61 protein-coding genes (1 of these 61 cut by a window edge) are annotated in these 56326 nt (G+C 51.2%); 42 read left to right on the top strand and 19 right to left on the bottom strand.

Annotation, left to right across the window (positions count from 1 at the left end; translation table 11 throughout):
* The 8 genes from ACE99V_RS07105 to ACE99V_RS07070 all read left to right on the top strand — a co-directional run.
* Positions 1–762, top strand: partial view of a TOMM precursor leader peptide-binding protein gene (locus ACE99V_RS07105; protein WP_400490368.1) — the 3' portion only. It extends 1182 nt beyond the left edge of the window; 762 of the gene's 1944 nt are visible here — the last part of the coding sequence; its start codon lies off the left edge, out of view; the stop codon is at positions 760–762.
* Between the two features lie 22 nt (positions 763–784).
* A complete protein-coding gene (locus ACE99V_RS07100; RefSeq protein ID WP_400490367.1) occupies positions 785–2365 on the top strand; it encodes a SagB family peptide dehydrogenase in 1581 nt (526 codons plus the stop codon).
* A gap of 120 nt (positions 2366–2485) precedes the next feature.
* Entirely contained in the window at positions 2486–2857 is a 372-nt protein-coding gene (locus tag ACE99V_RS07095) for a hypothetical protein (protein ID WP_400490366.1), read from the top strand.
* 270 nt (positions 2858–3127) lie between these two features.
* Positions 3128–4168: a TRAP transporter substrate-binding protein gene (locus ACE99V_RS07090; RefSeq protein ID WP_400490365.1), complete on the top strand. Its 1041-nt coding sequence runs from the start codon at positions 3128–3130 to the stop codon at positions 4166–4168.
* Positions 4169–4189: 21 nt separating this feature from the next.
* Positions 4190–4669: a TRAP transporter small permease gene (locus ACE99V_RS07085; RefSeq protein WP_400490364.1), complete on the top strand. Its 480-nt coding sequence runs from the start codon at positions 4190–4192 to the stop codon at positions 4667–4669.
* Positions 4666–5952 (top strand): TRAP transporter large permease, encoded by a 1287-nt coding sequence (locus ACE99V_RS07080; protein WP_400490363.1) that lies wholly within the window; start codon positions 4666–4668, stop codon positions 5950–5952. Before ACE99V_RS07085 ends, ACE99V_RS07080 begins: the two co-directional genes overlap by 4 nt.
* 147 nt (positions 5953–6099) lie before the next feature.
* A complete protein-coding gene (locus tag ACE99V_RS07075; RefSeq protein WP_400490362.1) occupies positions 6100–6846 on the top strand; it encodes an IclR family transcriptional regulator in 747 nt (248 codons plus the stop codon).
* A 316-nt stretch (positions 6847–7162) separates the two neighbouring features.
* Positions 7163–7993: a prohibitin family protein gene (locus ACE99V_RS07070; RefSeq protein WP_400490361.1), complete on the top strand. Its 831-nt coding sequence runs from the start codon at positions 7163–7165 to the stop codon at positions 7991–7993.
* Positions 7994–8093: 100 nt separating this feature from the next.
* Here the strand turns inward: ACE99V_RS07070 and ACE99V_RS07065 are convergent, their stop codons facing one another.
* From ACE99V_RS07065 to ACE99V_RS07050, 4 genes are all read right to left on the bottom strand, one after another.
* Positions 8094–9368 carry a tetratricopeptide repeat protein gene (locus ACE99V_RS07065; RefSeq protein WP_400490400.1) on the bottom strand — a complete coding sequence of 425 codons (1275 nt, stop codon included), beginning with the start codon at positions 9366–9368 and terminating at the stop codon, positions 8094–8096.
* A 123-nt stretch (positions 9369–9491) separates the two neighbouring features.
* Positions 9492–10130: a Crp/Fnr family transcriptional regulator gene (locus ACE99V_RS07060; RefSeq protein ID WP_400490360.1), complete on the bottom strand. Its 639-nt coding sequence runs from the start codon at positions 10128–10130 to the stop codon at positions 9492–9494.
* A gap of 57 nt (positions 10131–10187) precedes the next feature.
* A complete protein-coding gene (locus ACE99V_RS07055; RefSeq protein WP_400490359.1) occupies positions 10188–10820 on the bottom strand; it encodes a Crp/Fnr family transcriptional regulator in 633 nt (210 codons plus the stop codon).
* Between the two features lie 43 nt (positions 10821–10863).
* On the bottom strand, positions 10864–11694 hold the full coding sequence (locus ACE99V_RS07050; RefSeq protein ID WP_400490358.1) for a methyl-accepting chemotaxis protein: 831 nt from the start codon (positions 11692–11694) through the stop codon (positions 10864–10866).
* A 284-nt stretch (positions 11695–11978) separates the two neighbouring features.
* On the opposite strand from ACE99V_RS07050, the gene ACE99V_RS07045 reads away from it, so the two are divergent.
* The 11 genes from ACE99V_RS07045 to ACE99V_RS06995 all read left to right on the top strand — a co-directional run bounded on the left by ACE99V_RS07045 (position 11979) and on the right by ACE99V_RS06995 (position 21335).
* Positions 11979–13466, top strand: a complete 1488-nt coding sequence (locus ACE99V_RS07045; protein WP_400490357.1) for a 4-hydroxyphenylacetate 3-hydroxylase family protein — start codon at positions 11979–11981, stop codon at positions 13464–13466.
* Positions 13467–13483: 17 nt separating this feature from the next.
* Positions 13484–14044: an NADPH-dependent FMN reductase gene (locus tag ACE99V_RS07040; protein ID WP_400490356.1), complete on the top strand. Its 561-nt coding sequence runs from the start codon at positions 13484–13486 to the stop codon at positions 14042–14044.
* Positions 14031–14222 carry a tautomerase family protein gene (locus ACE99V_RS07035; protein ID WP_400490355.1) on the top strand — a complete coding sequence of 64 codons (192 nt, stop codon included), beginning with the start codon at positions 14031–14033 and terminating at the stop codon, positions 14220–14222. Before ACE99V_RS07040 ends, ACE99V_RS07035 begins: the two co-directional genes overlap by 14 nt.
* A gap of 14 nt (positions 14223–14236) precedes the next feature.
* Positions 14237–14782, top strand: coding sequence for a 3-hydroxyanthranilate 3,4-dioxygenase (locus ACE99V_RS07030; RefSeq protein WP_400490354.1), 546 nt, complete (start codon positions 14237–14239; stop codon positions 14780–14782).
* Complete coding sequence (locus ACE99V_RS07025) at positions 14773–15777, top strand: amidohydrolase family protein (protein WP_400490353.1); 1005 nt, start codon at positions 14773–14775, stop codon at positions 15775–15777. The genes ACE99V_RS07030 and ACE99V_RS07025 overlap by 10 nt, the downstream gene beginning before the upstream one ends.
* A gap of 2 nt (positions 15778–15779) precedes the next feature.
* On the top strand, positions 15780–16241 hold the full coding sequence (locus ACE99V_RS07020) for a RidA family protein (protein ID WP_400490352.1): 462 nt from the start codon (positions 15780–15782) through the stop codon (positions 16239–16241).
* 10 nt (positions 16242–16251) lie between these two features.
* The gene (locus tag ACE99V_RS07015) at positions 16252–17721 is read left to right on the top strand and encodes an aldehyde dehydrogenase (protein ID WP_400490351.1); all 1470 of its coding nucleotides are present in this window, start codon (positions 16252–16254) and stop codon (positions 17719–17721) included.
* Between the two features lie 90 nt (positions 17722–17811).
* On the top strand, positions 17812–18597 hold the full coding sequence (locus ACE99V_RS07010; RefSeq protein WP_400490350.1) for a 2-keto-4-pentenoate hydratase: 786 nt from the start codon (positions 17812–17814) through the stop codon (positions 18595–18597).
* A 25-nt stretch (positions 18598–18622) separates the two neighbouring features.
* Positions 18623–19507 carry an acetaldehyde dehydrogenase (acetylating) gene (locus tag ACE99V_RS07005; protein WP_400490349.1) on the top strand — a complete coding sequence of 295 codons (885 nt, stop codon included), beginning with the start codon at positions 18623–18625 and terminating at the stop codon, positions 19505–19507.
* A gap of 21 nt (positions 19508–19528) precedes the next feature.
* Entirely contained in the window at positions 19529–20572 is a 1044-nt protein-coding gene (dmpG, locus tag ACE99V_RS07000; RefSeq protein WP_400490348.1) for a 4-hydroxy-2-oxovalerate aldolase, read from the top strand.
* Positions 20550–21335: a 2-keto-4-pentenoate hydratase gene (locus ACE99V_RS06995; RefSeq protein ID WP_400490347.1), complete on the top strand. Its 786-nt coding sequence runs from the start codon at positions 20550–20552 to the stop codon at positions 21333–21335. Before dmpG ends, ACE99V_RS06995 begins: the two co-directional genes overlap by 23 nt.
* A gap of 20 nt (positions 21336–21355) precedes the next feature.
* On the opposite strand, the gene ACE99V_RS06990 is transcribed toward ACE99V_RS06995, so the two are convergent.
* Both ACE99V_RS06990 and ACE99V_RS06985 read right to left on the bottom strand, forming a co-directional pair.
* Positions 21356–22279, bottom strand: coding sequence for a YheC/YheD family protein (locus tag ACE99V_RS06990; RefSeq protein ID WP_400490346.1), 924 nt, complete (start codon positions 22277–22279; stop codon positions 21356–21358).
* A 216-nt stretch (positions 22280–22495) separates the two neighbouring features.
* Complete coding sequence (locus ACE99V_RS06985; RefSeq protein WP_400490345.1) at positions 22496–23410, bottom strand: LVIVD repeat-containing protein; 915 nt, start codon at positions 23408–23410, stop codon at positions 22496–22498.
* A gap of 282 nt (positions 23411–23692) precedes the next feature.
* Between ACE99V_RS06985 and ACE99V_RS06980 the strand changes: the two genes are divergently transcribed.
* The 3 genes from ACE99V_RS06980 to ACE99V_RS06970 all read left to right on the top strand — a co-directional run bounded on the left by ACE99V_RS06980 (position 23693) and on the right by ACE99V_RS06970 (position 27069).
* Positions 23693–24928 (top strand): CotS family spore coat protein, encoded by a 1236-nt coding sequence (locus ACE99V_RS06980; RefSeq protein ID WP_400490344.1) that lies wholly within the window; start codon positions 23693–23695, stop codon positions 24926–24928.
* A 1-nt stretch (position 24929) separates the two neighbouring features.
* Positions 24930–26126, top strand: coding sequence for a glycosyltransferase family 4 protein (locus ACE99V_RS06975; protein WP_400490343.1), 1197 nt, complete (start codon positions 24930–24932; stop codon positions 26124–26126).
* Between the two features lie 109 nt (positions 26127–26235).
* Positions 26236–27069: a transporter substrate-binding domain-containing protein gene (locus ACE99V_RS06970; RefSeq protein WP_400490342.1), complete on the top strand. Its 834-nt coding sequence runs from the start codon at positions 26236–26238 to the stop codon at positions 27067–27069.
* A gap of 74 nt (positions 27070–27143) precedes the next feature.
* Here ACE99V_RS06970 and ACE99V_RS06965 read toward each other — a convergent pair whose 3' ends face one another.
* From ACE99V_RS06965 to ACE99V_RS06950, 4 genes are read right to left on the bottom strand one after another with little or no spacing between them, the layout of a single operon-like run.
* A complete protein-coding gene (locus tag ACE99V_RS06965) occupies positions 27144–27872 on the bottom strand; it encodes a fumarate reductase iron-sulfur subunit (protein WP_400490341.1) in 729 nt (242 codons plus the stop codon).
* A gap of 16 nt (positions 27873–27888) precedes the next feature.
* Positions 27889–29712: a fumarate reductase flavoprotein subunit gene (locus ACE99V_RS06960; protein WP_400490340.1), complete on the bottom strand. Its 1824-nt coding sequence runs from the start codon at positions 29710–29712 to the stop codon at positions 27889–27891.
* A complete protein-coding gene (locus ACE99V_RS06955; RefSeq protein ID WP_400490339.1) occupies positions 29709–30344 on the bottom strand; it encodes a succinate dehydrogenase/fumarate reductase transmembrane subunit in 636 nt (211 codons plus the stop codon). Before ACE99V_RS06955 ends, ACE99V_RS06960 begins: the two co-directional genes overlap by 4 nt.
* A gap of 24 nt (positions 30345–30368) precedes the next feature.
* Positions 30369–30530, bottom strand: coding sequence for a hypothetical protein (locus ACE99V_RS06950; protein ID WP_400490338.1), 162 nt, complete (start codon positions 30528–30530; stop codon positions 30369–30371).
* A 229-nt stretch (positions 30531–30759) separates the two neighbouring features.
* Here ACE99V_RS06950 and ACE99V_RS06945 point away from each other — a divergent pair, with 229 nt between their 5' ends.
* The 3 genes from ACE99V_RS06945 (at position 30760) to ACE99V_RS06935 (ending at position 33544) form a co-directional block, all read left to right on the top strand.
* The gene (locus ACE99V_RS06945; RefSeq protein ID WP_400490337.1) at positions 30760–30900 is read left to right on the top strand and encodes a hypothetical protein; all 141 of its coding nucleotides are present in this window, start codon (positions 30760–30762) and stop codon (positions 30898–30900) included.
* Between the two features lie 327 nt (positions 30901–31227).
* Positions 31228–32928, top strand: a complete 1701-nt coding sequence (locus ACE99V_RS06940; RefSeq protein ID WP_400490336.1) for a phospho-sugar mutase — start codon at positions 31228–31230, stop codon at positions 32926–32928.
* Between the two features lie 193 nt (positions 32929–33121).
* A complete protein-coding gene (locus tag ACE99V_RS06935; protein WP_400490335.1) occupies positions 33122–33544 on the top strand; it encodes a DUF2935 domain-containing protein in 423 nt (140 codons plus the stop codon).
* Between the two features lie 51 nt (positions 33545–33595).
* Here the strand turns inward: ACE99V_RS06935 and solA are convergent, their stop codons facing one another.
* Entirely contained in the window at positions 33596–34741 is a 1146-nt protein-coding gene (gene solA, locus ACE99V_RS06930; RefSeq protein ID WP_400490334.1) for an N-methyl-L-tryptophan oxidase, read from the bottom strand.
* Positions 34742–34861: 120 nt separating this feature from the next.
* On the opposite strand from solA, the gene ACE99V_RS06925 reads away from it, so the two are divergent.
* Positions 34862–35692 carry a protein-glutamine gamma-glutamyltransferase gene (locus ACE99V_RS06925; RefSeq protein WP_400490333.1) on the top strand — a complete coding sequence of 277 codons (831 nt, stop codon included), beginning with the start codon at positions 34862–34864 and terminating at the stop codon, positions 35690–35692.
* A 36-nt stretch (positions 35693–35728) separates the two neighbouring features.
* On the opposite strand, the gene ACE99V_RS06920 is transcribed toward ACE99V_RS06925, so the two are convergent.
* Positions 35729–36409 (bottom strand): ArsR/SmtB family transcription factor, encoded by a 681-nt coding sequence (locus tag ACE99V_RS06920; protein ID WP_400490332.1) that lies wholly within the window; start codon positions 36407–36409, stop codon positions 35729–35731.
* Positions 36410–36509: 100 nt separating this feature from the next.
* Here ACE99V_RS06920 and ACE99V_RS06915 point away from each other — a divergent pair, with 100 nt between their 5' ends.
* The 6 genes from ACE99V_RS06915 to motB all read left to right on the top strand — a co-directional run bounded on the left by ACE99V_RS06915 (position 36510) and on the right by motB (position 40863).
* The gene (locus tag ACE99V_RS06915) at positions 36510–37112 is read left to right on the top strand and encodes a flavin reductase family protein (protein WP_400490331.1); all 603 of its coding nucleotides are present in this window, start codon (positions 36510–36512) and stop codon (positions 37110–37112) included.
* Positions 37113–37238: 126 nt separating this feature from the next.
* The gene (locus tag ACE99V_RS06910) at positions 37239–38021 is read left to right on the top strand and encodes an IucA/IucC family C-terminal-domain containing protein (protein ID WP_400490330.1); all 783 of its coding nucleotides are present in this window, start codon (positions 37239–37241) and stop codon (positions 38019–38021) included.
* 95 nt (positions 38022–38116) lie between these two features.
* Positions 38117–38437, top strand: coding sequence for a DUF962 domain-containing protein (locus ACE99V_RS06905; RefSeq protein ID WP_400490329.1), 321 nt, complete (start codon positions 38117–38119; stop codon positions 38435–38437).
* The gene (locus tag ACE99V_RS06900) at positions 38438–39169 is read left to right on the top strand and encodes a ZIP family metal transporter (RefSeq protein WP_400490328.1); all 732 of its coding nucleotides are present in this window, start codon (positions 38438–38440) and stop codon (positions 39167–39169) included. It abuts the gene before it with no gap.
* 109 nt (positions 39170–39278) lie between these two features.
* The gene (gene motA / locus ACE99V_RS06895; protein WP_400490327.1) at positions 39279–40082 is read left to right on the top strand and encodes a flagellar motor stator protein MotA; all 804 of its coding nucleotides are present in this window, start codon (positions 39279–39281) and stop codon (positions 40080–40082) included.
* A complete protein-coding gene (gene motB / locus ACE99V_RS06890; protein WP_400490326.1) occupies positions 40075–40863 on the top strand; it encodes a flagellar motor protein MotB in 789 nt (262 codons plus the stop codon). The genes motA and motB overlap by 8 nt, the downstream gene beginning before the upstream one ends.
* A 36-nt stretch (positions 40864–40899) precedes the next feature.
* On the opposite strand, the gene ACE99V_RS06885 is transcribed toward motB, so the two are convergent.
* The gene (locus tag ACE99V_RS06885; RefSeq protein WP_400490325.1) at positions 40900–41361 is read right to left on the bottom strand and encodes a low molecular weight protein-tyrosine-phosphatase; all 462 of its coding nucleotides are present in this window, start codon (positions 41359–41361) and stop codon (positions 40900–40902) included.
* A gap of 84 nt (positions 41362–41445) precedes the next feature.
* On the opposite strand from ACE99V_RS06885, the gene atoS reads away from it, so the two are divergent.
* The 3 genes from atoS to ACE99V_RS06870 all read left to right on the top strand — a co-directional run bounded on the left by atoS (position 41446) and on the right by ACE99V_RS06870 (position 46112).
* Complete coding sequence (atoS, locus tag ACE99V_RS06880; RefSeq protein WP_400490324.1) at positions 41446–43263, top strand: two-component system sensor histidine kinase AtoS; 1818 nt, start codon at positions 41446–41448, stop codon at positions 43261–43263.
* Positions 43264–43266: 3 nt separating this feature from the next.
* Positions 43267–44646: a sigma-54-dependent transcriptional regulator gene (locus tag ACE99V_RS06875; protein WP_400490323.1), complete on the top strand. Its 1380-nt coding sequence runs from the start codon at positions 43267–43269 to the stop codon at positions 44644–44646.
* A 146-nt stretch (positions 44647–44792) separates the two neighbouring features.
* A complete protein-coding gene (locus tag ACE99V_RS06870) occupies positions 44793–46112 on the top strand; it encodes a short-chain fatty acid transporter (protein WP_400490322.1) in 1320 nt (439 codons plus the stop codon).
* Positions 46113–46178: 66 nt separating this feature from the next.
* On the opposite strand, the gene ACE99V_RS06865 is transcribed toward ACE99V_RS06870, so the two are convergent.
* The gene (locus ACE99V_RS06865; RefSeq protein ID WP_400490399.1) at positions 46179–47039 is read right to left on the bottom strand and encodes a YitT family protein; all 861 of its coding nucleotides are present in this window, start codon (positions 47037–47039) and stop codon (positions 46179–46181) included.
* Positions 47040–47276: 237 nt separating this feature from the next.
* On the opposite strand from ACE99V_RS06865, the gene ACE99V_RS06860 reads away from it, so the two are divergent.
* Positions 47277–48230, top strand: coding sequence for a sporulation protein (locus ACE99V_RS06860; protein ID WP_400490321.1), 954 nt, complete (start codon positions 47277–47279; stop codon positions 48228–48230).
* Positions 48231–48316: 86 nt separating this feature from the next.
* Here ACE99V_RS06860 and ACE99V_RS06855 read toward each other — a convergent pair whose 3' ends face one another.
* The 4 genes from ACE99V_RS06855 to ACE99V_RS06840 all read right to left on the bottom strand — a co-directional run bounded on the left by ACE99V_RS06855 (position 48317) and on the right by ACE99V_RS06840 (position 52139).
* Positions 48317–49660 carry a hemolysin family protein gene (locus ACE99V_RS06855; RefSeq protein WP_400490320.1) on the bottom strand — a complete coding sequence of 448 codons (1344 nt, stop codon included), beginning with the start codon at positions 49658–49660 and terminating at the stop codon, positions 48317–48319.
* Between the two features lie 364 nt (positions 49661–50024).
* On the bottom strand, positions 50025–51143 hold the full coding sequence (locus tag ACE99V_RS06850; protein ID WP_400490319.1) for a site-2 protease family protein: 1119 nt from the start codon (positions 51141–51143) through the stop codon (positions 50025–50027).
* 73 nt (positions 51144–51216) lie between these two features.
* Positions 51217–51516, bottom strand: coding sequence for an iron-sulfur cluster biosynthesis family protein (locus ACE99V_RS06845; RefSeq protein ID WP_400490318.1), 300 nt, complete (start codon positions 51514–51516; stop codon positions 51217–51219).
* 269 nt (positions 51517–51785) lie between these two features.
* On the bottom strand, positions 51786–52139 hold the full coding sequence (locus tag ACE99V_RS06840; RefSeq protein WP_400490317.1) for a DUF3905 domain-containing protein: 354 nt from the start codon (positions 52137–52139) through the stop codon (positions 51786–51788).
* 510 nt (positions 52140–52649) lie between these two features.
* Between ACE99V_RS06840 and ACE99V_RS06835 the strand changes: the two genes are divergently transcribed.
* On the top strand, positions 52650–53465 hold the full coding sequence (locus ACE99V_RS06835) for a glycosyltransferase family A protein (protein WP_400490316.1): 816 nt from the start codon (positions 52650–52652) through the stop codon (positions 53463–53465).
* Positions 53466–53505: 40 nt separating this feature from the next.
* Here ACE99V_RS06835 and sspK read toward each other — a convergent pair whose 3' ends face one another.
* The gene (sspK, locus tag ACE99V_RS06830; RefSeq protein WP_400490315.1) at positions 53506–53634 is read right to left on the bottom strand and encodes a small acid-soluble spore protein K; all 129 of its coding nucleotides are present in this window, start codon (positions 53632–53634) and stop codon (positions 53506–53508) included.
* 89 nt (positions 53635–53723) lie between these two features.
* On the opposite strand from sspK, the gene ACE99V_RS06825 reads away from it, so the two are divergent.
* The 5 genes from ACE99V_RS06825 to ACE99V_RS06805 all read left to right on the top strand — a co-directional run bounded on the left by ACE99V_RS06825 (position 53724) and on the right by ACE99V_RS06805 (position 56142).
* On the top strand, positions 53724–53999 hold the full coding sequence (locus tag ACE99V_RS06825) for a YqkE family protein (protein WP_400490314.1): 276 nt from the start codon (positions 53724–53726) through the stop codon (positions 53997–53999).
* Positions 53999–54157 carry a hypothetical protein gene (locus tag ACE99V_RS06820; RefSeq protein WP_400490313.1) on the top strand — a complete coding sequence of 53 codons (159 nt, stop codon included), beginning with the start codon at positions 53999–54001 and terminating at the stop codon, positions 54155–54157. The genes ACE99V_RS06825 and ACE99V_RS06820 overlap by 1 nt, the downstream gene beginning before the upstream one ends.
* Positions 54158–54218: 61 nt before the next feature.
* Positions 54219–54395, top strand: coding sequence for a hypothetical protein (locus ACE99V_RS06815; protein WP_400490312.1), 177 nt, complete (start codon positions 54219–54221; stop codon positions 54393–54395).
* A 153-nt stretch (positions 54396–54548) separates the two neighbouring features.
* Positions 54549–55928 carry a glucose-6-phosphate isomerase gene (locus ACE99V_RS06810; protein WP_400490311.1) on the top strand — a complete coding sequence of 460 codons (1380 nt, stop codon included), beginning with the start codon at positions 54549–54551 and terminating at the stop codon, positions 55926–55928.
* Positions 55897–56142 carry an excisionase family DNA-binding protein gene (locus tag ACE99V_RS06805; RefSeq protein WP_400490310.1) on the top strand — a complete coding sequence of 82 codons (246 nt, stop codon included), beginning with the start codon at positions 55897–55899 and terminating at the stop codon, positions 56140–56142. Before ACE99V_RS06810 ends, ACE99V_RS06805 begins: the two co-directional genes overlap by 32 nt.
* Positions 56143–56326: the final 184 nt, after the last annotated feature.

Raw genomic sequence — 56326 nt, 5'->3', positions numbered from 1 at the left:
GAGCGCGATTCGTTTTTGATGACTTGGTACGCGAGACTGCCTCTCCCCCGTCTTGACCCTTATTCCGCCAACGACCAGGAATTGCGCTTGATGATCGAACGCTTGCGGGCGGTGGCGGGATATGATCTGCATTTGTTTAACGCAACGATGGAAAATGGGATTCCGAGCGTGTGGACAATCGCGAAAAACAGGAAGCAAAAGGGAGTGAATCTCATCTGTGCGGGCGGAGCTCATCCGGATCCGGTTCGGGCGGTGAAAAGCTCGATACACGAGGTGGCCGCCATGCTGCTGACGCTTGACGAGAAATTCGAGGGAAACCGGGAAGAGTATGTGCGAATGTTCCACGATCCGTCCCTCGTGCAGAAGATGGAGGACCATTCCATGCTGTACAGTTTGCCGGAAGCGGAAGAGCGGCTGCAATTTTTGCTGGATGAAAATCGTCCGTTGCGAACGTTTGACGAGGAATACAAACCAAAGAAGAGGCATGCGGACCTGACCGACGATCTGAAGGACATTCTCCAGGCGTTTCGCCTATTGAACCTCGATGTGATCGTCGTGGACCAGACGACACCGGAAATCCAGCGTAACGGACTGCGCTGTGTGAGAGTGCTGATTCCGGGGATGCTGCCGATGACGTTCGGGCATCATTTTACCCGCTTGACAGGGCTTGGAAGGGTGCTTCATGTGCCGGTGGAACTCGGCTATGCGAAACAACCGCTGACGCTTGAACAGCTCAATCCGCATCCGCATCCGTTTCCATAAGCCGAGACTGGGAGGGGCAAGTATGAGTCTGGAGACGTTTCTCTACAATCTGCATTTCGACACTGACAAGGCTAGACCGCCGGACTTGGAGGTGGATTGGGAAGACGCACCGCTTGCGTATAAGCTCTACCGTGGCTTGCCTGTCGTTCCGTTGTCTTCGGAAGTACCGCTTAGACTGGACGGACGGGATGATCCCGCGAAGCCCGGCCTTCGCGGAATCGGCCATTTTCTCTGGTACGTATTCGGACTCACTCAATTCAGCCAGTCCGTCCCTGTTTCGGATTCCACGGAACAAGCGGCGGGTCCCATGCAGTCGTTTCGGCGATTTGTTCCCTCCGGCGGGGCGCTGTATCCAAACGAATTATACGTCTATCTGAAGGGGGAGGATGTACCAGCCGGGATATACCATTATGATGTGGCCCACCACTGCTTGGTTTTACTGCGCGAAGGCAATTTCGATTCCTATCTTGCCCGGGCTCTTGGCAATCGCTGTGACCTGTCGAATTGTTTTGGTACCGTTTTTGTCTCGACCCTGTTCTGGAAAAATTTCTTTAAGTACCACAATTTTGCCTACCGCCTGCAAGGGCTGGATGCTGGCGTGCTGATCGGGCAGCTGCTGGAAGTGGCGAAGCGGTTTGGTTTCGAAACGGGGGTGTACTTCCAGTTTCTTGATCGTGCCGTCAACCATCTGCTCGGGCTAACCGAACAGGAGGAGAGCGTGTATGCGGTAATTCCGCTGTGGGTGGAGCCTTCGCTCACTTGGTTTGCCAAAGAAAATGACGGGGGCGGGTTTGTCTCTGCCACCGAATTGTGCCGGGAGTTGACAGCCATTCAGCACGATCGCTACGTCCGGTCGCGCAGGGTCTTGGAGTATCCGATGCTGATCAAGATGAACGAAGCGTCCCTGCTGGAGTCGCCGCGATCGTTTCGGCAGATCAGGAGGAAGAAGCGCGTGAGCGGCGAGGGCCAGACGGTGGCTCTGCCCCACGTGAAGCGGTTGTCGTTTGATCTGGCCTTGGTCTGCCGAAAGCGGCATTCACCTGAGATGGGTTTCGTTTTGGGCAAGGTAAGCCAAACGCAGCTGGCCGCTTTGTTTCAAGAGGTGACAGCTTCCTTCCCGTATCGAAATGATTTGGACGGTGCACGGGAGAACCCCGAGTCCCGCGTCTTGTTGTATGGCTGTTTGTATAACGTAGAAGACATTCCGGATGGTGCTTACCGCTATGACAGCGCGGCTCATGCGTTGCGGCGGGTACGTCCCGGAGATCATCGGCTTCGGCTGCAGCAGGGATTGTCTTTGGACAATGTAAATCTGTTTCAAGTACCGCTCTGCCTGCACGTGGCAGGGGACAGGGATCACCTCATCACGGATCTGGGGTACAGAGGATATCGCATCCAACAGATGGAAGCGGGTATGCTCGTTCAGCGGTTGCTGTTGGCGGCGTCCGCCATCGGGATGGGCGGGCACCCGCTCCTCGGATTTGATTCAAACGCGTGTGATGAGATTTACAGGATAGCTACGCAAGGGAAAACCAGTCTGATCCAAATCCCGGTCGGTCCCTATCGCCATCGGCCCCGGTTGGAGGGAGGTTTGCATGGCTAGGATAAGAATCCTCACATCAAAATTTGGACGTTTGTCTGATGGATCGTTTTACACGCGTACATATACTGTAGGGTACCTGATGGCTTAATCCTCAAGTCTTGCGATAAGGAGAGGTCAACCATGGCAGTTGGACAGGTGACGACGGTTAGTATCCCGTCCCCATCGCAGTGGAATATGTACGCGAGTATAGGCGGCAGACCGGCATCATTAGGAACACTCATGATTCACTTGGTCAAAAATAACCGTATAAGTGGAGCGGTTAATTTTCGCGGCACCTTTATTCCCATTCAAGGATATTGGAATGAAACCACCAAAGAAATCCGGTTTGAATCCCCTTATGCAACCTTTGTTGGAACCTTGACCATTGTTGATGAGCCACAGATTAACATGCGGCATTATGTTTTAAGGGGAAGCGTTATGATGAAACCTCCCTCTATTCGAGCAGGCGAGTATGGAACCTGGGTGGCGACAACGGATATCCCTTTGAGCTAATGGAGGCGTTCGATTTGCTATGGCATGGAGTTGTTCATCCATGTCTTTTTTTGCTTGGCGGAACCAGGCTTTCACATGGTTTTTTTAGTTCAGATAATCTTCACATTTCAAAAATTATTCTAAATTTCAAATTATGAAATAACCGGATTGTTCAAAATTGTCGATATTTATATAGTAAGAATAGATTTTTTCGAATGGAGGAGACGGTAACCGATAGATGGGCGCCAATCAGCAAATAAATCCAAAACTTTACTGATGGAGGACAATCGTATGAAAAAGGTAAAAAAATGGGGAGTTTCTCTATTAGCCGCTTCTCTGGCGATTTTCATGACAGCCTGTGGCAGCGGAGAAGTGAAGACGGGCGGTACATCTACTCCGTCCACTGCACCAAGCGGGGAAGCCAAGCCAAGCTATACGTTGAAATTGGCTCACATCACGCCGCCAACGCATATGTGGCACTTGGCAGCCGAAAAATTTAAGGAAGAACTGGACAAGCGCTCCGGCGGACGAATGAAATTGGAGATTTACCCCTCCAGTCAACTGGGCACGGAAGCTGACATGGTACAGCAAATCGGAGCCGGCTCTGTCGATTTCGGATTCATCACAGCTGCCTATCTGAGCTCCAGATCGCCTTCTTTTGCGGCCTGGTTTACACCTTATGCCTTTAAAGATCTGCAAGCGGCGAATGAAGCGCGTAAAACCGAGATCGCCAAAAAAATTCTTGGTACGTTGGAACAGCAGGGACTGGTGGGTCTGGACTACTTGTTTGCCGGACAGCGTGTCATGCTGTTTAAAGACAAGGAAGTGCTAAAGCCGGAAGACATGGCTGGATTAAAGCTTCGTGTAACTCCAAGCCCTCCGCTGCAGGATTTCTATAAGTCCACAGGTGCGTCCACCGAGGGGCTTCCGCTTCCTGAAGTGTATTCAGCCGTACAGACCGGCGTAATCGATGGGATGGATATGGACCTGGATGCCACCATTACGAATAAATATTATGAAGTCGTCAAGTACGGGGCTGTGACAAATCATATGGTTTGGCCTGCAGTCGCTATGGTAAGCAAGGTCACCTTCGACAAGATGCCGGACGAGGATAAGCAGATTATCCGGGAAGCCATTGATGCTGCCGCGAACTTTTCCGCAACAACAAGAGCAGGACAGGAAGAGGAGTTTAAAAAGACGTTGAGTGACAAAGGCATGAAGATCTATGAAATAGATCCTGCCCTGTTTGATCCCTACAAGAAACAATTTGATGAGAAATACGGTCCGACCGACCCCCTCATTCAAGAGTTTATCGACACGTTCCGCAAATAGTCACATGAAGGGGAAAGATACATGAAAGCATTGAGCAACGGCATTTCCACGATAGAAAAATATCTTGCCATTGTACTCATGTTTGCGATGGCTGTCATTGTTGCATTGGCTGTTGTATTTCGCTACTTGCTTAATTCCCCCTTGTCATGGGCGGGGGAGGTATCCGTATTCTTGCTGATTTGGATCAGCTTTATCGGCGGCAGCCTGGGACTGAAATACAAGTCCCAGGCCGCTGTTACCATTCTGCTTGAATATGTGCCCGCGAAAGTAAAGAAAATCATCGGAATCATCGGGCATATATTCATGCTGCTGTTTCTCGTTTTCTTGCTTTATTACAGCTATACATGGGTGCTTTCACCGGGCGTCGCCTTTCAAAAATCGAGCGCCATTCTATTGCCCATGTGGATTCCGTTTTCTGCGGTGCCGATCGGCTTAACGTTTGCTGTGATTCACCTCATATCCAATCTTCTTGAACTGTTTCGAGAGGAGGAAGTCCAATGACAACATTGGTTATTTTGCTGTTTTTCCTCTTTTTGTTAATGGGCATCCCGATCTCTCTGGTTCTCGGCATGATTACCATTGTCTATTTCTTGCTCGGTGGAAACACGACTCTGCTCGCATCTACTCCCATGCGGTTGTATTCCGGATTGGAGAATTTCGGCCTGCTGGCGATCCCGCTGTTTATGCTTGCCGGTGAGTTAATGAACGGAGGCGGCATTACAACCCGTCTGGTCCAATTCGCGAAAGTTTTTGTGGGACATGTTCGCGGGGGATTGGCCTATGTGACCATTGTGTCGAATATGTTTCTTGCCTCCATTTTAGGGTCAGCCAACGCGCAGGCTGCGATGATGAGCAAGGTAATGGTTCCTGAAATGGAAAAGGAAGGCTATGACAAAGAATTTTCATCTGCTTTGACACTTGCTTCCTCCATCGTGGCTCCGATCATTCCGCCAAGCATGATCTTTATTATTTATGGAACGCTTTCCGGCACATCCATCGGCGGATTGTTCATGGCGGGGATTATTCCAGGAATTATCTATGGGATCGGGTTTGTATCGCTGATCGCATATTTAGGGTATAAGCATAACTTCCCGAAAAGCGAACGTGCGACAGGAAAAGAAATTTTTAGGAGTACGGTAAATGTTTTTCCCGCACTGCTTGTCCCGTTCATTATTATTTTCGGGATATTAAGCGGAGCATTCACCGCGACCGAATCAGCCGCCATTGCCTGTGTTGTCGCGTTCTTTGTAGGCGCATTTCTGTACCGGGAATTACATATGAAAAAGATTCCGGAGATTCTTGTCAATACTGTAATCAGCACGGCGACCGTAACCTTTCTGATCGCCATGGCCAACATTTTCGGGTGGATGATTGCCTTTGAGCAAATTCCTCAAGTGATTGCCAATACGATGCTTTCATTGTCCGAAAATCCGTTCATTTTCCTGTTGCTGGTCAATCTATTATTATTGTTGCTTGGCATGATACTAGACGGAATTGCTGCGCTGATTATTTTAGTGCCGGTGCTGATGCCGCTCGTAACAGCGTTTCAAATTGATCCGATTCATTTTGGGGTCATCATCTGCATCAATTTAACGATCGGTCTCTTGACACCGCCAGTGGGAACAGGACTTTTTATCGTCTCATCCATCGCACAAGTAAAATTTGAAAGACTGGTCAAGGCTACGATGCCGTTCTTGGTGGTAGCGATTGTGATTTTATTCGTTCTCACGTATTGGGAAGATGCCGTCTTGTTCGTTCCGAAAGTTTTAGGGTTGTCACAATGAAAAACTTCATTGCCACAAGTAAGCGCTTTCAATTATAGTAAAGGTAGAACAGGAGAAAACGACTTTAGCTATCGATACAGAAAATTTTGGCTGAAACGGGAACCATTCATTCCCATGTAAAGATAGTTAATGGAGGGAGATACAATAATGATTGGTTCTGTACAAAAAATCTCCAGAATTCTGAACTGTTTTACGGATGATGAACCGGTTTTAGGCAATTTGGAAATCGCAACAAAACTTAATATGAATCCGAGTACGGTTCACCATTTGCTGCACACCTTGTGTGAGGAAGGAATGCTGATTAAGGATACACAGAAAAAATATCGGTTAGGTTGGAAACTGCTCGAATGGGGCAATCGCGTGATGTACCAGAAGGACATTCTGAGTCAGGCGTTTCCCTTGGTGGAAGGGCTGATCCGAAGATTCAACGGGACTGTTCACATCGGAATGTTTGACCAAGGAGAAGTCGTTTTTGTTTTAAAGGCAACCCCCAAGCATGCCATGGAGATAGCTACCTACGTCGGTTCGAGGAAACCGGCCTATTGCACCAGTACGGGCAAGATCATTTTATCCCACAATCCTTCGATGGTAAAAGCGACTGTGGCAAAGGGTTTGCTGCGGCGAGCGCCAAATACCATCACGAGTGCCGATAAGCTTAAAGTTGAGCTTCACGAGGTGCAAAAAAGAGGATACTCGATAAGCGACAACGAAAACGAACTTGGTTTATATGGCATCGCAGCCCCCATTCGATCGTATTCGGGACAAACCGTTGCCGCTCTGAATATGGTGGGGGAGGCTTCCTACATGCAGGGCCGTGACAACCGTGCCATCATTGAAAGCCTTATCAGTACAGCTGACACGATCTCCAAGGAATTAGGGTATATTCAGATTTAAAAGTGCAGATGATCCGCCCTTATAGGAAAAGGTTTCATCCCATAGAAAGAATCTATCAGGGATGAAGCCTTTTTTTAGTGTATAAGAATTTATAAATGTGGACATCCCATACAGCCGCTAGAAAAGTGTTCGGGGCCCCGCCCGGCGAAGAAAGGGACCCCACTCGGCACAGCGATAGCTAACGCCGAGTGGGTCGAGGATAGCTCATGCCGGGTGGGTTTTCTTGTTCAGAGTTTTTTCCAGCATGGATCGTCAGGTTCCGGAATAGATTGAAACGAAAAGAAGCGTCTCGAAAAATATGACGAAGGAGACTGAAATGGAAAAGAACAACGTCACAAAAATGAGTACGAGACTCATCGGCCCCAAGACGGTATTCACGATCCTACTGGCTTTGCTTATAGGGCTTTTCCTGTTTCAATCCATTACGATCATACAGGCGGGTCATCGAGGAGTTGTGCTTCAACTGGGGGCAGTTCAGCCGCAGGTTTTTGATGAGGGTCTTCATTTTAAGATGCCGTTTATTCAATCCGTCATTCCCATGGAAGTGCGTGTCCAAAAATCAGAGACGAGCCAAACGTCTGCCTCGCGGGATTTGCAGACAGTAGCCACTACGATCGCGGTCAATCATCACCTTGATGGTCAAAACGTGAATAAACTGTATCAACAAGTCGGGATGGACTATGCAGCGCGAATCGTTGATCCAGCCATAGCGGAAGCCTTGAAAGCAGTGACTGCCCAGTATACGGCGGAAGAATTAGTCTCAAAACGATCTGAAGTGAGTACCAAGGTAAAAGAGGTGCTGAAACAAAAACTTTCTGTCTATCATATTGTCCTGGACGAGATAAACATCCGAGAATTCAAGTTCAGCGAAGAGTTTGACCGTGCCATTGAGGCGAAGCAGGTTGCGGAGCAACAAGCGCTTAAGTCCAAACTTGATCTGGAACGGATCAAGATTGAAAAAGAACAGGAAATCACGAGAGCGCAAGCCCAAGCAGAAGCCCTGCGATTACAAAAACAAGAGGTAACTCCAGAGTTGATTCAACTCAGACAGATTGAAGCGCAACTGGAAGCCATTCGCCGTTGGGATGGAAAATTGCCAAATGTCACCGGTGGAGCTACACCGTTTATTAACGTGGAGAACAAGTGATGTCCCGACTGAATTGACAAAACGGAACCACAACGATGCCCTCTGGCGGAGAAATCCGCTGGGGCTTTTTGTGCTTTCATCCCTTTAGGTGTCACCCTGATCATAGATTTGCCAACAGACGAAGCAGTTCCGGTTTTTCATTCCATAAATGAATATGGTTTTGAATGTAATCGATCGCTTCGCTTCTGTCGCCGAAACCGATATACTCTGGAATTTCTTCGGGAATTCGCTGTTTGCCCAACAAATAGTCGATCACATAACGGTTTTGCTTTTTGGCCTTTTTCATCAAGGAATGAAGTTGTGCCGTATTGCCGTTCAGTCCGTATTCAATCAAGACGCGGTTGTAGAGGAAGTTCGCTGATTGATCGTCTTGATATCTTTCAACGAGTTGCTCGGCCTTCGGGAATTGCCCGGTTTCTATGTAAGCAGCAAGTAACAGATAACGTACTCCCTGGTTATCATTCGGGTTTAAATCCAGCAGTTCTTCGTACTGTTTTAAAGCTTCCCGGAATTTGCCCAGTTCCCAGCACGAAGTGGCGTAGCCCAATTTTGCGAGCATGTAGGGGCGGGTGGAGGTGATCATCCAGAAATGACCCTTATTCTCCCTCATAAAGGCTTCTCGCAAATCGCGTTCTCCAGCAAGCATTCCCTGCTTGTAATACATAGCAGCTTCTTCGAGAGTGTCCGCTTCGCTTTCTGCGAGAATCGTATAGGCTTCAGGGCTGTCCGGATATAATTCCAGTGCTTTTCTGGCCAATTGGACACGCTTGTGGTCAGAGGGCTCGTCCCATGCATGGAATAGTAGGGTCTGTGCCTCTTCTTTTCTGGAGATGCGAGAGGCGTGAGGGTGGTCAATGGGTTCGTCATTCACGTTCCGTTCAGGTGACCATTCCGCTGCGAACCACAACAACTGTTGAGCCCGTTGAGATATGGTACTTTCAGAAACGCCGTATTTTTGAGCCAGAAGCGATTGAGTTACGTCATACTTTCCATGCACTTGGGCTATGAAGTATTCTATGGCAGCAGGAAACACCTCTACCTTTTTGATGACGGGTCTGACTTCGTTAGAATAGGAATTCCATAAACAAACGGCCTCCCCGACGAGCTCCCAATCGTATTGACCGCTCATGTTTGCCACAAGATTGCGGCCAATTGATTGATACAATTCATTGTCCCACATCAATTTTTCTTCAACGAGTGATTGGACCGTTTCGCTATTGAATTGCAATGGTGTCTGCACCGCGTTCGTGTTGTGTTCGATGTGATCAGGCACGATTCGGGTGACGTTATTCGCCTCATCTTTTTCCAAACAACAGCGTGTATAGTTCATTCCGCTGCCACAGGGACAGGGATCGTTTTGGCTTACTTTTCGAATTACGCATACCTCCCTTTATTTTCATTTTATTATACTTTAAAACTTTTTCTCATGTGGTAGGGGAGTTGTGTCTGCCAAAAATTCAAACGATATAAACCCCTCCTGCTACAAGGAGGGGTCCCTCTACTGCATTTGAAATTCTTCCGAATCGTTCAGGATCTCCTTTATTTTCGCTAACTCCATCACACGAATCACGCCATTGGAGCATTGAATCCATCCTTGCTGCTTCCATTTTTGGATGATTTTATTTACGGTAATGCGGGATGTGCCGATGTACTGAGCGAACGAGGTTTGATCGATGGGTACGTTCTCACTTTGGTGGATGTGAATGAGCTTGAGCAGATAGTGTGCCATTTGCTGTTCAACCGGACTGTCGAGAAGCCAGATGATTTCGGCCAGCAATCGCATTTTATAAATATGGGAATTGGTAAAAAGAACAGCGGCATCGGGATGATCCCTGCAGACTGCTGATAATGCTTCATCGGAGAAGTAATACAAGATGGAAGGGGATGTGGTGATAGCGGAAGTCAAATAGGACCCCCTATGCGCTCCGTGTTCGCCTAAAAGTGTTCCTGTTGGAACATAGTCAACAATGCGCTCGTGGCCGTGATCGGACAAGAGGAGAATTTTGACGCCTCCCTGATCCAAATAATAAAAGCCTTTTCCATTTTCGCCTTGACGGTAAACAACCGTGTTTTTTTTCATCTCAAGTTTTTTCCCATAGTTCAAAAATGGGGTCCACTTGTAGCGAAGGGATAACATTCGATCACCTTTCCTTACCGAATCAGAATCGTAAGTTCCCTCTGCAATGACTCTCTTCTAAACCACTCGCCCAGCCTGTGTTCGCAATAAATCCGGTCTGTTTATGATAAATTTACGGTTTTCGATATCGATTAATCCGTCTTCTTTCCATTGTTTCAGTACTTTGTAGACGGTGATCCGCGTCAATCCGGTACAATTTGCGAGGTCTTGCTGAGTCAAAGGCACTTCATAATTTTTATTTTCCTCGCAAATGTTGAGAAGCAGTGAGGAGATTTGCCCCTCAGCCGTAAGCGCTTTCAAATTAATGGCATAAAGCAGGATGCGCATTTTTTGATTAACCGTTTGTACAAAAAGGGGAAGCAAATCCGGCTGCACATTCATCAGTTCCTTAAACTGTTCGCAGGAGAAATGGTAGAGCACAGAGTCTTTTACTGCTAGGGCAGTTGTAAAGTGCGTCTGCCGATCCATTGCTTGGACGCCCAGTATTTGACCGGGAACCACGATGTTTAGCAAACGCTCTTTTCCTTTTACCGTTGAGGTGACGATTTTTACCAAGCCCTTATGAAGGTAATAGAATCCTTCTCCCATATCTCCCTGATTGTATATGACGGTTTTTCCTTTACAGAATTGCCTGGTTCCGTATTTTAAAAACGTTTCCCATTTCACGTCGGTTTCAAACAGAGATACCATATCGAACACTCCTTACAATCGGGTTGTAGATGTTCGAAAAAAACTAGGTATTCAATTGAATTTGTGACATTTGTTGGAGCAATATTGCTTCCTCCGTAACTTCTTGAATGGCGGCGGCTAATTCCAAAATCCCTTCTGTCTGAGCCTTTGAAAGATGCCTGGAATCGATGACCATTCCCGATAGAGAGGACATCTCATTTTGCAGCGACGAAAGATTCTTGGAAATTTCTTTCGCCAAATCCGCTGACATCGCAGCCAATCGGCGTATTTCTCCAGCCACGATCGTGAACCCTCTGCCGTGATCGCCTGCGCGTGCGGCTTCTATGGAAGCATTTAAGCCAAGGATTTCCGACTGCTTGGCGATTTGCGAGATCGAATTCAATACGGTAAAAGTTGTTTGCAATTGCTCCAACATACCGGTCATTACCTGATAAAGTTTCTCACTATGCGATGAAAGGGCTTCAGCACCTCTCTGCATTTCCATTGACTGTGCCGATACCTCTTCCACGATTGCCGATAAATGTTCGGCAATTTCAGAAAGCTTGTTTTGGCGATCCAAACTGACTCCAAAGACAAGGGCACCTGTAACCATGCCGTCTTCCACAATGGGAAGGCCGCCAGCTACGTAGGCGATCCCGTAAACAGATGAATCCATCACTTTGCTGATCGGTTTGCCTTGCTTGAGTACGTGATTGGCAAGACTGCCCTCTTTGATCGGATCATTGGGTGACAGGTGAAATTGCAGGCTTTTTCCCGGTAGATAGGTGATAAATTTCTCTCTGTCCGTGACCCCCAACGTAAAATCATCTTCAAAGCACAAAACCATTTTATGCATGATAGAAGACACGTTTACAACATCTTCGATCAGGTTCATTCCTTCAAACTCCTCTTGAAAATGAAGTTGGCACGCCTGCAAAAATCGAAACTTTCAAAAAATCAATCAATTCAATTATAAAGGGAAGCAAAGAATATGTACAACGTAAAAGGAATCTCTCCCAGGAAAAAAACCAAAAACATGTTAAGTAGTTTACACACACGAACCGGGGGTACATTTGGGTCTCTAAAAATCGATAAGAAAACGTTAAGCACGCTACAATTTTCAAAATTATTCAATATTATAATGCAATCACAAGACCGAAATTACAGGGAGGAATCACAATGGGAATCCGTACAGGTGCTCAGTATATCAACGGATTGAGATCACGGCAGCCGGAAATTTGGCTGGCGGGACGACTAGTGAAAAATGTGCTCGAAGAGGCTGTGTTTCAGCAGCCTATACGTGAGATAGCCAAGCTGTATGACATGCAGCATGACCCAAAGCTTCAGGACAAGATCACACACATCTGTGAAGAAACAGGGGAACGCGTGAACAATGCCTTTCTGGTCCCGAAGAACCTGGACGATCTGAAGGCGCGGAGAGCGTTGTTCGAAGAGTATGCCAAAGCGACATTCGGACTGATGGGAAGAACACCCGATTTTCTCAATGTTGTACTTGCCTCGTTGTACAGCAATGCGTCTTTCCTGGAAAAATACAATCCTCAATGGGCCGAAAATGTAAAGAATTATTACAAGTTTATTCGAGATAACGACCTGTTTTTAACACACGCCATTATCAATCCGCAAAACGACCGCAGCAAGTCGTCTCATGAACAAGCAGATATGTTTACACATCTGGGCGCGGTCAAAGAGACACCGGAAGGGTTGATTGTCAGAGGAGCCAAAATGCTGGCCACCCTGGCGCCGATCACGGATGAAGTGATCATCTACTCGTTCCCGGGCTTTAAGCCGGGTGATGAGCGTTACGCTCTTGCCTTTGCCCTTCCGATTGACACTCCGGGACTTCGGATCATTTGCCGTGAGCCGATGCAGGATGGAACCCGTCCGATTCATGACCACCCGCTGGCTTCAAGATTTGAGGAAATGGATGCGGTTCTCGTCTTTCACGATGTGTTGGTACCGTGGGAACGGGTCTTCCTGTACAACAACGTGGAAGCGGCAAACCTGCTGTATCCAAAAACGGGAATCGGGCAGCAGCCGGCTCACCAAACCGGCGTAAGGGGGCTGATCAAGCTTCAATTTGCCACGGAAGTAGCGGTCCGATTGGCTGATTCCATCGGGGTGGATGTCTATCTGAATGTCCAGAATGACCTGGGTGAGCTGATACAAGCAGTGGAATCCATCCGGGCACTGCTGTTGATTGCGGAGCAGGAGTATGAAGTGCTGCCGTCCGGTGAAGTGATGCCGGCGTACGTGCCGCTGGAAACGATTCGCGGATTGCTGCCGAGAATGTATCCGCGGGCAATCGAAGTGATGCAAATCATTGGAGCGGGAGGCCTGCTCATGTCTCCGACGGATGCCGATATGGTCCATCCTGAATTGGCAAAGGACATGGAGAAGTACTACGCGGGAAGGGCCGGTGTGTCCGGTACAGAGCGCGTCCGTCTGTTCAAGCTGGCGTGGGATCTGTGCGGCGAGGCATTCGGACAACGCCTGCTCCAGTACGAACGGTATTATACCGGCGACCCGATTCGAAAGCGGGCCATCTTTTACAACAATTACAAACGCGCACACCAATTTGCGCTGGTCGATGACGCGCTCCAAATACCTGCTGAGCGTGATACCAATGAGCCGGTTGCCAATGCTTGATCAGGGAGGGAACGAACATGAAATTACTGGGCATTTCCGGAACGATGATCGGAGCCAAAACAAGCATTCTCGTGCAAAACGTACTGGATGAAGTGAAAAAAATCGCTCCCGACATCGAAGTGGAGCTGCTGGATTTACGAGAGTACAAGGTCTCTCTCTGTGACGGGCGCGATCCGTCCACGTATCCGGATGATACGAAAAAAGTCATCGACATCGTTTCTTCAGCTGATTTCTATATCATCGGAACGCCGATCTTCCAAGGCTCGATCACCGGAGCGCTAAAAAATTTGTTTGACCACATTCGCCCAGAGGCTCTTCGCAACAAGGTGATGGGATTTGTGGCAAACGGAGGAACGTACCAGCATTACCTGGTGATCGAAAATCAGTTAAAGCCGATCGCCGGGTATTTCCGGGCGTATGTGGCACCCGGATTTGTGTACGCGCATCAGGATCATTTCAACAAACAGAACGAGTTGACGGACGCGGAAGTGTTGGACCGAGTTGCGAATCTGGCCAAAGAAGTGGTCCATATGCAAAAAGCATTAAAAACCGGGGATCTTTCCAATGCCTATCGTTGAACTGAAAATTCTGGCGGGAAGAGATCAGGAAGTGAAGGACCGGTTGATTGAAAAGGTCACGCAAACGGTATCCGAAACATTGGATGTCTCACCGGAGAGAGTCAGGGTTTTGCTTTATGAAATTCCTTTGACCAACTGGGCCATTGGCGGCAAGACGGTCGATCATTTGAAAAAGTAGGGAGCGATGGGGACATGAGTACAACGAGTACGTTGAAACCGATCAATCTGTGGAAATTTATCGAAGAACACAAGGATCAGCTCAAACCTCCGGTCAACAACAAATTGATTTGGAAAGATGCGGAATTGATGGTAATGCTGCTTGGCGGACCAAACAAACGGCGTGACTTTCACGTCGACCCCTCGGAAGAGATTTTCTATCAACTGAAGGGGGATTGTTACGTCGAAATCATGAATCAGGAAGGCAAACGAGAAGTGATCACGGTCAAGGAGGGGGAAATGTTCCTGCTTCCGCCCAACGTGCCGCACTCGCCGCACAGGGTCGCAGATACCATCGGCATTGTGATTGAACGCAACCGCGCTCAAGGCGAGCTGGAGGATTTTGTCTGGTTCTGCGACCAATGCGACCATGAGATGCATCGTGCCACCGTTCAATTGACGAATATCGAAGTTCAGGTAAAAGAAGCGATCCAGGGGTTTAACAGCAGTCTGGAGCTGCGCACGTGCAAGCATTGCGGGTATGTCATGCCTCCGGAAGCGAGTGAGTGGAAATGCGAGTAGATTTTCATACGCATATCATTCCGGAGGACCTCCCCAATCTGGCTGAAAAATTTCAAGGCGATCGTTGGCCTGTCCTTCACCGGACGTGCACCTGCGGCGCCAACATCATGGTAGCGGGGAAAGTGTTTCGCGAGGTGACCGATCAGGTCTGGAGTCCGGAGAAGAGACTTCAGGACATGGATCGGGAAAAGGTAGACATCCAGGTGTTGTCACCGATCCCCGTCACGTTTTCCTATTGGGCGCCGGCGGAAGAAGCGGAAGTGATGGCTCGCATTCAAAACGATTTCATAGCGGAAACCGTCGCACAGCACCCTAACCGATTTATTGGACTGGGAACGGTTCCCCTGCAGAACACGGAGATTGCGATCCGTGAGATGGATCGCTGCATCCATGAACTGGGCTTGAAAGGGATTGAAATTGGCACCAATGTTAACGCCAGAAATCTGGATGATCCTTCGTTGATCGATTTCTTTGCCATGTGCGAGAAATGGGATGTGCCGCTGTTTGTCCATCCGTGGGAGACCTTGGGCAGAGAGCGGATGCCGCGCCACAATCTCATGTATACCGTGGGAATGCCGAGCGAAACGGCCCTGGCCGCGGCAAGTCTGATTCTGGGTGGCGTGATGGAGAGATTCCCACGGCTCAATATATGCTTTGCGCACGGAGGGGGCGCATTCCCCTACATTCTTCCTCGTCTGGACCAGGGCTGGAAGGTATGGCCCCATCTGAGGCTGCTTGAACAGCCGCCGAGTTATTACGCGAAGAATTTTTATTTTGATTCGCTCGTCTATGACCCGACGAATATCCAATACATGGTTGACCGCTTTGGCCATGACCGTATCCTGATGGGATCGGACTATCCCTTCCTGCTGCGGGAAATTCCTCCCGGAGAGGTCATTGACAAAACGTTGACGGTGACAGAAGAGCAAAAGCGGGCGATGTTGGGTGAAAATGCGCTTCGCTTTCTAAAAATGAGCGAAATAAAGGTGAGGTAACGATGACCATACATGCGGGAACACCTGAACAACGATTGCAGGAACTGGGTTTAACCCTGCCTGAGCCGAGGCCATCTGCCGGAAACTACGTCAGCTGCGTTCGCACCGGGAACCTCATCTTTACGGCAGGACAAGGCACGAACGAGTACCGCGGCAAGCTTGGCAAGGATGTGACGGTTGAAGTCGGCTACCTGGCTGCAAGGCAGTGCATGCTCAATCTCCTGACGGTCATCAAGCAGGAGATCGGAGAATTAAGCAAAGTAAAGCGGATTGTGAAAATCCTCGGATTTGTAAACAGCGATCCTGACTTTACGGATCAACCCAAGGTGATGAACGGCGCTTCCGATTTGTTGGTAGAGATTTTCGGAGAGAAAGGAAAGCACGGACGTTCTGCGGTAGGAATGGCCCAACTTCCGCACAACAATGCGGTCGAGGTTGAGATGATCGTGGAAATTGAGGAGTAGGAGGATTCAGATGAGCCAGACTACACAGGAAAATCAACGAACACTGAAAGATGCAAAGCTGTTTATCAACGGTGAATACACGGATGCCCTCTCCGGTGAGACGTTCGATTCGATCGATCCTTCGACCAATCTGAAGCTGGCCTCCGTGGCGAATGCCAACGAGCACGATGTGAACAAGGCGATCGAAGCTGCCCAGCGCACATTTGAAAGCGGCGTCTGGAGCAACATGTCCGTTGACGATAGAGCGAAGATCCTCTGCAAAATGTCCGATCTCGTCATGGAGCGAGTGGAAGAGCTGGCAGTGGTGGAAACGCTGGACGTAGGCAAACCGATCAAAGAGAGCCGCGGCTTTGATATTCCGCGTGCCGCCTGGAATTTGCGCTTCTTTGCCGAGATGGCCAAATATCTGACTCATGAACATTACGAGATGCGCAATTTCATGTCGTATGCCAAATACGCTCCAGCTGGCGTGACAAGCCTGATTATTCCGTGGAATCTGCCGTTTATGCAGATGACCTGGAAAGCTTCTGCCGCCCTGGCAGCCGGCAACACGGTTGTGGTGAAACCGGCCTCCTATACGCCGTTAAGTGCTGTGATGATGGGGGAAATCGCCAATGAAGCAGGTTTGCCGCCGGGGGTATTGAACATTGTCACCGGCCCGGGCGGAACCGTCGGCACTGCCATGACCACGCATCCATATGTACGCCGGATTTCCTTTGTCGGTGAGACCACGACAGGAAAAACCGTCATGAAAAATGCGGCTTCCCAGCTGATCCCTGTCTCTCTGGAGTTGGGAGGAAAGTCAGCCAATATCGTGTTCGAAGATGCCGACCTGGACGAAGCGGTGAAGGGCTCCATCGAAGCCATTTTCCGAAACCAAGGAGAAATTTGTTTGGCGGGATCACGATTGCTGGTGCAGGAAAGCATTTACGATCAGTTCCTCGACAAGTTCGTGAAGGCGGTTCAACAGATCAAGGTGGGGAATCCGCTTGATCCGGATACGGATATGGGAGCGCTGGTATCCCGCAGCCACTTGAATACGGTGGATGAGTACGTGCAAATCGGCCTTTCCGAAGGAGCAAAGCTCGCTTGCGGTGGCAAACGAATCACGACGCTGGGAGAAGGAAATTTCTACGAGCCTACGGTATTGTACGATGCAGACAACAAAATGCGGGTAGCCCAGGAGGAAATATTCGGTCCGGTCCTTGTGGTCATTCCGTTTAAAACGGAAGAAGACGCCATCCGCATCGCGAATGATTCCATCTATGGATTGGCCGGTGTGGTTTGGACCAACGATCTGAGACGTGCCCACCGTGTGGCGGATCAGGTGCAGTCCGGCCTGTTGTGGATCAACTGCTGGTATGTTCGCGATTTGCGCACGCCATTCGGCGGGGCAAAGGCCAGCGGCATCGGCCGTGAAGGCGGGCGGCACAGCTTTGAGTTTTACACGGAAGCAAAGACCGTAACCATGAAACTGTAGTTACCCCAAAAAGTGACGCATAGCTCCGGAGTTCATTCCGAGTACTTTTCGGGGGCCCCACAACAAAAAAACACAGGGAGGAACCTGCAATTGGACTTGGCGAAAATTACGAGATTTGCCGACCATTTGGCCGAGGCGGAAAAAAGCGGTCACGGAGTGGAAGCACTCACGTCCATGGAGCCGAACATTACAGTTGAAGAGGCGTATCAGGTTCAATTGCTAACGATTGAACGAAAAGTAAACGCAGGCGCCACGATTGTCGGAAAGAAAATCGGCTTGACCTCGCTGGCCATGCAAAAATTGCTTGGCGTCGATCAGCCGGATTACGGACATCTGTTAGACGGCATGGCGGTGGAAAACAAAGGAGAAATCCCGTTTCAACGCGTCTTGCAGCCAAAGGTGGAAGCGGAGGTTGCCTTCTTCTTGAAGCGTGATCTGGTTGGTCCCCGCGTAACCGCATACGATGTGCTGAAGGCTACCGAGTATGTGGTTCCCGCTCTGGAGATCGTGGACAGCCGCATAGCCGACTGGAAGATCAAGCTGCAGGATACCATTGCAGACAATGCGTCCTCCGGATTGTATGTGCTGGGCGGTCATCCTGTGAAGCCGGATCAGATCGATCTCGCCTTGGCTGGCATGGCGCTCTATAAAAACGGCGAGTTGATGAATACCGGTGTGGGTGCCGCTGCGTTGGGCCACCCGGCAAATTGTGTGGCCTGGTTGGCAAACAAGCTGTCTGAGTATGAGATTCCGCTGAAAGCAGGGGAAGTCATCCTGTCCGGAGCCCTGTCTGCGGCAGTCAACGCGGCGCCGGGCGATTCCTTCAGCGCGCGGATTGCCCATCTCGGGGAAGTTGGAGTTCGGTTCACACCATAATGGCATGATAGGGGGGAGAGCAGGCATGTCTAAAGTAAAGGTAGCCATACTCGGCTCCGGTAACATCGGTACCGATTTAATGATCAAGCTGGGCAGATCCAATGTCCTGGAGTTGACCTCGATGATTGGGATTGACCCCGATTCGGACGGACTTCGCCTGGCAAAGGAACGGGGATACGAAGTATTCGACGGCGGACTGAAGTCGTTTTTGGAGAAAAGCCCGGAGCTGGCGGATATCGTGTTTGACGCCACTTCTGCCAAAGCGCATATCCGGCACGCCAAGGCTCTCAGGGAAGCGGGCAAAACAGCCATCGACCTGACCCCGGCGGCAGTAGGTCCGTATGTGGTTCCGGCCGTCAATCTCGGTTCCCACATGAATGAAACAAACATCAATCTGATTACGTGCGGAGGCCAGGCAACGATTCCCATCGTTCATGCGATTAACCGCGTGAGCCCGGTTAGCTACGCCGAGATTGTGGCCACCATTGCGAGCAAAAGCGCCGGTCCGGGGACTCGAGCCAACATCGACGAATTTACGGAAACAACCTCGCACGGCATTCAAGCCATTGGCGGAGCGAAAAAGGGGAAGGCGATTATCATCCTCAATCCGGCAGAACCGCCTATTTTGATGAGAGATACGGTATATGCCCTGGTAGAAGAAAAGGCGGATGAACAGGCGATCGCCCAATCCATTCAGCAAACCGTTGCCTATATCCAATCCTATGTACCTGGCTACCGTCTACGGACAGAGCCCATTTTTGACGGCAATAAGGTAACGGTGTTCCTTGAGGTGGAGGGAGCCGGTGATTACCTGCCGACTTATTCCGGCAATTTGGACATCATGACGGCTACAGCGGTAAAAGTGGCAGAGGAATTTGCCAAACATCATGTAAGCGCGGCATCCGTGTAATCAGGGGAGGAGAACAAGCAGATGAGTGAAAAACGCGATATTCTCATCACGGAAGTGGCGCTGAGAGACGGAAGCCATGCGATCAACCATCAATTCACCGTGGAACAAGTGGTCGATGTGGCCCGCGCACTTGACGAAGCGAACGTTCCATTCATCGAAGTTTCCCATGGAGACGGGCTTGCCGGTTCCTCTCTGCAGTATGGGCTGTCCCGTACGAATGAAATGGAACTGATTGAGGCAGCGGTTGCAGTCTGCCGGCAAGCAACGATCGGGGTGCTTTTGTTGCCGGGAATCGGCACGATCAAGGATTTGAATGAAGCGGCCAAACTGGGAGTAGGCATGGCGCGAATCGCCACCCACGTAACCGAAGCGGATATTTCCGCGCAGCACATCGCCCGCTCGAAAGAACTTGGCCTTTTGACCGTCGGCTTTTTGATGATGTCCCACATGGCATCACCGGAAAAGCTGGTGGAACAGGCGAAGCTAATGGAAAGCTACGGGGCGGATATCGTGTATGTCGTCGATTCGGCGGGAGCGTTGCTGCCGGATCAAGTCCGGGAACGGATCAAGGCCCTGAAACAGAGCCTCGGCGTGGAAATCGGGTTTCACGCTCACAACAACTTATCTTTGGCCATGGCCAATACGCTGGTGGCGATTGAAGAAGGAGCTACCCGAATCGACGGAAGTGTCCGCTGCCTGGGGGCAGGCGCAGGCAACACGCAAACGGAAGTGTTGATTGCCGTACTGGAACGGATGGGCATCCAGACCGGCATTGATCTCTATCAAATGATGGATCTGGCTGAAGAAATCGTTGCGCCGATTCTAAAGGTGCCGCAGGAGATCACCAGGGACAGCCTGGTTCTCGGATATGCCGGGGTATACTCCAGCTTCCGGCTTCACGCGGAGCGCGCCGCGAAAAAGTTTGGCATCGATTCCCGCGATATTCTCATTGAACTCGGGAAGCGAAAAGCGGTAGGCGGCCAGGAGGACATGATTGTGGACGTAGCTGCGGAAATCGCCAGCAAGAAAAGGGGGAATCAGCTTGCTTCCGGAACCATTGTATAAATCGTTGGCCCAAACGTTGGCAGATGCAGAAGGGGACAGGCGTGAGATTGTGAGGCTTACGGCCGAATATCCCGACTTATCCGTGGAGGACGGGTACCGGATCCAGGATGAACTGGTTGCCTTGAAGCAAGCGCAAGGCCATCGGGTGCTTGCAACCAAAATGGGCTTTACCAGCCGGGCAAAAATGAAGCAAATGAACGTAAACGATCCGATTTATGGTCATGTTTTTGATTACATGGCCGTTGATGACGGTGTCCTTTATTTGCATGAGTTGATCCATCCGAAGGTGGAAGCGGAAATTGCCTTCGTATTGGGCAAGGACATCGAAGGGCCGGGAATCACAGGCGCCCAGGTATTGGCTGCAACGGAATACGTGCTCCCCGCCTTGGAGATTATTGACAGCCGATATGAAAACTTTCATTTTACCCTGCCGGATGTCATTGCCGACAACACATCCGCATCGCGGGTGTTTCTCGGAACCACGTTGCGAAAGCCTGATGAACTGGAACTGGATCTGGTCGGGGTAACTCTCTCGATCAACGGAGAATTGAGAGATTTGGGTGCAGGAGCAGCCGTTCTCGGTCACCCGGCACATTCCGTTGCCATGCTGGCCAACATGCTCGCTCGCAGAGGACAAAAGCTCAAAGCGGGTCAATTGATTTTGACCGGAGGGATAACCGGAGCTCATCCGCTTTCGGTGGGAGATTTGGTTTGTGCAAAATGGGACGGACTGGGTTCAATCGAGTTTGTCGTGAAGGAATAAGAACGAAAGACACAGGGCCTCTACTCTGTGTCTTTTTCCTGTGTGACGGGATTGGCTGCCTTCTGGTTGGAAGCAAGGTAGTATGCGTATTCAATGGGACGGGCCAAAGACTCATCTGTTACCGGGGGTGAGAATGGTGATGGACGGGGGTTTACTTCAAAAATCCAGGGATGTCCGTCTTCATCAAGACCCAAATCGATGGACAGGTCTGCCATATGAAGGCCAGAATTCTCGAGTGCACGACATATGGCAAACCCCAAATTGATAATAGACGTTCTTATGGTGTCTACCTTTTCTGGATTATCACGAAACGAGGCATGTAAGAAAAAGTCCAGCGGCAAAACACCGGTGCCAGCTCCTGATCCGATATAACTCCCTCCATCGGTAAAACGGGCGAACAGGGCCGTGATTTCCCATTCGCCACAGCCATTTTTATTCATGTTGAGCCGGATATCAGTCGCCCATCCCTTCCACGGTATCGTTCGGATTCCCTGCTGCACGATGTAGTCAGATTTGCAAAGGGAGGAGTGAATCCATTTCCACAGTGTTTTACTGGATGGAAAACTCTTGCCGTAACTTTGGTATAGTTTTCTGATATAGGCAATATTGATTTTCCCTTTTGTCTGATGGGTAGCGTGAACGATTCCGATACTGCTGTATTTATCGACCGGTTTCAGAAAGACATCTTGGTAGCGTCGAAAAAAAACATGAATATCGTTTTCATTTTTTACCTTCCCCGTATCCGGAAGATGATTGCAAAGCTCCTTATGTTTCGTCAGCAGCTGCCATGCTTCCCATTTATGAAAGATGCGGGTGTTAAACCATTTGCGTCCTATAACCTTCTCTATTTTTTTTGCCAGCTCCTTGCTGACAGGGCATCTCATATAGATGGCATCCGGGAAAGGAAAAAGGGATGGCCGACCTTTGACGGACCCTTCTTTCATAAGGAATCCTTTTACCCTTCGTTTGGCAAAATCTATGGAATTCGGAGTAAACATGACGATAGAAGCGTTGTGTTCCGGATATTGCGATGAAAAGGCAACTGATCTTTTTATCGCTTCACGAAATAAATACGTTCTCTTGAACGGTATACAGATCCCCAGGATGATTCTTTTTTTCAGGGTTCATTGCCTCCTTCCCAGGTTGGCTAACGTTTGGGTTTAGGTCAATAAGGTAAAAATAGCTAGACCGAACGGAACGCTTAAACCCTCGCTGCGCTCACCCAAATGTGTTGGCGTGACAGGATTAGGATTGGAAATATCGTAAATTTGAACGGTGTTGTCGTTCTCGCTGACTACGTAAAGAATGTTATCTGTAATCGCCATTTCGACAGGACCGAGTAACTGTCCCGCACCAAACTGTCCTAAATTCGTAGGCAGCACTAGAGGAACTTCATTTCTTCTGGAAATATCGTAAACATCTATAGTATTACCGTTTATACCGTCGAAATTGGCCACATAAAGAATGTCACCTCTAATCGCCAATCCGATAGGGTGGCTGATCTCTGCCAGACCGCCAAACTGACCTAAACGTGCTGGCATGAAAGGATTGGCAATGTTGTAAATTTCCACTGTCGCATCGCCAGCATTTGATATATAAAGAATATTCCCTGTGATCGCCAATCCGTTAGGAGCATTTAACACAAGTGGAACACTACCAAACTCCGTCACACGTGTCGGCGTGACAGGATTGGGATTGGAAATATCGTAAATTTCTACATTGTTAGCGAGAAGATTGGTTACATACAGAGTGTCGCCTGTAATGGTCAATGCGTTGGGATTAACTAATTCTGGAAAACCACCGAACTGCCCTAGACGTACGGGATCTGTAGGGTTGGAAATATTATAAACTTCGATAGTTTGATCGCCACCAGCATTTGCTACATAAAGAATGTTACCTCTAATCGCCATTCCAGTAGGATTACTTACCTCTCCTTCGCCAAAAACCCGGATAAACTCAGGGGATGCAGGATCGGTAATCTCATAAATTGCTATATTTCCTAACGGAAGATCGGGGAGGCGACGAATATTTGTTACATAAAGAAATCGAAGTGGTCTTGTTGGTCCAACGCCCAATAAAATCACCTTCTTTCATAGTCTGTCGTATGGTATGCATTCTTTTGATGGATGTTGCTGTTAGCCTCAATCTTCGTGACAATTGTGTAAGGCACGGAGTATAAACAATAGGTTCTTGAGTCAAGCCAATCGGTTGCCTGAGCGTAACCGATTTTTTGTTTTCCCGACTCCATCCGCACCACCCGCCTATCTTTTCCATATTGTAGAGGGAGGGGGCTTTCATCTAAGCCGCCATTACGTTTCATTCACGTTACAAAACAGATGATTTGGAGGTTGTTTTTCATGTCAACATTGATAAATAAAAAACAAAAAAAGGGAAATCAAAATCATAAAAAAACGAAAAAAAATAACCCGGTAAAAAAAGGGGGACAGGTACCGCTGTCGATTCCCAATAAAAAAAGAGATCCTTCTCTTGAGACAGGCGGATCCCTTTTAAATGAGATTCTCATACAGCCTTGGGGGACATCAGAAGATGATCTGACGCTGATACCCCCTGAAGTCGAACAATTAGCCAAGAAAGCTATTCAACATTATGATATGAAAGTTCACGGCATGACTTTAATCACCAGCAAACCGGACAAAGGCGGAGCCATATGGAAAATCAACACAAGCAAGGGGCTGCGCGGCCTGAAACTTTTGCATCGTCCCCCCTCCAGGAGCCTCTTTAGTGTCGCTGCACAAGATTACTTGATTAAACAAGGGGCACGGGTACCGCCATTGATTCCTGATAAAAAGGGAGAGCTTTCTGTTGAGCTGGGGGGAAAACTATGGATCGTAACCAAATGGATTGACACCTTGACGCAGGCGACGAAAATCGATCTTTCGGGTGCAAAAGAACTTTGTTACGGTCTGGGGGAATTTCACAAGCTTTCAAAAGGCTACAAACCGCCGAGGGAGGCCGAAAGGGAATCACGCTTATACCGTTGGCCTAACTACTATCAAAAAATTATAACAAAAATCGACTGGTTCAAAAAAATTGCCACTGTCTACCATGACACACCTGCAAGTCCAACCCTTCTTTCAGTCGTGGATGGTTATCATAAACAAGCGGTAAAATCACTTGCGCAACTCCAGCAATCTCCTTACGCCAAGCTTGTTTCACGCGGGGAGGAATATTGGGGATTGGCACACCAGGACTATGGCTGGTCGAATGGTCAGCTGGGACCCGGCGGAGTATGGATTATCGACTTGGACGGGGTGGCCTATGATTTGCCCATCCGTGATTTAAGCAAGCTGATCACAGGGACGATGGACGATTTGGGAGGCTGGGATGTCCCATGGATCTTGGGGATGATTGATGCCTATCACCAGGCAAATCCGATTGAACCAGAATTATTCCAACTTCTGATGGTGGATCTGGCATTCCCGAGCAGTTTCTATAAGCAACTGAAAGAGATGGTCTATGATCCTGCGGCTTTCTTAAATATAGAAACCGACAACCTGATCAAACGGATGATCCATATTGACAATACAAAAAGAACGGCCTTAAAAGCAATCAAAAACTGGAGGGGGAAATAGAGTGCGCGTCTTACTGATAGCAACGGAAAAATTGCCGGTTCCTCCGATACGGGGAGGTGCCATTCAAACGTATATTTCAGGCGTGGCTCCTATGCTCAGCAACAAGCATGATTTGACGATTCTGGGCATTTCTGACCCTGCTTTGCCAGAACGGGAAACAGTAAAAAGAATTTCCTACGTTCGATTGTCAGGGAAGCAAAATTTGGAAAACTATCGAAAAGAAATAATCAACTTCTTAAAGAAAAATTCATTCGATATCATTCATATGTTCAACCGCCCCTATTTGGTTAGAGCCGTACGTGAAACGGCTCCGAAATCAAAAATCGTGCTTAGCATGCATAATGATATGTTTGGTCCTGATAAAATCCATCCGGAGGAAGGGGAGTATGCGATTAACCAAGTAGATCGCATCGTTACCGTCAGCAATTACATCGGCCAGAACATAAGCAACCTATTCCCCGCTGCCGCAAAAAAAATTCGCACCATATACTCCGGTGTGGATCTTAGCCGATTTGTACCGTATTATTCAAAAGAAGCACAGACAATCAGAAATACGCTTCGAAAAAAGCATAATCTACAGAATAAAAAGATTATCCTTTATGTAGGACGACTGTCGCCTAAAAAAGGGGCAGACATATTGGTCTGGGCGATGCGGGAACTGGTCAAGAAACACAAGAACTGCGTGTTAGTGTTGGTCGGAAGCAACTGGTACAGTGAAAATCTGGTCAGTGATTACGTAGCTTTCGTCCGAGCGTTGGCCACTCGTTCCCCCATCCCTGTGATATCCACTGGCTTTGTCACACCGGACGAAGTTCATCAATGGTATATGGCGGCGGATATTTTCGTTTGTACCTCGCAATGGCAGGAACCGCTTGCGCGTGTTCACTATGAGGCGATGGCCGCCGGACTTCCCATCATCACAACACGACGTGGAGGAAATGTTGAAGTGATCCAGGATAACGGGTTGATCGTGGAAAAGCCCGAAGACCCAGCGGAATTTGCAAAAAAGCTCTCCGTCCTATTAGAAGATCCAAAACTGAGGGAAAAAATGGGACGCAAAGGAAGATCTATGGCTGAAGAGAAATACAGTTGGAAACGAGTAGCCGAAGAAATTCTGGAGGTATGGGCAGAGCTCTACACAATCAACGAAGCGGCAGTGGAAAGGGTGTCGGCGAAAAGGATCAGGCAGCTTGGCTGATCCGGACGAATAGCGTGAAGGCACAGAGCTGTTGTTCTGTGCTTTTTTGCACGGTTTTCTATTTTTTTGTGATATAATTCAGAAAAAACAAAAAAGAAGGGTTGATATTGTGAAGAATCATGGAAATTTGTTTAAAATTGTTATATCTTTCATTTTGCTTTTTGGCGGGCTTCTTGCTGGGACCTCTGCTTTTTCCGCAGAAACAAGCAAAGATCCCGTATCTTACGTGCAAATGCAATCTCGACTCGATGCCATTTTACAAAAAGGTTACATTCGAGTCGGGACTACGGGGGACTATAAACCTTTTACATACGTAAATCCGGCTACAGGCGAATATGAAGGCCACGATATCGAGATGGCGCAAAAATTGGCAAACGATTTAGGTGTGAAAGTTGTATTTGTGAAGACGACATGGCCTACCTTAATGGATGATTTGCTGGCTGACAAGTTTGATATTGCCATGGGTGGAATTACCCGCACACTTGAGCGAGCAAAAAAAGCGCAGTTCTCCCATGCTTATCTTGATTTTGGCAAATCTCCGCTTATTCGGATGGCTGACAAGGATAAATATAAAAGCTTGGCCGATATCGATCAACCGAACGTAAAGATTGGAGTAAACCCTGGGGGAACAAACGAAAAATTTGTAAGGGCAAATATTAAAAAAGCACAGATTGTAGTATTCGAGAAGAATCTGGAGATACCTGGAAAAGTTGCGAGCGGTGAAGTCGATGTCATGATCACTGACAGTATTGAAGCGAAACTGTACGCCAAAATGGATACACGACTTTACGATCCTTTGACAGAGCAAACTTTCACAAAGAGCCAGATGGGGTATTTAATGCCTCGCGGCGACTACATCTTCACCAATTGGATCAATTTTTGGATGGAGGAAATGACCCTGAAAGGAGAATTGCAAAAGATCACCAAGAAGTGGATTCCGTAAGTGGGTACGACTTCCCTTTGCCCGTTGGCAATATTGTGGACAGGCCTCCCTTGACGAACAGGGAGGCCTCCTTTTTATCTCTTCCAACCGGCAACCGCCATTTTTCTTCGCACATAGGCAAGCTGCCCCTGCAGCGGAATCCCGATCGGACAGTTGTCGTCGCAGGCCATCAGGCCGATGCAGCCAAAGATGCCGTCCTCCGATCCGACCACATCGAAGTATTCCTGTTCGTCGCGTTCGTCCCGGGGATCGAGCATGAACCGGGCTACCCGGTTGACGCCTGCTGCTCCGATAAAATTGGGCTTGATATTGGCGGTCGCGCATCCTCCAATGCAGCAGCCGCACTCGATGCAGCGTTCCGCTTCATAGATGTTCAACGCTTCTTCATTGCTCATCCGCTCTTCTTGTGCATGGGGATCAAAGGTTTTCTCCGTATGTACCCATGCTTCCGTTCGCAGCGAAACATCGCGGAACCAGATGCCCGTATCCACCGACAAATCGCCTAGCAGCTTAAAGACGGGGAGAGGCATGAGGGTAATTTCCGCGGGCAGCTGTTTGGTCAACGTCCTGCAGGCGAGAGTGGGCTTGCCGTTGATCAACATGCCGCACGAGCCGCATATGCCGGCCCGGCAAACGAAATCATACTTCAAGGTAGGATCTTGTTCTTCCCGAATTCTGTTGAGTGCGATAAACAGCGTCATTCCCTCTTCTTCCTGCAGCACGTAGGATTGCGTGGTCGGGTTCTCCTTCGGGGTCTGTGGGTTATAGCGAAAGAGATGAAACGTCAATTGGCGCTGACTCATCCTTCTTACCTCCTCTTCACTGCTTGGCCCCTGTGGCTTCCTTGCTGGCCTCGCCGTATCCCCGATCGCCAGGCGGCAATTCCGTAATTTTCACAGGTTCATACTTCAATACGGGCTGATTGGCTCCAACCGGCCAGTAAGCCAATGTTCGCCTTAACCAGTTTTCATCGTCTCGTTTCGGAAAGTCCTCCCGGAAGTGGCTGCCCCGGCTCTCAGTCCTGGCCAATGCACCGGCTGCAATACAATACGCCAGACGGATCATTCCCGTAATCCGGAGCGCAGAGGCCAATTCCGGATCGGCTCCCTGTCCTCCGCTGCGAAGTCCGACATGGAAGGATTGCTGGTGAAGCTGATGAAGGTGTTCAACCGCTTTTTTCAGAGGTTTTTCCGAACGGAAAATCCCTACGTTCTCACTTAAAATGCTTTCCATTTCACGTCGAAGCTCGTAGACGTTCTCCAATCCATTGCGGCAGTCGATCAGAGCCTGAATGCGGTCTTCCTGGAACCGTACATGTTCTTCGATCAGGGCGGAAGAGACGTGAAAAGAGGCCTCTTTGGTGTACCTGGCGATTTTGTCGCCGATGATCATCCCGGCTACGACCGTTTCAGCAAGGGAATTTCCGCCCAAACGATTGAAGCCGTGCATATCCCAGCAGGCGGCTTCTCCCAGTGCAAACAATCCTTCCAGTCCGTAAGCCATCCCGTCAATATTGGTACGGATGCCGCCCATGCTGTAGTGTTGAGTCGGGCGAACGGGAATCAAATCATGAACCGGGTCGATCCCCCGGAAATTGCGGCAAATATTGGCGATCTCGCGCAAATTGGTGTTGATGTGCTTCTCCCCGAGATGGCGTATATCCAGCCAGACGTGGGGCCCGTACGGACTGTCGACGCCATGACCTTTGCGTATGTGCTGCATGATGCGGCGGGAAACCACATCGCGGGAAGCCAGCTCTTTTTTGTTTGGTTCGTAGTCGGGCATGAAACGATGCAGGTCTTTATCCAGCAGGTATCCGCCATCGCCGCGGGCGCCTTCCGTAATCAAAATCCAGGAGGGGACGATCCCGGTGGGGTGAAATTGAACGGCTTCCATATTGCCGAGCGGAACCAATCCCGTTTCCAGGGCGACGAACATGCCGCTTCCTTCATTGATGATCGCGTTGGTAGACGCACCGTACAGCCGACCGTAACCGCCTGTCGCGATGACGGTCGTCTTTGCCGTATACACCCGGAGGTTTCCGGTCCGCAAACACCTGGCCACGACTCCGCTGCAGCGTGTACCGTCATGAATCAAAGAAAGGACTTCCGTACGATCATGAACGGTTATCCCCAGCTTGATCACAACGCTGTCCATCGTATAGAGCAGGGTGTGTCCGGTGCCATCCGCCGTATAACAGGTGCGCCATTTCGCTGTCCCGCCAAAATTTCGCGCGGCGATCAGTCCTTCCTTTTCCGGATCTTCATGAATTTCCGCCCCGTCGTACATGCGTTTGCCGGCAACGACACGGTTCCACGGAACTCCCCAGTACGCCATTTGCCGCACTGCAATCGGCGCTGTTTCAGCAAAAAGCCGGGCCACATCCTGATCGCAGCCCCAGTCGGATCCTTTGACCGTATCGGCAAAATGGACATCGGGATTGTCTCCTTTTCCCCTCGCGCTGTTGCCTAGCGACGCCTGCATGCCGCCCTGTGCCGCCGAACTGTGGGATCGCCGGGGAGGGACCAGACTGAGGATGATGACATTCAGTCCTTGGGAGGCCGCTTCAATGGCCGCACGTTCACCGGCAAGCCCGGCTCCGACGATAATGACGTCCGAAGTAAAGCTGTCATACCGACTCATACCGAACCCCCCAGCGAATAAAATGCCCACAGGCTCAGAAGCCCCAACAGAACCGTACAGACAGTGACGACACTCAGCACCTGTTTCAGACTGCGGCGCTTCACAAATCCCCATTTTACAACCGTGCGATAAAGTCCCACGCTGGCATGATACTCCGCGAACAAGAGAAGAACGATATAAAACCAAAGCATCCACGAATGAACACGATCGGCGCTAAGCTTTGCATCAATCCCCGCATAGACCACAACAAATACATGAATGATGATCAAGAGAAGCATGGCGCTACCCGTAACAGCCTGGAAGAGCCATGACCAGGTATCCTGGTGCTTGATGATTTTGGCGTGCCTCCAGACGACCTTTTGTTCCTCCCATCGACCGGGAATCCGGCGAAGGACCGCCCCAACATGTGCCGCCACCGTGAGAATGATAAAAACAACGGCCACATCCAACAGGCGGAACTGCTCCATAAAGTGAGCCAGCGTGTTAAACGCCTCTGCTCCCAACAGAATGGAGGCAACAAACAGCATATGCGTCCATAAAAACCCAACCAACAACAAGCCACTGACTGTCTGGATTGTTTCGACCACAAAGTCCGCTTTGCTGCTGCGAGTCAAGGCCCTTTGCAAATGCATAAGGATTCTCCTTTCCCGTTCCCATCACGCTTCGTTCTTCTCGCCGGCAGTTGGATCTAGCACCTTTCCACATTTCGTACAAACCCGTACAGGAATCTGCAAATCATACGTGTCATCAAATACGTAGGGATGATCCGGTCGATGTACCACCTTCGTCGCGGCGCCACAGCATTGAGAAACCATCATCGTTTTCCATCCTTTCCACATGGGATTTGCTGTGGTGGGATCATTACGAACATGTGGAGGTAATCAAGTGTTTGGTAATAAACCATATTCTGAACAATCGACAAACATGTCGTCTCATGTAAGGGTTTTCATTACAACTGACATTGGTTGATAGAATATTTGAATAAGTACTATTTTTAAGTTATTTTTACAAGAGGATGTTTTTTCACCGACGTCAGGAGTGAAAAATGTGAAAAGTAAACTTGGACTTGCCTATGCTTGCGTTTTAAGTATCATTGCGCTTTGGGTGGAAAATGGAAGTGGCGGATTGTTTGAGACGTTTATCCACGAGGAAAAAACCAGCTTTTTCAAAATAAAGGTAAATATATAACTCAAAGATATCGTAAGAGAAGCTCCTTTGCTTCTCTTTTTCATTTTTCGGCCTTGTCAGGTATGAAGATCAAAAAATGCCACCTGAGAGGTAGCCATGAAGTGCATAGGTAAAGAAACGTACTGTTGTTAAACCCCTGTTCCGTCCGCCATTGAAACCCCTACGGGCTGGCCTATTAAGTACATGACTCCTTGCTGCCACGGCTTCCTGGGCTCACCACCTGCCCCAGCGGTGCGCGACCAAGGTACAGGGAACATTGTTTGAAATCGGAAATAACATGTAAAACAGGGAGAGAAGTGTTGGAAAAAGCAAAGGGGGGTGCTTGATTTGAACACGTATCAAGCCGTGTACCATCGTTGGTTGAAATGTGAAGATCTTGATCCGTCTCTTAAGCAGGAGTTGAATCATTTGTCTGATGAAACGGAGATAGAAGAACGATTTTACCGACATCTTGAATTTGGTACCGGGGGATTGCGCGGCGTGATCGGAGCGGGGATCAATCGGATCAACATCTATACGGTTCGCCGCGCAACGGAAGGCCTTGCCCGCTATCTCAGAAAGAATGTACAGGACGCCGAGGCCAGAGGGGTCGTGATCGCGTACGACTCTCGCCATATGTCTGCAGAGTTTGCGGGTGAAGCGGCAGGCGTTCTCGCCCAAAACGGGATCAAGGTTTTTTTGTTTCAAGAGCTTACACCCACGCCGATCCTTTCGTTTGCCGTACGTTATCTTGGAGCAGCAGCCGGTATTGTCATCACAGCAAGCCATAATCCGCCGGAGTACAACGGGTACAAAGTATATGGGGGTGACGGAGGGCAAATTCCCCCGATTACCGCCAATCTCATCCTGGAAGAAATCAACGGGGTAGAAAATGAACTGCTGGTAAAGGCCTTGTCAAAGGAAGAAGGCATCGAAAAAAATCGGATCTTTTTTTTAGGCGAGGATATCGTTCAGGCATATACGAACCGGCTGCTGTCTTTATCGCTGCAACCTGACAGGATCAAGCAGCTGGATGACTTTCACATTGTGTATACTTCCCTGCACGGAGCGGGAAATAAACCTGTTCGTAAGGTGCTAAAGGAGCTTGGTTTTGCACATGTGCACGTCGTGCGGGAACAAGAACGTCCCGATCCGAATTTCTCAACGATTTCCTCACCGAATCCCGAGGATCAAAAAGCGTTTGAAATGGCGATAAAACTGGCCCATAGGGTGAACGCCGACATTGTACTCGGGACGGACCCTGACGCAGACAGAGTGGGTGTCGCTGCCAGGAACAGCGACGGCTGGTATGTTGTATTAAACGGCAATCAAACCGGGGTATTGCTGCTCCATTTTTTGTTGGAACAGCGGAAAGCGTGTGGAAAACTACCCGCCAACGGCGTCGTGCTCAAAACAATCGTAACGTCAGATCTGGGTCGATGGATAGCGGCTTCCTACAATGTGACCACGGTTGACACGCTAACCGGCTTTAAATATATCGGGGAGAAAATGAACGAATACGAACAAACGGGAGAATATACCTTCCTTTTTGGGTTTGAGGAAAGCTATGGATATTTGATCGGGGATTTTGTTCGAGACAAGGATGCCGTGCAGGCTGCCATGATGGCCTCCGAGATGGCCGCTTATTATAAAACAAAAGGTCTGACCCTGTATGACGCACTGCAGCAAATCTATGAAACCTACGGGTACTTCCTGGAAGATCTCACATCCTTCACGTTTGCGGGGAAGCAAGGACTTGAGAAGATGGAACAGATCATGAACCGTTTGCGGCGAGAGGTTCTTTCCACGATCGGGAATCAGCAGGTGAAGAACGTAATCGACTATTTGCCGGGGGTTCATGGCCTTCCGCCGTCCAATGTGCTCAAGTACGTCCTGGAAGAGGGGAGCTGGCTGGCGGTGCGGCCGTCTGGAACGGAGCCGAAGATAAAATTTTATTTCAGCGCGGTTGGAAGCACCTACGCTGAAGCAGAATCAAAGCTGCAGCAAATGAAGTCGTTTGTGTCCGCCTTGGTGAATTCAACGGCATAGTCTCCTTGAAGCGTATGGGCTGCCTGCGGACGTGCCTGTCCGTCCAATCGGGAAGCCGGCAGGCCGTTTGCAAACGGGAGAACAAGTGGAGCAGCTCTCTTTTTCCTTTTAAGATTGCAGCGAGCTTTATAGGCACCTTTCCCGGGGAGAGGCAATAGTCTGTATAGACACCATCTTCATTGGAGGGAATTGCGTGCAGTTTTACTACGGAGAGCGGATGCCCCTGCGGATCCTGGACGAAATTGAGTTTTGGAAGCAGCAGGAGGCGGAACATACCATTGTCATCAGGCAGTTGGCCGGTAATTTGGAGCCGCCGTTCGTTGAGTCGCTCCAGGAGTGGGAACAGGCTTTTTCACAGACCAACGCGGCAGCGCGGCGTTACATTGAGACAGTGGTCCGGTCCAAAGGACGTTTGCAGCGGGAGATGTATCTGGACATCATGCAGCTGGCGGACTGTTCCCTCAGCCAAAGTCACCAGTTCGTTCAATTCTTGAATGTTCTCGCAGCCGAAAGCACGGTGATCCAAAACAATCCGACGGCCATTGTCGTACTGAATCACATTCGTCGTGAATCAGAGTATTTTATCGGTATTGCCCAAACGGTCATGCGTCATTAGACAGATGCAAGCCCTTCCCGCCAATCAGGCTGGAAGGGCTTTTCCGCATGTTTAGGTGACCGGGGCGAAGCGCTTGAGAGAGAACATGGACAGATCGTAGGAGGTCTTCCCGGTAGTAATCCATTCGCTGGCAATCTCTCCAACCGCACTGGCGAACTTGAAGCCGTGACCGGAAAAACCGGCGGCAATCACGACATGGGAATGCAGCGGATGACGGTCAATGATGAAGTGTTCGTCAGGAGTCAGCGTGTAGAGGCACACCCTTCCCTGCTTGAGGGTGCCCGCCGCCTGCGGCATGTACCTCTTGAGAAATGACCGGACATCACCTTCGTCTTCGGGATAGGCGCCGAATTCACGGTTCATGGCATCGGGATCGACCGGATGACCGGTGTCGTGACGGCCCACCTTTACCCCTGTGCCGTTGAAATTGGGAAATCCGTAGTATTGTTCGTGTTCCAGATGGAACAAGAAAGCGGGAAAGGCATTCGGACCGTACAACGACTCGTCGGCATCAAACCAGGCAATGGTTTTTCGTGTCGGCTGCAAAGGAAGCGGCAAACCGACCGAGGACAACAGCTTGTTGGCCCAAGCGCCAACGCTCACGACCAGAGAGTCGGCAGCATATCTGCCCTCTTTTGTTTCGACAATGACCCCGTCAGAGAGAATTTCGATTCGCTCCACGCGAGTATGGGTGACGATGGTGGCCCCGAGGGCAAGCGCCATGTTGCGGTAGGCGCGAATGCAGTCTTCGCTGAACAGCACGCCGGACACAGGTTCGTAACAGCCGGTAACCTCATCGGGGACGGTTATTCCCGGCCAGCGGTAGCGGATTTCCTCTGCCTGCAGCACTTCCAACGGCAGCGCGAACTCTTCGGCACTGTCCTTCACTTCCTGGATGAACGGGCTGCCGGTTTTTCCGGCGCAAAGGACGCCTGTCCGGCTGAAGAGCGAAAGACCTGACTCTTCCTCCAGTTCATTCCATAGCTGCTGTGCCCGCAAAGCGAGAGGCACGTACTGCTTTCCTTCGCCGTACGCGTGACGAATGATTCGGGTATCCCCGTGATGGCTTCCAAAGGTATGGGGCGGATCAAACGCGTCCAGAAGCAGCGTTTTTCTCCCTTGTTTGGCCAGATATGCACCGGCAGCCATCCCCATGGAACCAGCTCCGACGACGATGACCTCGTAGTGTTTCTCCATCCTTTAACCTCCTCCTGGTTCTCCTATCAAAATAAATTTCTTTGATTATCCTATATTTTCGGAAAACCGTCGAGTCTTAGGCATATACATTATCAACCAGTACAACGGGAGGATGCAGGCATGATTAAAATTGGGGACAAAGTCGTCACTCCTTCGACGCTGCGCACTGAACAGCAATGGACAGACGTTCAGCTGGAGATAATCGGCCGCATGGCGGCCAGCCCGATTGTTTTTTCGTATCCGGACACAGGACATTTTCGGTTTGAGCTTACCCTTCGAAACCATATCGTGGGAGCAGCAGGTGCACTGAACTACAGCGGGGTCTCATTCGCCACGTTCAAAGAGTCCCGGTGCAACGAGGAGCTGTGGCGTTTGACCGACTTCGGCGGCTTTCGGATCCGTGAAAATGTGAGGCCGTCCGATGGGATCCGGGACATTTATCGCAATGGAAGAAAATACGCCTTTGAGTGTGCCACCGCGATGGTGATCGTATACTACCGGGCTGTTTTGGCCTCGATCGACGAGGGGGCTTTCAACCGTTTGTTCGCCGACATGCTGCTGTACGATTGGCACTACGACAAGGATCTGGGATTGACGACGATTGAGGAGACCGTTCACCTGCCGGGAGACGTGGTCTATTTCAAAAACCCGGATGTCAACCCGGACACCCCTGAATGGCAGGGAGAAAACGCTGTCGTGATGCGAGAGGGTCTCTACTATGGGCATGGGATCGGCATCGTAGGTGCTCGGGAGATTATTCGGCATTTGAATAATGAAAGAAGACCTGGTGCCGTTCGTTCCGCCTTTATGATGGAGGGTGCCGCACGGCCGGATTTTGCCTACCTCTACAGGTTCAGACCCGGTGCTCCCGCTGGAATGACGCCCATTCGCCGCAGCAGGTATGACCGTATCATCGCGCGGATCGGCTCTGCGTACTATGAGATCGGCTAAGCCTCTCTGAACAGGAGGGGCTTTTTTTTATGTGTGTCAAAGGGAAACCCCAAAGATTTGGTACAGACCTTCCTGGCCTGCCTCCGTCACCTTCACCGCTCGGGAAGAAGTACCCTCCAGCCATTCGAGTTTAAACAGGCGGTTCGTAAGCGCTGCACCTAACGACCCGGCCAGGTGGTAACGCCGCTCGGTCCAGTCGAGACAAGGACGGGCAAACGCTCTTCTTCCCCGTTTAACGGGAAAGGGGTCAACTCCAAAGGCAGTAAATGTTTCAGCTCCTTTCGTTGTCAACACGTACTCCTGCCCCGCTTCTTCCAGCAGTCCTCGCTTCAGCAGGCTCTCCGTCAGCTTAACCCCAACGGAACCGGCCAAGTGGTCGTAGCACGTTCGAGCATAACCCAGCTTTTTCATTTCGTCCGATTGGCGAAGCGAGCGGATCTTCGGCGGCGGAGCGATCGACAGCAGGCCTTCCAAAGCCTTGGCCACTTCTGTTCCGCTCAGGCGGTAGTAGCGGTGCCGTCCATGTGCTTCCACCGCAAGCAGTCCGCCGTTTACCAGCTTGTTCAAGTGGGAACTTGCAGTCTGGGGAGAAATGCGTGCCCTGTGCGCCAGTTCACCCGCCGGCAAAGCTCTTCCGTCCATCAAGCTAAGCAGGATGGCAGAGCGTGACGGGTCGCCGATCAGCGCTGAGACCTCAACGAGATTGGGTACATTCACTCGAGATCACTCCTTTGCATTCATATTTCGATGATAATGGAAATAATGGTCCATTACAATGAAGGAGGTAGTTTCATAAAAGTGAGGAGGAATTCATTTTATGACCAGTCATGTTGCCATTCAGCCGAAAATTCTGTACTACGGAACCCCTGTTGTTTTGCTTACGACGTTGAACGAGGATGGATCGACCAACATCAGTCCGATTTCGTCCTCATGGGCTCTTGGCCATACGATCGTGCTGGGAATTGGTCTTGGCGGAAAAGCGATGGAAAACCTGGGGCGGCACCCGGAGTGCGTCATCAACATCCCGGACGCGACGCTGTGGCGGCAGGTGGAAGCGCTGGCTCCCCTAACCGGTATGGACCCGATTCCCGAATATAAGCGTCAGCTTGGATTTCGATTTGAGAAGGATAAATTTGCTGCCGCCGGATTGACGCAGATCCCATCAGAGAAGATTGCGCCCTGCCGGATCAAGGAGTGCCCGCTGCAGATCGAGGCACAGGTAAAGCATATCCGCATTCCCGAAGATTCCGGGCAGTTTGCCGTCGTTGAGACGGAAGCTGTGCGTGTCCACGCCCATACGGACATTGTGGCGGGGGATCATTACGTCAATCCACAAAAGTGGAACCCGCTCATCTACAATTTCCGTCACTATTTCGGGTTGGGGAACGAGCTGGGCAAAACCTTTCGGGCGGAGACGTGACCTGGCAGCATGCTGGGCTTTTTTTTGCCACTTGTAACAGGAGGTGGCATTTTTTATAATAAAAACAGGAAATCTATTGATAATGAAAATCATTGTTTGCTTTATGAGCATAGAGAGGGATGGCGTATGTACCCTGAGTTGAACGTCTCAGCTTTGGAAAGAGCGTTTCGTATCCATATCGCGTCGGAACCGGAGGCGCCGCTGCGGTTTTCCGCTGCCAGCCTGCTGCACAAGGAAGAAGGAAAAAGATTCCTGCAAGAGGTGGGCAGCCATATTCATTCCCCCTCGTACGTTGTGACCGCCTCCCTGTTTTTCAAACGCTTCCTGGCACTGCTTTCCGGCGGGCTTTACACAATGTCTCACCATTCCGTTGAATTGAACATCTCCCTGCCGAATGTGACGCTGTGCGCAGAAGGCTCCTGGAGTCTGCCTCGCTTTCACTTGCGCGAGGCGGGGGGCTTTAGGCCGGATCCCGCAGATCGGGAGCGCTGGAGAGAGCAGGTGGCGGAACGAATGTTTCGTGACACGATAAAGCCGCTCATCTCGGCTCTTGCTTCGTATACGGGTATTCATACCAACGTCCTGTGGTCGCATACCGCCTACATCATTCACTATTATTACGACGAATTCATGAGGCGGGCGGAAACAGACGAACTCCGCGAACAAATCAGGGGCGATTTTCACTTCCTTACCAAGAAAGCGGATCCCAAACTGTTTGGACTGCGGGACCGCAATCCCATGAACAACGACTTTACGGTGATTCCGCACCCGACCGAAGCGGATCATCCCATTCGCATCCGAAAGCAGTGCTGCTTCCAGTACCGCCTGCAGGGAGGGAAATGCTGCTACACCTGCCCGATGCTCAATGAGGAAAAGCGCCTCGAACAAATTCTCGCTTACGGAAACTAGCGTTGTCAGGACGCTGGTTTTTTTGTTTTCCCGGTCTTCGTGCTGATTGTCGTCGTGGTATGATTGAGGTATGAAGAAGAGGGGGCAAGCGTACGATGAAGCAGAGGGTTCTGCACGATCTGATCATGTATCAGCGGGCCCACAGGGACAAACGCAACCAGTGGCTTCACTACCTGGCGTTTTTCGCTGCGAGTGTGGGCTGGGTTGCGCTGTTGATCGACTGGCGGGTTACGGTTGGCTGCGCCATCCTTCACTACGCCTGCGCATGGACGGGCCACTTCGTGTTTGAACGGAATCGCCCGGCCTCGTTTCAACGGCCGTTCATTGGGTTTTACGCGGGGTTTCTCTGGTTCTTTTTGCGTACATTGGAGATCGTAAGCGGTAAAAGGTGGCTGCCGCAGATGGAGGATATCTAGATGGAACAAGTGCTTGTCGGAAGCGTGTTATCGGCCCTGTCCACCGGTGTCGGGGCACTGCCCATACTGTTTTTCAAAGCGGTGACGCACCGCTGGCGGGATATTTTACTCGCCTTTACCGCCGGGATCATGGTGGCGGCCTCGACGTTCAGTCTCATCCCGCAGGCGTTGGAAGCTTCCAATCTGATGATCGTCTGTCTGGGGGTGTTGACCGGGACGACCGCGCTCACCCTGTTGGAGAGTGTGATTCCGCACATCGACCTGGAGCACTCGCGGATGAACATTTCCATGGATACGCAATCGTTGTTGATTCTGTCCGCCATTACGCTACATAACATTCCGGAGGGGCTGTCCGTCGGGGTTAGCTACTCCAGCGAACAAACGGGGCTGGGGGGGCTGATCGCCTTCGCCATCGGGCTGCAGAACGCGCCGGAGGGCTTTCTCGTCGCTCTGTTCCTGATCAACCAAAAGGTGGGGAGGGGGAAAGCTTTTCTGCTTGCCACCCTGACCGGATCGGTCGAAATCGTCTCGGCACTCGCGGGAAATTACCTCACCTCATTCGTGCAGGGAATGGTTCCGTACGGCCTGTCGTTTGCTGCCGGGGCGATGCTGTTCATCGTGTACAAAGAACTGATACCCGAAAGCCACGGGGACGGCCATGAGCGTTCCGCGACGTTTTCGTTTATTGTCGGACTTCTCGCGATGGTATGTCTCATCCAGTGGTTTGGCTGATCCCCAAAAAGTGTAGAGGAAAAAGTGACATTATCCCTCACATCCAGCGCTGTAATTACCGAAAACATATATAGAGAGATGTAGATAACGTGAGGTAGGGAGTGTCACAATGGAAAAGTCGACCATCATAGGTATTGTTCTAGGAGTCCTCGCAGTAGGTCTGGGTATGGTGCTGAAGCACGCCAACCTGACGTCGCTTCTCAACCCGGCAGCGTTTATGATTATTATTGTCGGTACGGCCGCCTCCCTTTTTAACGCATTTCCCATGGCGGAAATCAAGAGGATCCCGGTCTTGTTCAAAATTATCTTTACGGAACAATCGCTTCCGTCCAAACGCGAACTGATTGACCAGTTCATGAATTGGGCTTCGATTGCGCGCCGCGAAGGTCTGCTTGCGCTGGAAAACACTTCGGACGAGATTCAGGACCCGTTTTTAAAGAACGGTATGAAGATGATTATCGACGGCGGCGAACCGGAGTTTGTCCGCGACGTATTGAACGAAGAAATCCATGCCATTGAAGATCGTCATCTGGCCGGCGCCCAGATCTTTTCGCAGGCGGGTACCTACGCCCCGACCCTCGGGGTACTGGGTGCCGTGGTCGGTTTGATCGCGGCCCTTGGGAATCTGAGTGATATCGACGCGCTCGGCGTGTCCATCGCGGCTGCGTTCGTAGCGACACTTCTCGGTATCTTTACCGGTTACGTGTTGTGGCACCCTTTTGCCAACAAGCTGAAGCGCAAGTCCAAACAGGAAATTGAGATCAAAAAAATCATGGTGGAAGGCCTGCTCTCCATTCAAGCAGGCGTATCGCCGGCGGCCATCGAACAGAAACTCCTCGTCTACCTCCCGTCCAACGAACGCGCGGAAGCGAAGGAAGAGAAGAAGGAGGAGGCTGTTCCCGTAAATGGCTAAAAAAGCGCGGAAACACCATCATGAGGAGCATATGGACGAAACGTGGCTCATTCCGTACGCCGACCTGCTTACCCTGCTGCTCGCCCTGTTCATCGTGTTGTTCGCCTCCAGCAAAATTGATGCGGCCAAGTTTGATCAACTCATGCGTTCCTTTAACGTTGCGTTGAACGGCGGCGTCAGCGTGTTGGATCAGCCAAGCGCCGTACCGATCGATCCCAGTATGGCACAGCAGACGTTCAACCGCAGCCAGCAGGAAGAACAGGAGAAGACGGAAGAGCAGAAGAAGTTTGAGCGGGAGTACAAGCAGGAGACCGAAGACCTGCAAAAGCTGCAGCAGCAGCTGGAAGGCTATATTCAGCAAAACCAGCTGCAGGACAAGCTGCAGACCAGGCTGACAGAGCAAGGTCTGCTGATTACCATTCTGGACAACGCTCTGTTTGATTCCGGAAGTGCCGCACTGAAGCCCGAGGCGCGGAAGCTGGCCACAGAGATGTCGGCCATGCTCGTCCCCCATCCGAAACAGGTGACGGTTACAGGCCATACGGACAACGTTCCGATCAACAAGCCGGAGTTTCCCTCCAACTGGGATTTGAGCGTAAAGCGTGCGGTGAACTTCCTGAAAATCCTGCTGGAAAACAAGAGCTTGGATCCGAGCAAATTCAGCGCCACCGGAAAAGGAGAGTACCATCCGGTTGCCTCCAACTCCACTCCGGAGGGCCGGGCGAAAAACCGCCGGGTCGAGGTGGCCATCTTGCGAAATCTATCATCGCCGCCGAAATAAAACCGGAAAAGAAGAAAGGATAGCGGGTCAAAATCGCTATCCTTTTTCTCTTGCAATATGCTCCAGCAAACCGCGGCAGCCGGCTTCCACCAGCTCATAGACATAGTTGAAACGGCCGGTGTAATAGGGATCTTCCACGTTTCGTTCCGGCAGATGAGCGGCGAAGTCGAGCAGGCGGTATACCTGTTTTCCTTTTGGGGCCATGCGCTGCAGCGCGGCCAGATTTTCTTCGTCCATGCAGATGATGTAGTCGTAGCGGTCAAAGTCTTCTGGCGTAATCTGTCGGGCGCGGATCGTATCATGGGCGATTTCTCTCTCAGACAATACCTTGCGGGTACCGGCATGGGGCGGCTCTCCGGCATGCCATCCGCCTATTCCAGCCGAGTCGACGGCAATCCGTTCGGAGAGTCCTTCTTCTGCCAGCAGATGGCGAAAGACTGCCTCCGCCATGGGGGAGCGGCAGATGTTGCCGAGACAGACAAAGAGAACGTGAACCATAGGTGGTGCTCCTTTCTCCTATGAGACGGTATGTATGATAGAATAGCATGGAAGACGCTTGCTTATAAAGCTGAGGGATACATAATGAAAGCCTATTTTTACCGAATCCGCTTCGTCGCTTCCGTCATTGCCGTGACGTTGCTGCCCATTCTCGTGACGGGCATCGTCCTGCTGCAGGCTGCGGAACAGGCGTTGTTGGAGGAAAAAAAACAAAAGCTGATTGCCATTACCCAACAACTCGACCGTGCGTTGTCAAAAGATTTTGACGAAATCCTGCGCGAATCGGGCATGCAGGATGCTGCACGTCCGGAGAAAATACAGGCGCTGAACCGCGCGCTTATGCCAATTACCGATGAAATCGCTCGTTTACATCCCGGCGTAGGCGTGGGGTATTACGCTGCCGATCTGGATGCGATTGTTACGTACGGACCAAGCAGTGAGATGCATCAACACGTAGGCAAGTCCATCCCTGACAAGCACCCTGGCCGACGGGTCCTGCAAAGCGGTACGGTGGACGTCGCCGTCGGTGAACAGGTGCGCGGGAACATCATGAACGCGATGACCCCCCTGTACCGCAACGGCAAGGTTATCGGATACGCCTGGGGCAACGAGCTGATGAGCAGCATTGACGTCCAGCTTGCCGGAATGCGACAGAGCATTTTCGCCATCCTGGGGATTGGCGGTATGGCGGCGGCGGCGGTAAGCGGGTTATTAATGCACCGACTGGAAGTAATCCTGGCTGAGATCAAGGCGGGGCTGCACAAGCTTAGCCTCAATCTCTCCTTTCGCATGAGACGGCTGGCCGGGGAACCGGGGGAAATCACCGACGCGATCAACAAACTGGCTGCGGACCTGCAGGCGAGTCGAACGCATACGGAAAACATCATTCACAGCATGGACAGCGGGGTAATCGCGCTGGATCACAACGGAGTGGTACAGGCCTGGAATCAGGCAGCATCCGATATAACCGGTATTGCTGTCGACCATGCGATCGGCCGTTCCTATGAGGAGCTGTTTACCGGAGAGGAGACGCTCGTATCGGCGCTCCAGGATACGCTTCAATCGGGGCGTACCAATCGCGATGTGGAATGGCGGTACTGCCACCCGCAGGGGGAGCGGTCTGTCAAGGCAAGCACGTCCATTTTGCGCAGCCCGGCCGGTGACGTATTGGGGGCCATTGTCGTTCTGGAGGATCGAACGGAGTGGAAGACAATGGAGGCGCAGCTCGCTCAGGCCAAACGCCTGGCCGTCATCGGAGAACTGGCAGCCAGCATCGCCCATGAAGTGAGAAATCCGCTTACGTCCATCAAGGCGTTCGCCCAGATCATCGAGGAGGATCTGCCTGCTGAGCACGACAGCCGCGAATATACTGCCATCATTGTGGAAGAGGTGGAGCGGTTAAACCAGTTTACCGACGAGCTGCTGCTGTTTTCCCGCCCGAAAGAGGAGCGCAATGTTCCCGTGGTCATCCATGACGTGCTGGAGCAGACGCTCTTGCTGCTCAAGCGAAAGGCCGCCAAGCAGAAGGTGGAACTAACCAGACAGTATTTTCCTGGCCTGCCGCCGGTGGAGGCTTCACCTGAGCTGTTGAAGCAGGTTTTCCTCAACATCCTGCTCAATGCGCTGCAGGCCATGCCTCAGGGAGGCGGACTTCAGCTGCAAACAGAGGGGGACGAGCACTGCGTCTGGGTACATGTCACGAATGACGGGCAGCCGATAGCCGAAGCGCATCTGAATTCGATCTTCGAGCCGTTTTTTACGACCAAACCTTCGGGAACCGGTCTCGGTCTGTCCATCTCACAGCGGATTGTTCAAGCATACGGCGGCAATATTTCCGTGCAAAACGTGCCGAACGGTGTCCGCTTTACCGTGGAACTGCCTGTGAAAAAGGAGGGGGTGTGACGTATGACGCAACGCATTTTACTGGTGGACGATGAAGCCAATGTGAGAAAAGCGCTGACCACTGCCCTTCGTAAAGAAGGATACGAGACGCAGGAAGCGGCCAGCGGGGCACAGGCGCTGGAGATGATGCCGTCGTTCCTTCCTGACGTGATGCTGATCGATCTGCGCATGCCCGAGCTGGACGGGATGGAGACGCTCCGTCGGTTGAAGCAAAGCGATGGGCCGCAGCCCAACGTGGTGATGATGACGGCTTACGGTTCAGCCGACGACGTGATGGAAGCGATGAAATGGGGCGCCTTTGACTACGTACAAAAGCCGTTTGACCTGGCGCAGGTCAAGCAGGTGGTAGCCAAAGCACTGGCCAATCGTCAGACAGCAGAACGGGAAGAGCCGCTGGAGGAAAAGCCGGAACGACCGAACAACCTCGTTGGTCTAAGCTCCAAGATGCAGGAAGTGTACAAGCTTGTCGGCAAAGTGAGCATGACCAAAGCGACGGTGCTGATTCAAGGTGAGAGCGGAACAGGCAAGGAGCTGATCGCCCGTGCCATCCACGCGAACAGTGCACGGGGGGACAAGCCGCTGATTTCCGTCAACTGCGGGGCGATTCCGGAGAATCTGCTGGAAAGCGAACTGTTCGGCTACGAACGTGGGGCTTTTACGGGCGCGGCCGGACGAAAACCCGGCATGTTTGAGCTCGCAGATGGAGGAACGCTCTTTTTGGACGAAATCGGCGAGCTCAGTCTGCCGCTGCAGGTAAAGCTGCTGCGCGCGCTTCAGGAGCGGTCGATTACCCGGCTGGGCGGGCTGGAAGCAGTACCGGTCGACGTCCGTATCATCGCCGCCACCAATCAGAATTTGGTGGAGCGAATGAAGCGGGGCTTGTTTCGCGAGGATTTATACTACCGGCTCAACGTCGTACCGATTTGGGTTCCGCCTCTGCGTCAGCGAAAGGAAGACATTCCGCTTCTGGTCCAACACTTCCTCGCCAAGTTTCGCGGGCAAATGGGCAAACCGATTCGCACGATCAACCAGGAAGCCATGGAGATGCTGATCGCTTTTGATTGGCCGGGAAACGTGCGACAGCTGGAAAACGTGATCGAGCGGGCAATGGTAATGGTCAACGGCGCGGCCATATTGCCGGAACATCTCCAGACCCATCTGCCGGCCGGAGGGAAGGTTGAAGCCCAGGTGGCCGCGGGCATTCGCTTTGAGGGGAGAACCATGCGGGAGATCCTGCAGGAAGTGGAGCGGGAAGTGATCCGGCGCACGCTGCGAAAGACCGGCGGCAACAAGGTTCAGACGGCAAGGCTTCTCGGCATGTCGCGAAGGGCCTTGCTGTACAAAATTGAAGCATACGGTCTTGATAGGGAAGAAGATGAATAAAAAAGATACAGCTTGTGCAAAAAGTAGTCAGCTATACGTGGAAACGACATGAAAGCGCCTTCAATTTCGGCGCTTTTTTCTCTGGCACGTTTTATGCATTTTCAAAGTATTGTTCCTTATCACTTTTTTTAGAAAGGGGATTTCCTGTGTTTCAATCACTTACCAATGCATCAGTACGAATGGTGCAGCGCTATTTGCCCGATCCGTTTTTATTTGCCGTCATCCTTACATTAGTGGTCTTCGTGGCAGGCATGTTCGTGAACGGAAAGAGCCCGATGGAGATGGTCAACTTCTGGGGCAACGGGTTCTGGAGCCTGCTGAGCTTCTCCATGCAGATGGTACTCGTGCTCGTGACCGGACATACGCTGGCAAGTACGGAGATTTTCAAGAAGGGAATGCGTTCGGTTGCCGGGATTGCGAGAACTCCGGGCCAGGCAATCGTGCTCACCACTTTTGTCTCGTGCCTGGCTTCGTTGCTCAACTGGGGATTCGGGCTTGTAATCGGGGCCCTGCTTGCCAAAGAGGTCGCCCGTCAAGTGGAGAAAGTAGATTATCGCCTGTTGATTGCAAGCGCTTACAGCGGTTTTGTCGTTTGGCATGGTGGGTTGTCGGGTTCGGTCCCTCTGACGATTGCGACCGAGAAGCACACCATGCAGGATTTGATCGGAATTATCCCTACCTCTGAAACGATTTTCGCTCCTTTTAACATCGCGATCGTTCTGGGAATTATCATCATTCTTCCGATTGTGAACCGCCTCATGATGCCATCGGAAAAAGATACGGTCGTGTACAAAGGACCTGGTTTGGCTCAGGAGGAGATGGCTGCAGCACAAGCGACCGCTGACACGCCTGCGGACAAGTTGGAAAACAGCCGGTTTGTTTCCCTGCTTGTCTCCTTGCTGGGCTTCGCGTTTATCATCGGGTATTTCGTGGAGAAGGGCTTCAAGCTGAACCTGGATATCGTCAACATCATCTTCTTGTTCCTGGGGATTTTGCTGCACGGCACGCCGCGTCGCTTCCTTGACGCCATGGGCGAAGCGATCAAAGGCTCGGCGGGAATCGTTGTCCAGTTCCCGTTCTATGCCGGTATAATCGGCATGATGACTGCATCCGGACTGGCTGCTTCCATTTCCAACTGGTTTATCAGCATTTCGACGGCGACGACTTTCCCGCTGTTTACCTTCTGGAGTGCCGGCTTGGTCAACATCTTTGTTCCTTCCGGCGGCGGACAATGGGCGGTACAGGCGCCGATCATGCTGCCGGCTGCTGCAGAGTTGGGCGTATCCAATGCCAAAGTGGCAATGGCGATCGCCTGGGGAGATGCCTGGACCAACCTGATTCAGCCGTTCTGGGCACTTCCGGCGCTGGCTATCGCTGGGCTGGGCGCGCGCGACATTATGGGCTACTGCCTGATGATGCTGTTCGTAACCGGTGCTATTATCAGTCTGGGCTTTCTGATTTTCTAGTCCAAACAAACAGACAGGCAGGGACCGATATGACGGTTCCTGCCTGTTTTGTATGCTTTGGGTCTCTTAGTGAATGCTTTTCTTCTTGAAGCGCCCGCCCTTCACGTCGTGAATGTTTCCGACCGCGAGGAATGCTGACGGGTCGATATCTTCGACAATCAGCTTCAGTTTCGCTTCCTCCAGACGCGTGATGACGCAGAAAATCACTTTTTTATCGTCGCCGGTGTAACCGCCTTCTCCGCTCAGGTACGTCACGCCCCGTCCGAGACGAGCCACGATGGCATCGCCGATTTCCTTGTGATTGTCACTGATAATCCACACCGATTTGGACTCCTGAAAGCCTTCGATCGTCAGATCAATCATCTTGAAAGCGATGTAATAGGCGATAAGAGAGTACATGGCCCGGTCCCAGCCAAAGACAAAGCCTGCGCTGGCCAAAATAAACACATTGATGAACATGACAATTTCGCCCACTGAAAACGGCGTTCGCTTGGTAAACAGGATCGCCACAATTTCCGTCCCATCCAGCGAGCCCCCGTAGCGAATGACCATCCCGACGCCAATCCCGAGAATGATCCCGCCGAAAACTGCCGCCAAGAGCGGGTCTTCCGTCAATCCCGGAACAGGATGAAGAAGTGTCGTGCCGATTGACATGACGGTGACGCCAAACAGCGTGGATATGGCAAACGTTTTCCCGATCTGTTTGTAACCGATGATCAAGAACGGCAGGTTCAAGAGAAACAAAAACAAGCCCAATGCCCATCCGCTCAGATGGGAAAGGATAATCGATATTCCAACTATCCCTCCGTCAATAATGCGGTTTGGGACCAAAAAAATTTCCAGACCTACAGACACAAGCACGGCTCCCAGGAAAATAAAAAGAGAGCGTTTGATGATCTTCAGCAGGGAAAGCCTTTGATGAGTCAATGCCGCGGTAGATTCCGTCAACTCTCCATCCCCCTTTGATTGTGATTTTTCTTACAATCATTGTAACATAAAAACGCGGGGTCGCCAAAAACAGAAGTGTCATGTAAGCTTCACAGTTTAGGCAGAATATAGGGTAAAACAAAGTTCGCGACTGGGACAAGAAAGATATGGCGGAGATTACGTAATCCGCAGTAAACTAATAATATAAGAGTTCGATAATATGAGGAGGAGCAATCCATGTTGAAAAAGTTGATGGCAAAGTTTGGCGTAGGTGCAGCGATTGTGGATTTGCGACTGGACCAGCCGTCTTTCCGACTTGGTGAAACCATGACAGGAACGATTCACATCGAAGGCGGAAGCGTGGAACAGCGCATTTCCGAACTGAGTGTGCTCCTGTTGATGAAGACGTACATAAACGGCCAGGAAATAACCCGTCCTGTGCAATCGATTCCGGTGTTAAAAGGCTTTGCCGTGCAGCCCAAACCGTTTGTGCAGGACATTCCGTTCACGTTCCAGATCCCGGCTTCCCTTGCCGTTTCCACCCCGTCCCTGCAGTATTTTCTGCACACCAAACTGGACGTGGAAATGTCGCTTGACCCGACCGATCTGGACTATGTGCAGATTCTCCCGCCAAAACGGATTGAAAAGGTGATCGAGGCTCTACTGCGGAATGATTTCCGCCAAAAGCCCGACTCGGGAAAGCTGACGCCGTACGGCCAGGAATTCTCGTTTTTCCCCGGCAGACCAATGGGGGTTCCGCTCAACGAACTGGAAGTGATCTTTTTTGACACACCGGAGGAGCTGCGCATGTTGGTCGAACTGGATATCGCGGTGCCCGGACTGTTTTCCCGTGAAAAGGAGCACAAGGTCGAGATCGTGGTCACGAACGACCTGCTGGAGGACGGAAGGGAAGAGGCATTGGCCCGCTACCTTATGGAGAAGATTGAGGGATTTGCGAACAACCCCCAAACTATCCCGTATGTATCGATGGCAACCTACCAGCAGGGGTACCACGGACATCATGGTCACGGCATGGGCGGCATGATCGGGGGAATGGCTGCCGGTTTGCTCGGCGGACTTCTGCTTGGCGAACTGATGTCGGAAGCGGCGGAGTCAGCAGGTGATCTGTTTGATGATGAGGGCGGCGATGACGGAGGATTTGATTTTGGATTTGGCGACGACGAACTGTAATTCGTTGTGCCCGTAACATGAAAACCCACCTGTATCCGTTGATGGTACGGAACAGGTGGGTTTTTATCATTGTGAAGCAGTAAGCATTACGAAACGAGCACAGGCTGTTCAATTTGTTCTTCCCTATTTTTGACAACAGGAGTAATGGAGATCCGCGTGATGCGGTGGTTATCCATTTCCGTAATGGTGAACAGATGGTTTTCCCATTCCATCGATCGGCCAACAGCAATGTCTTCGTTCAACTGACTGTAGATCCAACCGGCAATCGTATCGACGTCTTCCGACTCTAATTCAAACGGCAGGTGATCGTTCAAATCGTCAAGCAGCATCTGACCGGAGACAGACATCCCGTGTTTTCCTTTTTCAATTTCAGGTCGCTCGTTTCCGTCAAATTCATCCCGGATGTCACCCACGATCTCTTCCAGGATATCTTCCATGGTCAAGAGGCCTGCCGTGCCACCGTACTCATCGATGACGATGGCTAATTGGGAACGGCGCTTTTGCATCAAGCGAAGCACGTGGCTGATTTCCATGGATTCCGGGACGGTAAGCACGGGACGAAGCAGCTTATCCAAGCGGACATCCTCTCCGTTTAATGCTGCCAGATAAAAATCTGACGAGTGTACAAAACCAATGATGTTATCCTTGTCCTCATCCGCAACCGGGAAACGGGTATGCCGTTCGGAACGAATCGTATTCAGGTTTTCCTGATACGTATTGGAGGTATACAGGCAAACCATTTCGATACGCGGAATCATAATCTCGCGGGCGAGTGTCTCGGAGAACTCAAACACGTTGTCCACCAGAGCCAGCTCCGTTTGATCGATGTGCCCGCTTTTATGGCTTTCGTTTACCAGTATGCGAATCTCTTCTTCGGTGTGGGCTGCATCGTGCTCTGATACGGGCTCCAATCCCATTCGTTTCAGCAAGCGGTTCGCTGTCCCGTTCAGGAACCAGATGGCAGGGAAGAACAGTTTGTAAAACAGCATCAAGGGAACTGCCACCCACAAAGAGGCAGCTTCCGCTTTTTGAATCGCCAAGGACTTTGGAGCCAGCTCTCCCAACACGATGTGCAGGAAGGTAATGATCGCAAAAGCGATCCCGAAGGAGAGGGTGGTAATCAGGTAATCCGGCAGCTGCCAATGGCCCAGTAACGGCTCGATGATCATGTGGGCAATGGCGGGTTCACCCACCCATCCCAATCCCAGGGAGGCAAGAGTAATCCCTACCTGACATGCCGATAGATAAGCATCCAGCTGTTGCGTTACTTTTTGGGCGTAAGCGGCTCGCTTGTTTCCCTCGTTTACAAGCTGCGCCAGTCGGGTTTGCCGCACTTTTACAAGAGCAAACTCGGCGGCAACGAAGAAACCGTTGAGGAAAACAAGAAAGGCTACCAAGAGCAAATTGAGTAATATCGGGACGCTTTCCAAAAAAAGAGTCATCCTTTCGTAATCAGCTTTTTTTACAAATTTTCACTTTTAGTATACGAGGAAAAAGATTTTGAATCAAAGCGGAAGGGGGGCTGTTTTCACCCAAAACAAGGGTATTTAGGGTGAAAAACGAGGTGGTGAATCCCTCTCTTATGTTTTTGTTTCGTAGATGGGGCTAGATGGTTAGGACGCCATGTTTCTATTCGGAACGGCTTACATGAAAAACGTCTGGCTGTGAACACCAGACGTTTTTGTCCGCATATAAGAATTTATAAATTTGGACATTCCATACAGCCGCTAGAAAAGTGTTCGGGGCCCCGCCCGGCGAAGCGTTAGCTAATGCCGGGTGGGTTTTCTTGAATCATTACCTGTTTAACAGGGATGAACCGTACAAAAGGAACAGGGAGAGTGCGCCGGCCAGCGCCAGGTATGCCACGAGAACCTTCCACTTCGTTTTCGTCGGTGAGTCGTAGTAGGTCGCCAACCGGTCCAGCTGCTCGCCCAGTTTGCGCAGTCTCTCACGGGCCTCCTGCTCCGCCTCAGCCAGCAGGGGAGAGGGGACGGGCCGCAGCGGGTTGCCGTCCAGGAACAGCACGGGTGTCCGTTCCCACAGCTGGAACAGCTCCCAGGTGCGCTCCGCGTACTCCTTATCCAACCGGATGCGGTCCCGCTCAAATCGTCGGTCGTCGTGGAAAAACGGCAAAAAGAAGCGCTGTTTCGGCGGTTTGGCTGCAGCGTAAAAATAGCTTTGCGTCATCAGGCGGGCACGAGTCTCCGCTGTTTCCGCGAGCGTGGGCCACTGTGCCAGTTCGTCCAGGAAATCGAGCAGCTTTTCTTTTTCATAGGACAGGACCCGCTGTTGATAACCCTCCCGCAGTCGATTCCACCAGGTCATCAAGCCGAACAGGAAGATCAGGAACAGCAGCGGATCAGGAGAAAACACCAGCATGGCCAAAAGCCCCAGCAGACCGAAAAACCAGATCTTCGTGGACAGCACAGAGACGATCCGGCCTCCGTCCAGCGGAGAAACCGGGAGCAGATTAAACAGGTTGATCATCGCCCCGAGGAAAATCACCAGCGCCCAAAAGTCATGCCCCGTCCACCAGTAGAGCGGCAGAGCGGGCAGGAAGGCAAGCATCCCCGCGAGCGGCCCTCCGTAAGCAAGATAGGCTTCCGTGCGAGCGTCCCTCGGCTGGTCCTTCATGGAAATAAAGGCACCGGCAAACGGGATAAAGACCGCGGGCGAAGTGCGGATTCCTTTTCGTTTGGCGGCAATCACGTGCCCCATTTCGTGCACAAAGATCAAATAGACGAGCGCTGCGCCGAATTTCCAGCCGTACAGCCAGGCGTAAGCGCCAAGGCTCACGATCATGGAAAGAAAAGTAGTCCCGAACTTGGAGAATTTCAAAAAAGTGCCCAGCCATTTCAAATTGGCCAGCAAAAAAGCGCCGATGGCAAGAAAAGTGGAACGGGTTTTGTTCATCCAAACAGTCCTCCCGGAGGATACGAAAGCTGAGGTTCAATCGTATATACGAATAAATGGTAAAAAAGTTTCCCTACTCCTCCAACCGTGTATTGCGGAAGGAAAAGCCGTATTCGCCGTATAGCGGATCGTAGTTCAGCTCGGCGCCGTCAAAGTACCAGAAATCACCGGGGCGAACGACAAAACGCAGCCCCTCAACTTCAAACACTGCGTCGCCGGGTAGGACCTCGTCTTTTTCAATGGCATAAAACAGTCCGCCTGTTCCGGGACCTCCCGTACGCGCGTACAAGCGCAGCGTGTCGCCGGGGCGAAAGTCGGCGTACCGCTGGTAGGCCCGTGCGAACTCCGGATGGATGCGCAGTTGGATTGTCACAGAGATTCTCTCCTCTCCCGTTCATTTGCCCACCCATTGTACCACAAATGGAAATATCCCACCCGGCTCAAGACCACCCCAAAAAGTGAAGAGTAGCTATGCAGAGTATTCCGATATTTTAGGGGCCCCGTATTTGCGCTTCGCCGGGCGGGGCCCCGAACACTTTTCTAGCGGCTGTATGGGATGTCCAAATTTATAAATTCTTATACACTAAAAAAACGCCGCTTGTTTGGAAGCGGCGCTGCCCGTTCTGAGCGAGCGAAAAAGTGTCAGTCTTTTCCGTGGCTGACGTCAATCGTGGGATGCATAAACGGAACGCCTTTGGGCGGTTTCTTTTCCAGCAATTCCTTGTTCTCCGTGGTGTTCCAGCCGATGTCGTTGGTCGGATGCACCCAGCGGTCCCCTGCCATCACGGACGGGTCCGTCTCGGTGCTCCACTGGTTCAACGGCGACTCGGGTGAATTGTAGAAGCTGTCTCCAATGACAACGCCGAATTCGTTGACGAAGGGTTTTTCCATTTTTTTCGCAGACTTTTTGAAATCGGGTGCCTCAATCTGGTGCGGGAGCGTACCGTCGATGGCGACATTTTCTACGGGGTCGTTCCCTCGCGTACGGTTGTCCATCGCTTATTCCCTCCTTAAGGAATCCTGTAACGAGTATGCCTAATCTCTCTCCTCCTTATGCGCCGGTCTCGTTCCTACTTTTTGACTAGTCCCTGCGCCCAGCCATATTGTCGGAAGGTGGCATAGGATACACAAAAGCGAAGCTCGAAGTAGTTTCGCCACTAAGAAGCACCCTACGGGCACCTGGGTGTGGCTTCGCATGGAAGAAGCTCGAAGTAGTTTCGCCACTAAGAAGCACCCTACGGGCACCTGGGTGTGGCTTCGCATGGAAGAAGCTCGAAGTAGTTTCGCCACTAAGAAGCACCCTACGGGCACCTGGGTGTGGCTTCGCATGGAAGAAGCTCGAAGTAGTTTCGCCACTAAGAAGCACCCTACGGGCACCTGGATGTGGCTTCGCAAGGAAGAAGCTCGAAGTAGTTTCGCCACTAAGAAGCACCCTACGGGCACCTGGATGTGGCTTCGCATGGATGAAGCTCGAAGTAGTTTCGCCACTAAGAAGGGGGAGATCCGATGTTTACGAGCGTAGTCATACCTTCCAGAAATGCGGTCGATCGGCTCCTTTACACCCTGTATAGTCTGAATCTTCAATATACGTCATTTGATGATTTTGAAGTGATTGTAATGGACAATGCGTCGACCGATGGAACGGCAGAGAGAGTCAGCCGCTTCTCTGCCCACTATCCGCTTCGGTGCCACCGCTCCCGCCGTCAGCTTTCCCGCTCTCAGTTGCTGAATGGCGGTGTAGAGAAGGCAAAAGGATGCAGTGTGATTTTGCTGGGCTGCGACATGATTGTTCCGCGGGAGTTTGTCGGAACCCATCGGCAGGCTCACCTTCAGGATGATCGGCTGGTGCTGCTCGGGATCGGTCAGCGTCGCATTTACTCGGTGTACTATCCGCGGTTCAGTCTGGCTCAGCACCATGAATGCGAGGCATGGCTGGAGCATTATCCCCAGATCAAGCGTCCGCACACCAACGTAAAAGTGGTTCCGCTGCTTGAGGAAAAGCAGATCACAAGCGGACTGCCGTTTCATATCGGCTTGTCCTGCGCGGACGCGGAGCGAAGGCAGTCGATCCGGGAAAAGGGCGGCAGAATTTGGCCGCTGTTTCAAACGAACCATGTTTCCCTGCCGCGGTGGGCTTTTCATGATGCCGGCAGGTTCAAGACACTGCCGCGAAAAGAGATGGAGCAGGAAATGGCCAGACGCTTGGTTCAATCCGGGTACCGTTTTCAAATTGCTGACAAACTGCTGCTGCTCAAACAGGAGCATCCCCCGGAAAGCACGTCCGACCCGAAGCGGGCGAAGAAAAACCACCGCATGAAATAGACATGACGGCGGTTCGTTACGGCGGAGCCTGCGGGTTATACTACCGGTTTTCTTTTAGGCGTTCTTGTGGTTCACTATTTATGGAGCCATCGGAGCGGACAGCCTCGGATTGCGCCTTGGGGCCGCGAATTTCTGCGGTTTTTCCGAAGTCTTTGGCTTTGTTTCGCATGTTCTGCCCTCCTCTTTGGGTGCATGACTGTAGTATGACCCAAAACGGCAGAATGTAATGAAGGACTTTAGTAAGAAGGGGATGACAAAATGGCCAAAAAACAGCAGAAAATGAACCGTAATCAGACATATACAACCGGCGTGGTGCAGGAAACCAGGACGGGCCAGAGCTTCAAGGAGATGCTGAACGAGGACGCGCTGGCCAGGTTAAAACAACTGGAGAGAGACGTAAAAGCAGCCAAGGAGCGGGAAGAGCAGGAGGCAGTCGAGCGAAAACGCCGGGAGCAGGAGGAAAAGGAACGCAACAAGAGCTTTGCTGAACTGTTGAACGAATACGAGAAAAAAGGCGGAGGCAAGTACAGCTGATGGACGATCGGGATCGTCGGCCTGACACTTCCAAAAATGGTCGCATGAAGCGGCACCAGCTGGACCTTCGCCGCGAAGAGATCAAAGAGCGGGGACGGAGTGTCGTGTCCCGTCTAGGCAAAAAGAAGCGCGAAAAAACGGACGAGCCCACGACCTGATCCGATGGATTTTTTCCTCCCATTTCCCATATAGGTAATACGAAGGGAAAGGAGGGGAAGCATGGGCACGTTCCTGCTGCTTGTCAGCGTCCTCTGCGTGGCGCTGGGGACCTGGAGGCTGCTCGGTATGGTGAAGGAGGATAAACCTGGCAGCAAGACGCTTTGGATCGTCGTGACCGGTGCCGGTATCATGCTGTTTTTCCTCTTGAAGCTGTTGACGGACACCGGTCCGGCGTAAATCATATAGAAAGCAAAGCACCTCGGCCGAATGAAAGGTTGGGGTGCTTGTTGTTCAAAATGGAAAAAGGTAACAAAATGGATCAAAGTAAATAGGCCAGAGTGTGACGTTCATGTTAACATAGGAGGCAGAACACCTATTTCGGAGGGACATATGAACCAGGCGCTATCCTTTGATTTTTCCAAAGCTCTCCCTTTCGTTCAGCCTCACGAGTGGGAATTTCTGGCTCCCGCGGTGAAGCAGGCGCACGAGATGCTTCATCAGAAAACGGGACCGGGTCATGACTTCCTCGGCTGGCTGGATCTTCCCGTCAGCTGCGATCGGGAGGAGTACGCCCGCATCAAACAGGCGGCGGCAAAGATCCAATCCGACTCCGACGTGCTGCTGGTCATCGGCATCGGGGGGTCCTACCTGGGGGCAAAAGCGGCTGTGGATATTCTCGGGCACAGCTTCTACAACCTGCTGCCGAAATCCAAACGGAAGACCCCGGAAATTTACTTCGTCGGCAATAATATCAGCCCCATCTACGTCACCCACCTGATGGACGTCCTGGAAGGAAAGGACGTCTCCATCAACGTCATCTCCAAATCAGGGACTACGAGTGAACCGGCGATTGCGTTTCGGCTGTTCCGCGGCTACATGGAGAAAAAATACGGGCGGCAGGAAGCCCGCAAACGCATCTACGCCACCACTGACAAGACGCGCGGGGCGTTGAAACAGCTGGCCGCAGAGGAAGGCTATGAAACATTCGTCATCCCGGACGACGTGGGCGGCCGCTACTCGGTGTTGACAGCGGTCGGCCTTTTGCCGATCGCGGCGAGCGGAGCCGATATTGACGCGTTGATGCAGGGAGCTGCAGATGCCCGCCAGCGTTACCTGACACCGGAGCTGTCCGACAACCCCTGCTACCAGTACGCCGCCGTCCGCAACGCACTGTACCGCAAAGGAAAAACCATCGAGCTGTTGGTCAGCTACGAGCCGCAGTTCCGCTATTTCACCGAGTGGTGGAAGCAGCTGTTCGGCGAGTCCGAAGGCAAGGACGGCAAGGGCATATTCCCGGCGTCAGTCGACTTTTCCGCCGACCTGCACTCGATGGGGCAGTACATCCAGGACGGGATGCGCAATCTGTTTGAAACGGTTTTGCATGTGACGAAACCGGCTGTCGATGTGACGATCCACGAGGATGAGGACAACCTGGACGGATTGAACTTCCTCGCCGGCAAGGGAATGGATTTCGTCAACAAAAAAGCGTTTGAAGGCACGTTGCTCGCCCATGTCGACGGAGGGGTGCCGAACCTGGTGGTGGAAATTCCGGAAGTGTCGGCCTATCACCTCGGGCAGTTGATCTACTTCTTCGAAAAGGCATGCGGCATCAGCGGCTACCTCTTGGGCGTCAATCCGTTTGACCAGCCAGGCGTAGAGGCGTACAAGGCCAACATGTACGCGCTTTTGGGAAAACCGGGGTTTGAAAAGCAAAAAACAGAGCTGGAAGCGAGATGGAATGGAACCAACGAAAACCTATCTGACCGTTAAAGAAACCGCTGCCTATCTCGAACTGCCCGAAACGTTTATTCTGGAAAAGATCGCGGAAGGCCGGATCCGTGCCGTTCACAACGGGACCGAGTACTTGATCAACAAAGAGCAGTTCAACCATCATCGGGAGCAGATCCGCAAGCTGCGGGAGTGGGAGGAGCACATCAAGCACGAACCCATTCCGGAAAGCTACGATGTGAAGGACGAGGATTGACACGCTCAGTGTTTTGGGCCCCACTCGGCGCAGCGTTAGCTAGTTACTCCTGAAAAAATCGTTTTTTGGCAGAAGCATCTCATTGTGGTGAATCTCAGGGGGCTACCGTGTAACTGTATCCGTTAATCGTTGCTTATTTGGCCATTTGGGCTGCTCTTCTGAGGTTATGAGCCCAGATTCCGAA

The sequence above is a fragment of the Brevibacillus soli genome (assembly GCF_044759095.2).
Classification (GTDB): domain Bacteria; phylum Bacillota; class Bacilli; order Brevibacillales; family Brevibacillaceae; genus JBIYSM02.
The sequence above is the reverse complement of the archived record's forward strand: the minus strand, read 5'-3'. Positions and strand labels throughout refer to the sequence as shown.

What these genes read in the sequence shown, in the direction of transcription:
- ACE99V_RS06885 (WP_400490325.1), bottom strand. Translation starts at nt 41,361, where the DNA reads ATGGTTCACGTTCTCTTTGTCTGTCTCGGCAACATCTGCCGCTCCCCC.
- ACE99V_RS07055 (WP_400490359.1), bottom strand. Translation starts at nt 10,820, where the DNA reads ATGGTATCTCTGTTTGAAACCGACGTGAAATGGGAAACGTTTTTAAAA.
- ACE99V_RS06860 (WP_400490321.1), top strand. Translation starts at nt 47,277, where the DNA reads ATGTTGAAAAAGTTGATGGCAAAGTTTGGCGTAGGTGCAGCGATTGTG.
- ACE99V_RS07040 (WP_400490356.1), top strand. Translation starts at nt 13,484, where the DNA reads ATGAAATTACTGGGCATTTCCGGAACGATGATCGGAGCCAAAACAAGC.
- ACE99V_RS06810 (WP_400490311.1), top strand. Translation starts at nt 54,549, where the DNA reads ATGAACCAGGCGCTATCCTTTGATTTTTCCAAAGCTCTCCCTTTCGTT.
- ACE99V_RS06900 (WP_400490328.1), top strand. Translation starts at nt 38,438, where the DNA reads ATGGAACAAGTGCTTGTCGGAAGCGTGTTATCGGCCCTGTCCACCGGT.
- ACE99V_RS06875 (WP_400490323.1), top strand. Translation starts at nt 43,267, where the DNA reads ATGACGCAACGCATTTTACTGGTGGACGATGAAGCCAATGTGAGAAAA.
- ACE99V_RS06990 (WP_400490346.1), bottom strand. Translation starts at nt 22,279, where the DNA reads ATGAAAGAAGGGTCCGTCAAAGGTCGGCCATCCCTTTTTCCTTTCCCG.
- atoS (WP_400490324.1), top strand. Translation starts at nt 41,446, where the DNA reads ATGAAAGCCTATTTTTACCGAATCCGCTTCGTCGCTTCCGTCATTGCC.
- ACE99V_RS06805 (WP_400490310.1), top strand. Translation starts at nt 55,897, where the DNA reads ATGGAACCAACGAAAACCTATCTGACCGTTAAAGAAACCGCTGCCTAT.
- ACE99V_RS07090 (WP_400490365.1), top strand. Translation starts at nt 3,128, where the DNA reads ATGAAAAAGGTAAAAAAATGGGGAGTTTCTCTATTAGCCGCTTCTCTG.
- ACE99V_RS07035 (WP_400490355.1), top strand. Translation starts at nt 14,031, where the DNA reads ATGCCTATCGTTGAACTGAAAATTCTGGCGGGAAGAGATCAGGAAGTG.
- ACE99V_RS06910 (WP_400490330.1), top strand. Translation starts at nt 37,239, where the DNA reads ATGTACCCTGAGTTGAACGTCTCAGCTTTGGAAAGAGCGTTTCGTATC.
- ACE99V_RS06955 (WP_400490339.1), bottom strand. Translation starts at nt 30,344, where the DNA reads ATGCATTTGCAAAGGGCCTTGACTCGCAGCAGCAAAGCGGACTTTGTG.
- ACE99V_RS06925 (WP_400490333.1), top strand. Translation starts at nt 34,862, where the DNA reads ATGATTAAAATTGGGGACAAAGTCGTCACTCCTTCGACGCTGCGCACT.
- ACE99V_RS06980 (WP_400490344.1), top strand. Translation starts at nt 23,693, where the DNA reads ATGTCAACATTGATAAATAAAAAACAAAAAAAGGGAAATCAAAATCAT.
- ACE99V_RS06915 (WP_400490331.1), top strand. Translation starts at nt 36,510, where the DNA reads ATGACCAGTCATGTTGCCATTCAGCCGAAAATTCTGTACTACGGAACC.
- ACE99V_RS06850 (WP_400490319.1), bottom strand. Translation starts at nt 51,143, where the DNA reads ATGAACAAAACCCGTTCCACTTTTCTTGCCATCGGCGCTTTTTTGCTG.
- dmpG (WP_400490348.1), top strand. Translation starts at nt 19,529, where the DNA reads ATGAGTGAAAAACGCGATATTCTCATCACGGAAGTGGCGCTGAGAGAC.
- ACE99V_RS07050 (WP_400490358.1), bottom strand. Translation starts at nt 11,694, where the DNA reads ATGAACCTGATCGAAGATGTTGTAAACGTGTCTTCTATCATGCATAAA.
- ACE99V_RS07045 (WP_400490357.1), top strand. Translation starts at nt 11,979, where the DNA reads ATGGGAATCCGTACAGGTGCTCAGTATATCAACGGATTGAGATCACGG.
- ACE99V_RS06960 (WP_400490340.1), bottom strand. Translation starts at nt 29,712, where the DNA reads ATGAGTCGGTATGACAGCTTTACTTCGGACGTCATTATCGTCGGAGCC.
- ACE99V_RS06950 (WP_400490338.1), bottom strand. Translation starts at nt 30,530, where the DNA reads ATGATGGTTTCTCAATGCTGTGGCGCCGCGACGAAGGTGGTACATCGA.
- ACE99V_RS07005 (WP_400490349.1), top strand. Translation starts at nt 18,623, where the DNA reads ATGTCTAAAGTAAAGGTAGCCATACTCGGCTCCGGTAACATCGGTACC.
- ACE99V_RS06815 (WP_400490312.1), top strand. Translation starts at nt 54,219, where the DNA reads ATGGGCACGTTCCTGCTGCTTGTCAGCGTCCTCTGCGTGGCGCTGGGG.
- ACE99V_RS06825 (WP_400490314.1), top strand. Translation starts at nt 53,724, where the DNA reads ATGGCCAAAAAACAGCAGAAAATGAACCGTAATCAGACATATACAACC.
- ACE99V_RS07025 (WP_400490353.1), top strand. Translation starts at nt 14,773, where the DNA reads ATGCGAGTAGATTTTCATACGCATATCATTCCGGAGGACCTCCCCAAT.
- sspK (WP_400490315.1), bottom strand. Translation starts at nt 53,634, where the DNA reads ATGCGAAACAAAGCCAAAGACTTCGGAAAAACCGCAGAAATTCGCGGC.
- ACE99V_RS06840 (WP_400490317.1), bottom strand. Translation starts at nt 52,139, where the DNA reads ATGGACAACCGTACGCGAGGGAACGACCCCGTAGAAAATGTCGCCATC.
- ACE99V_RS07060 (WP_400490360.1), bottom strand. Translation starts at nt 10,130, where the DNA reads ATGTTATCCCTTCGCTACAAGTGGACCCCATTTTTGAACTATGGGAAA.
- ACE99V_RS07095 (WP_400490366.1), top strand. Translation starts at nt 2,486, where the DNA reads ATGGCAGTTGGACAGGTGACGACGGTTAGTATCCCGTCCCCATCGCAG.
- solA (WP_400490334.1), bottom strand. Translation starts at nt 34,741, where the DNA reads ATGGAGAAACACTACGAGGTCATCGTCGTCGGAGCTGGTTCCATGGGG.
- ACE99V_RS06820 (WP_400490313.1), top strand. Translation starts at nt 53,999, where the DNA reads ATGGACGATCGGGATCGTCGGCCTGACACTTCCAAAAATGGTCGCATG.
- ACE99V_RS07085 (WP_400490364.1), top strand. Translation starts at nt 4,190, where the DNA reads ATGAAAGCATTGAGCAACGGCATTTCCACGATAGAAAAATATCTTGCC.
- ACE99V_RS07080 (WP_400490363.1), top strand. Translation starts at nt 4,666, where the DNA reads ATGACAACATTGGTTATTTTGCTGTTTTTCCTCTTTTTGTTAATGGGC.
- motB (WP_400490326.1), top strand. Translation starts at nt 40,075, where the DNA reads ATGGCTAAAAAAGCGCGGAAACACCATCATGAGGAGCATATGGACGAA.
- motA (WP_400490327.1), top strand. Translation starts at nt 39,279, where the DNA reads ATGGAAAAGTCGACCATCATAGGTATTGTTCTAGGAGTCCTCGCAGTA.
- ACE99V_RS07100 (WP_400490367.1), top strand. Translation starts at nt 785, where the DNA reads ATGAGTCTGGAGACGTTTCTCTACAATCTGCATTTCGACACTGACAAG.
- ACE99V_RS07070 (WP_400490361.1), top strand. Translation starts at nt 7,163, where the DNA reads ATGGAAAAGAACAACGTCACAAAAATGAGTACGAGACTCATCGGCCCC.
- ACE99V_RS07015 (WP_400490351.1), top strand. Translation starts at nt 16,252, where the DNA reads ATGAGCCAGACTACACAGGAAAATCAACGAACACTGAAAGATGCAAAG.
- ACE99V_RS07075 (WP_400490362.1), top strand. Translation starts at nt 6,100, where the DNA reads ATGATTGGTTCTGTACAAAAAATCTCCAGAATTCTGAACTGTTTTACG.
- ACE99V_RS06965 (WP_400490341.1), bottom strand. Translation starts at nt 27,872, where the DNA reads ATGAGTCAGCGCCAATTGACGTTTCATCTCTTTCGCTATAACCCACAG.
- ACE99V_RS06905 (WP_400490329.1), top strand. Translation starts at nt 38,117, where the DNA reads ATGAAGCAGAGGGTTCTGCACGATCTGATCATGTATCAGCGGGCCCAC.
- ACE99V_RS07020 (WP_400490352.1), top strand. Translation starts at nt 15,780, where the DNA reads ATGACCATACATGCGGGAACACCTGAACAACGATTGCAGGAACTGGGT.
- ACE99V_RS06835 (WP_400490316.1), top strand. Translation starts at nt 52,650, where the DNA reads ATGTTTACGAGCGTAGTCATACCTTCCAGAAATGCGGTCGATCGGCTC.
- ACE99V_RS07030 (WP_400490354.1), top strand. Translation starts at nt 14,237, where the DNA reads ATGAGTACAACGAGTACGTTGAAACCGATCAATCTGTGGAAATTTATC.